This is a genomic window from Streptomyces sp. NPDC002779, from assembly GCF_042888685.1.
Lineage (GTDB): Bacteria > Actinomycetota > Actinomycetes > Streptomycetales > Streptomycetaceae > Streptomyces.
Window position 1 is genome coordinate 446,517 of record NZ_JBIAQC010000006.1, and the last position, 56,421, is coordinate 502,937.

Consider the following 56,421-nt stretch of genomic DNA (forward strand, 5'->3'; position numbering starts at 1 on the left):
CTGGTGTAGGCCGGGGGCCGGGGTCAGACCTCCAGGTCCTGCTCGATCCTGCGCAACTGGTGGCGTGCCATCGCCAGGTTGGCGCGTTTGGCGTCGAGCACCAGGTACATGAACAGGCCGTTGCCGCTGCGGCCGCTGAGCAGCCGGATCAGGTGGTACTGGTCGGACAGGGTGATCAGGATGTCCTCGATCTCGGCCTTGAGACCCAGGTGTTCCATGGTGCGCATCTTGGCGCGCACGACGTCGGTGTTGCCGGCGGCGGCGACGTTCAGGTCGAAGCTCTTGCCGCCGCCCATGGTGCCCAGGGCCATGCCGGTGGTGTAGTCGACGAGCGCGACGCCGGTGGCGCCCTCGATGGAGGTCAGCGCCTCTTTGAGCGAGGTCTCGGTGTTGGCCATGACGGAACTTCCTCTCAACTCTCGGTGGTGGTGCGCGGTGGGGTGGTGGACGGGGTGCGCCGGTCGCGCGGGACCTTGGCCCGCGCGGGCGCCCTGGTGGGGGTACGGGGTCTGCTGTCGGCTGTGAGTCCGTCGACGAGCTCCCCGATCCGGGTGGCGGCGCGGCGGCCCTCCAGATGGAGACGGCCGACGCTGACGTCGTCCCGGGCGAGCAGGGTCAGTACGGCGCCCTCGCCCGCCGCGTACGTCGCCACATAGCCGTCCCGGCCGCGGAAGAGCAGTTCGCGCAGCTCGCCGCGGCCGGTGGCGTCGGTCAGCCGCACGGCCACGCCCAGCGCGGCGGCGGTGAGCGCGGCCACGCCCTCCGGTTCCACGCCGGGGGTGTCCTCGGCGACGACCAGACCGTCCACGCTGGCCGCGAGGGAGCCGGTCAGCTGGGGGATGCGGGCTCGGAGCCGGTGCAGCTCGTCGAGTATGGGCGCCTCGGCGGCCATCAGATTTCTCCTCTGTCGGTCAAAGGGCCTCCAGCGCATCCCGGACTCTCTTCAGCAGGGCGACGTCGGGGTCATCGGGCGCCAGCCGCTCGGCGGGAGCCGGGGGGCGGGGACGAACGGGGAGCGACGGGGGATCGGCGGGGTGCGAGCCCGCCTGCTGCGGCGCCGGTCCCGGGTCGGGGCGGTCGGGGCGCGTGCGTGCGGGTGCTGGTCTGCGGTCGGAGGGCTCGGGGCGGGCCCGTTGCGGTGCCGGTCCCGGGTCGGGGCGGTCGGGGCGCGTGCGTGCGGGTGCTGGTCTGCGGTCGGAGGGCTCGGGGTATGCCCGTTGCGGTGTCGATCCCCAGTCCGGGGGATCGGGGCGGGGTCGGTCTGCTGTCGGTCCCCAGTCCGAGGGCGCGGGGCGGGCCTGGTCCGGTGTCGGCTCCCGGTCCGGGGGCTGGGGGAGTGTCCGTTGCGGTGCCGGTCCCCAGCCCAAGGGCTCGGGGCGGGCCGCCGGTCCATCGTCCGGGGGTTGGGGGCGTGTCCGTGTCGGTGCTGGTCCCCGGTCGGAGGGCTCGGGGTGGGCCGGTGCTGGTCCCCAGTCCGAGGGTTCGGGGTGGACCCGTTGCGGTGCTGGTCTCCGGTCGGAGGGCTCGGGGTGGGCCGGTGCTGGTCTCCGGTCGGGGGGTTCGGGGTGGACCCGTTGCGGTGCCGGTGCGCGGTCCGGGGGCTCGGGGCGGGGCCGGTCTGCTGCCGGTCCCCGGTTCGGGGGCTCGGGGTGGGTCGGTGTGGGGCTGCGGTCCGAGGGGGCGGGGTGGGGGGTCAGGACGCCCGCTGCTGCCAGGCGGCGTATGTCCACCAGGGTGTGGAAGGCCGGGCGGCCCAGGGCGCGGGCGATGTCCGTCGCCGTACGCGCGCCGTCCAGCAGGGCCACGACCGCGCGCTGGCGAGCGGTGAGCGGAGTGCGGGGCGGGTCGGCACGGGTGAGGGGCGCGCTGTCGGTGCCGGGGTCGGGCCAGATGCGGTGCAGCAGGTCACGGCGGCGCAGGGTCTCGCGCTCCACGGCGGCCACCGGCACCGGGCGCACCGGGCCGAGCCAGTGCCCGGCGCCGTAGCGGAAGCGGCCCGGGGTGCTGCTGGGCGCGAGGGCGAAGTAGGCGGCGTCGTAGAGCGCGCCCAGGTGGCACAGCTCCAGTGTGCCGGGGGTGAGCCGGCCGCTGTCGACGAGGAGGCGGGCGGCGCCGTGCAGGTCGTCGGCGCGGGCGACGGCGTCCTGCCAGACGGCGGTGTCGAGGGTGCCGTGCGCGGTCAGCAGGACGTCCAGGCCGGGGGCGGCGGGGCTCTCGGCGTGCACCACCCGGCCCTCCGCGAGATACAGCGTGCCGCACTCGCGCAGCAGGACGCCGGTGGCCCGCTCGGCGGCGAGCCGGCTCAGCATCGGCGACAGTCCGCGCGGCGCCCGCTCCCCGGCCGTGCTCCGGTCCCGGGACGGCAGCCGGGGCGGCAGGCCCGCCGGGGTGGCCCTCAGCGCGGTCATCCCAGCACCAGCCGTCCGGCCAGCTCACCGAGCCGGATCCGGGCCAGGGCGAGATTGCCCTCCTCGCGGCCCAGCCACAGATGCAGGAACACACTGCTGTCGAAGGACGTCCACACGAACCGCAGCACGTGATAGCTGTCCCGGTTGGACAGGATCAGATCCTCGACCGGCGGTTCGGTCTCCGCGCCGGCGTCGGCCGGTGCGAACGCCCGGTGCTCGGCGGCCAGCCGGGCCAGCTCCGCCGCCTCCGCCGCGCTCGCCTCCGGGTCACCGCCCGGCGACTCGCCCACCGTGCCCAGGGCCAGGCCACTGGTCCAGTCGACCAGCGCCGCCCCCCGTGCTCCGGGCAGCTGCATGGCCTCCAGCAGACACTCGTCGATTCCGGGCACCGTGGCTCCCCTCCTGCCTGCGGTTCGGCTGAGTAACGCCGAAACTACGCAACGTGTGAGCGACAGGTGAGGCTTCTGGCATTTTCCAGTGGAACATGCGCGAGAGGACTAAGGTGGGTCAACTGGCCCTGTATCCAGACCTGTTGAACCGCAGCTCCGCCGGAGTGCGTCAAGGGCGCCCGGGTGTGCCCAGGGTGGTGAGGGCGGCGGCGTGCGCCCCTCCGGATTCGGCCACGATCGCGTCGATGCTCTGCGGCTCCCGCACCGTCGCGAAGGCCACGCCCCCGGCCCCGTCCGGCGCGAAGCCGTACACCCCGGGCCGGGCCAGGGAGTTGTAGGCGTAGTGGTGCGCGAAGTAGTACGCGCCCGTGTCCAGCGCCGCCACCAGGTCCCCCTGCTCCAGCCGCGGCAGCGCCCGCGCCTCGGCCAGCAGATCCCCGGCGAAGCAGGCGGGACCGGCCACGTCCTGGATCACCTCGGCGCCCGCCTTCGGCCGCCCCTTCGCGTCGTACCCGGCGATCCTGAGCGGCCACGCCCCCGGCGCGTACACCGTCCGCGTCGCCACCTGCACGCCCGCGTGCGTCACGGCGACCGGCCGCCCGCCCGCGCTCTTGGTGTACTCCACCCGCGCCAGCACCGTCCCGTGCTTGGCCAGCAGCGACCGCCCGAACTCGGTCACCAGCCCGTACCGCCCGTCGAACAGCCCCGGCACCGCCTCGCTCAGCAGCCGCGCGTACTGCGCGTACGTCGGGGTCGTCAGGTCCGAGGCGAAGTTCACCGGCAGCCCGCCGCCGATGTCGATCGTGTCGATCTGCCGCCGCCCGATCCAGTCGTTGATCTCCTCGGCCAGCTGGTACGTCTCCGCCACACCCCGCGCCATCAGCGACAGCGGCACGCCCTGGGACCCGGTGTGCGCGTGCAGCCGGGTCAGCCACGGGCGTTCCCGATACGCCCGCACCACCCACTCCCGCGCCCCCTCGTCGCGCAGCGCCACCCCGAACTTCGAGGTCGCGGTCGCCGTCGACAGCGCCTCGATGGCCCCGGCGCCCACCTGCGGATTGACCCGGATCCCGAGCGGGGAACTGCTCGGCGCGGACCTCATCAGGGCGTCGATACGGTCCAGCTCCTGCGGATTGTCGGCGTTGACGGCGATCCCGAGCGCCAGCGCCTCCCGCAGCTCGGCCGGTGTCTTCGCGGGCGAGTCCAGCACCGTGCGCTCCGGTGGCAGCCCGGCCGCGCGCGCCAGCGCCAGCTCGCCCGGACTCGCCACCTCGGCGCCGATTCCGGCCTCGTGCAGCAGCCGCAGCACCGGCACCAGCGGGGTCGCCTTGACCGCGAAGGCGTGCAGCACCGGGGTGCCGGGCGCGGTGACCGCGTCGAACGCCGCCCGCAGCCCGGCCGCCGCCTCCCGGATGCCGGTGACGTCCAGCAGGCCCACGATGGGGGCGTCCGGCCCCAGCAGCCCCTGCTCCACGGCGGCCCGCACCGCCTCGTCCCGGCGCGCCGCCCGCTCGTCGTCGCCCGTGCGCCCGTCCCTGACCTCGTCCACCGCGTCCCCCGTCGTGTCGTTCCCCGTGACCACGTATCCAGACAAACATCCGCGGCGCGGCCGCGCTGGCGCACGGACGTATTGACTAGCTCTATTCATGACGCCAGGATGTGAATAGCGAACCAAAATCAGGCACCGACAATCCGGCGCCGCCAATCCGGCATCCGGCACCGACAATCCGCCGGCACCACCCGCTAGGAGGCAGACCATGTCAGGACCCCGCCCCGTACGAGCGCCGCGCGGTACGGAACTGAGCGCCCTGGGATGGCAGCAGGAAGCCGCCCTGCGGATGCTGCAGAACAACCTCGACCCCGAGGTCGCCGAGCACCCCGACAAGCTCGTCGTCTACGGCGGCACCGGCAAGGCGGCCCGCGACTGGCGCTCCTTCGACGCGATGGTGCGCACGCTGCGGGGGCTGAAGCAGGACGAGACGATGCTCGTGCAGTCCGGCCGCCCGGTCGGCGTGATGCAGACCCACGAGTGGGCCCCGCGCGTCCTCATCGCCAACTCGAACCTGGTCGGCGACTGGGCCAACTGGGAGGAGTTCCGCCGCCTGGAGCAGCTCGGTCTGACCATGTACGGCCAGATGACCGCCGGCTCCTGGATCTACATCGGCACCCAGGGCATCCTCCAGGGCACCTACGAGACCTTCGCCGCCGTCGCCGCGAAGAAGTTCGGCGGCACCCTCGCCGGGACGATCACCCTCACCGCGGGACTCGGCGGCATGGGCGGCGCCCAGCCGCTCGCCGTCACCATGAACGACGGCGTCGCGATCTGCGTCGACTGCGACCCGCGCGCCATCGAGCGCCGCATCGAGCACCGCTACCTCGACGTCCGCGCCGACTCCCTGGAGCACGCCCTCCAGCTCGCCGTCGAGGCCCGGGACGCCCGCCGCCCGCTCTCCATCGGCCTGCTCGGCAACGCCGCGGAGCTGCTGCCGCGCATGCTCGCCGAGGGCGCCCCCGTCGACATCGTCACCGACCAGACCTCGGCCCACGACCCGCTGGCCTACCTGCCCGCCGGTGTCGACTTCGACGACATGGCCTCCTACGCCGCCAAGGACCCGGCCGGTTTCACCACCCGCGCGCGGGAGTCCATGGCACGGCACGTCGAGGCGATGGTCGGCTTCATGGACGCCGGCGCGGAGGTCTTCGACTACGGCAACTCCATCCGCGGCGAGGCCCGGCTCGCCGGGTACGACCGGGCGTTCGCCTTCCCCGGCTTCGTACCCGCCTACATCCGGCCGCTGTTCTGCGAGGGCAAGGGCCCCTTCCGCTGGGCCGCGCTCTCCGGTGACCCGGCCGACATCGCCAAGACCGACAAGGCGATCCTGGACCTCTTCCCCGAGAACGAGTCCCTCGCCCGCTGGATCAAGATGGCCGGTGAGCGCGTCCACTTCCAGGGCCTGCCCGCGCGCATCTGCTGGCTCGGCTACGGCGAGCGGGACAAGGCCGGTGAGCGGTTCAACGACATGGTCGCGAGCGGCGAGCTGGCGGCGCCGCTCGCCATCGGCCGGGACCACCTCGACTGCGGTTCCGTCGCCTCCCCGTACCGCGAGACCGAGGCCATGCTCGACGGCTCCGACGCGATCGCCGACTGGCCCCTGCTCAACGCGATGGTCAACGTGGCCTCGGGCGCGTCCTGGGTCTCCCTCCACCACGGCGGCGGCGTCGGCATGGGCCGCTCCATCCACGCAGGCCAGGTGACGGTCGCCGACGGCACGAAGCTGGGCGGGGAGAAGATCCGGCGGGTACTGACCAACGACCCCGGCATGGGCGTCATCCGGCACGTGGACGCGGGCTACGACATCGCCGAGTCCGTGGCGGACGAGCGGGGCGTGCGGGTCCCGATGCGCGAAGGTGACCCGGCGTGAGCGGACAGACCGTACCGGGCGGCAGCTCCTTCCACTCCATGTGGCGCGAGCTGCTCCCCATCGGCCGGCACCCCGACTCCCGCGGCTATCGCCGCTACGCCTGGACCGGGGCCGACACCGAATGCCGGGCCTGGTTCCGGGCCCAGGCCGAAGCCCGGCACCTGACCTACGAGGTCGACCGGAACGGCAACCAGTGGGCCTGGCTCGGGGATCCCGCCGCCGGGGACGCCGTGGTCACCGGCTCGCACCTCGACTCCGTGCCCGACGGCGGGGCCTTCGACGGCCCCCTCGGCGTGGTCTCCGCCTTCGCCGCCCTGGACGAACTCCGCCGCCGCGACGCGCACCTGGGCAAGCCGCTCGCCGTCGTCAACTTCGGGGACGAGGAGGGCGCCCGCTTCGGGCTGGCCTGTGTCGGATCCAGGCTGGCCTCCGGACAGCTCACCGCCGCCCAGGCCCACCGGCTCACCGACGGCGACGGCGTCACCCTCCCGCGGGCCATGGAGGCCGCCGGGTACGACCCCGACGCCATCGGGCCCGACCCCGAGCGGCTGGCCCGGATCGGGGCCTTCGTCGAGCTCCATGTCGAGCAAGGCCGGGCGCTCGACCTGACCGGGGACCCGGTCGGCGTCGCTAGCGCCATCTGGCCGCACGGGCGGTGGCGGTTCGACTTCCGGGGCGAGGCCAACCACGCCGGCACCACCCGGCTGGCGGACCGGCGCGACCCCATGCTGTCGTACGCCGAGACCGTGCTCGCCGCCCGCCGGGAGGCCGAACTCGCCGGCGCCGTCGCCACCTTCGGCAAGATCTCGGTCGAGCCGAACGGCGTCAACGCCATCCCCTCCCTCGTGCGCGGCTGGCTGGACTCCCGCGCCGAGGACCAGACCACCCTCGACACCGTCGTGGGCGGCATCGAGAAGGCCGCCCGTGAGTACGCCGACGCCCACGGCATCGCCCTCGACGTCGTGCGGGAGTCCTTCACGCCCGTCGTCGAGTTCGACCACGCCCTGCGCGACGAACTCGCCCGCATCCTGGGCACGGACACCGGCCTCACCGTGCCCGTCCTCGGCACCGGCGCCGGACACGACGCCGGAATCCTGTCCGGGACCGTCCCGACCGCCATGCTGTTCGTGCGCAACCCCACCGGCGTCTCGCACTCCCCGGCCGAGTTCGCGGCCGAGGACGACTGCGTGACCGGGGTGCTCGCCCTCGCCGACGTACTGGAAGGACTGGCCCGCACGTGACACGGACGTACTGGCTGGAGCACGCCTGGCTCGGCACCCATGTCGAGCCCGGCGTCGCGATCGACATCGGCGACGGGCGGATCACCGCCGTCCGCCAGGGAACCGAAACCCCGCCGCCCGGCGCCGAGATCCTCCGCGGTCTCACCCTCCCCGGGCTGGCGAACGCCCACTCGCACGCCTTCCACCGCGCCCTGCGCGGCACCGTCCAGGTCGGCTCCGGCACCTTCTGGACCTGGCGCGAGGTCATGTACGCGACGGCCGACCGGCTCACCCCCGACAGCTACCACGCCCTCGCCTGGGCCGTGTACGCCGAGATGGCGCTGGCCGGGGTGACCTCCGTCGGCGAGTTCCACTACCTCCACCACGCCCCCGGCGGCACCCCGTACGCCGACCCCAACGCCATGGGCGAGGCCCTCATCGCGGCCGCCGCCGACGCCGGTATCCGGATCACCCTCCTCGACACCGCCTACCTCTCCTCCGGCTTCGGGCAGCCGCCCGACGCCCACCAGCTCCGCTTCTCCGACGGCAGCGCGGACGCCTGGGCCGAACGCTGTTCAGTTCTCAAGCAACGGGATCACGCGCGGATCGGGGCGGCCGTCCACTCCGTACGGGCCGTACCCGCCGACCAGTTGGCGACCGTGGGCCGGTGGGCCGAGGAGCGGCGGGCCCCGCTGCATGTGCACCTGTCCGAGCAGACCGCCGAGAACGACGCCTGCCGCGCCGCCCACGGCTGCACCCCCACCCAGCTCCTCGCCGAGCACGGCGTCCTCGGGCCCCGCACCACCGCAGTCCACAACACGCACCTGACGGACGAGGACATCGCCCTCATCGGCGGCAGCGGCACCGGCACCTGCATGTGCCCGACGACCGAGCGGGACCTCGCCGACGGCATCGGGCCGGCGGCCGCCCTGCAGCGCCAGGGCTCCCCGCTCAGCCTCGGCTCCGACAGCCACGCCGTCATCGACCTGCTCGAAGAGGCACGCGCGATGGAGCTCAACGAGCGCCTGCGCACCCGCACCCGCGGCCACTGGACCGCCGCCGCCCTGCTCCGGGCCGCCTCCGCGGACGGCCACGCGGCGCTCGGCTGGGACGAGGCCGGCGCGATCGGGACCGGCTCCCTCGCCGACCTGACGACGGTCGCGCTGGACTCGGTCAGGACAGCGGGGCCGCCGCCCGCGCTGGGAGCCGAGACAGCCGTATTCGCCGCGACGGCAGCGGACGTACGGCACACGATCGTGGGCGGGCGGCACGTCGTACGAGACGGCGCCCACGCCCTCGTACCGGATGTGCCGCAAGCCCTCGCGCGGGCCGTCGAAGCCCTCCGCGCCTGACGACCACCCACCAGGACGCCATGTCCACCCACGAGGACGCCATGAGCAGCACTGTCATCACCAACATCGCCACGCTGGTCACCAACGACCCCTCCCTCGGATGGGGGTCCCCCCGCTCGAGCAAATTCGAGAGTGGGGGAAGGTCCCCCCTCGGCCTGATCCAGGACGCGGCTGTCGTCATCGACGGCGACCGCATCGCGTGGACCGGTGAATCAAGCAAAGCACCCGCCACTGACAACCGGGTCGACGCCGGGGGCCGGGCCGTCCTCCCGGGCTTCGTGGACTCCCACTCCCACCTGGTCTTCGCGGGCGACCGCACGCAGGAGTTCAACGCGCGCATGTCAGGCCGCGGTTACACGGCCGGCGGCATCCGCACCACCGTCGCCGCCACCCGCGCCGCCTCGGACGAGGAGCTGGAGCACAACCTCACCCGCTATCTCGCCGAGGCCCTCCGCCAGGGCACGACCACGTTCGAGACCAAGTCGGGGTACGGCCTGACCACCGAGGACGAGTCCCGCGCCCTGCGCATCGCCGCCGCCCACACCGAGGAGGTCACCTACCTCGGCGCCCACATCGTCTCCCCCGACTACGCCGACGACCCGGCCGGCTATGTCGCCCTCGTCACCGGCGAGATGCTCGACGCCTGTGCGCCGTACGCCCGTTGGATCGACGTCTTCTGCGAGAAGGGCGCCTTCGACGGGGACCAGGCCCGCGCGATCCTCACCGCCGGCAAGGCCAGGGGCCTGCACCCCCGCATCCACGCCAACCAGCTCTCCTACGGCCCCGGCGTCCAGCTCGCCGTGGAGCTCGACGCGGCCAGCGCCGACCACTGCACCCACCTCACCGACGCCGACGTGGAGGCGCTGGCCGGCGGGAACACCGTCGCCACCCTGCTCCCCGGCGCCGAGTTCTCCACCCGCGCCGAGTGGCCGGACGCCCGCCGCCTCCTCGACGCGGGCGTCACCGTCGCCCTGTCCACCGACTGCAACCCTGGCTCGTCCTTCACCTCGTCGGTGCCCTTCTGCATCGCGCTGGCGGTACGGGACATGGGGATGACGCCGGACGAGGCGGTCTGGTCGGCCACGGCGGGCGGTGCCGCGGCCCTGCGCCGCACGGACGTCGGCCGCATCACGCCGGGCGCCCGCGCCGACCTCGTCCTCCTCGACGCCCCGAGCCATGTGCACCTGGCCTACCGGCCGGGCGTGCCCCTGGTCACCGGCGTGTGGCACAAGGGCGTACGCGCCCTCTGAACCACCCGCAGGCGTACCTCGGAACAGCGGGCAGGCAGCAGAAAAGCCGAGGGGCCCCGTTCCCATGGGAACCGGGCCCTCGGCAGGTACGGCACGAGGACGGCCGTCACTCCTCGACCGTCAGCCCCTTGCGCAGTTTCACCAGCGTCCGGGCCAGCAGCCGGGAGACGTGCATCTGCGAGATGCCGAGCTCCTCACCGATCTCCGACTGGGTCATGCCCGCGACGAACCGCAGGGACAGGATCGTGCGGTCCCGGGACGGGAGTCCGGCGATCAGCGGCTTCAGCGACTCGATGTACTCGATGCCTTCGAGCCCGTGGTCCTCGTAGCCGATGCGGTCGGCGAGCGCGCCCTCGGAGTCGTCCTCCTCCGGCTGGGCGTCCAGCGAGGAGGCGGTGTACGCGTTCGACGCCGCCATGCCCTCGACGACCTCTTCCTTGGTCAGACCCAGGCGCTCGGCGAGCTCGGCCACCGTCGGGGCGCGGTCGAGCTTCTGGGCGAGTTCGTCGCCCGCCTTGGCCAGGTCGAGCCGGAGTTCCTGGAGTCTGCGCGGCACCCGCACGGACCAGGAGGTGTCCCGGAAGAAGCGCTTGATCTCACCCACGATGGTAGGCATCGCGAAAGTGGGGAACTCGACTCCACGGCTGAGCTCGAAACGGTCGATCGCCTTGATCAGGCCGATGGTGCCGACCTGGATGATGTCCTCCATGGGCTCGCTGCGGGAGCGGAAGCGGGAGGCGGCGAACTTGACCAGCGCGAGGTTGAGTTCGACGAGCGTGTTGCGGACGTACGCGTACTCGTGGGTCCCTTCCTCCAGCGACTCCAGGCGCTGGAAGAGGGTCTTGGACAGGGCCCGTGCGTCCACCGGCCCCACCTCGTCGTACGGGGGTATCTCCGGCAGACCGGCGAGTAGGTCGTCCTGCTCGATGGGTTTCAGATGTTCCGTGGGGGAAGCCGACGTCGCTGCGGGGGTATGCGATGCGTCGAGCCGGGGTGACATGATGTCCTCCATCGTTCTCGGCATATGGCTGCCGATGCCAATGCGTGCACTGCGGTGTGCGGCGCCTCCAAAGCCGGCCGTGTCGGTTTTCGTGTCTCTACTAGCCCTACCCGGTTTCCTGAGGACATCGCAAGTGCGTTCTGTTGTGAAATGTCCGTTTACGGGTGGATGTTCGGGTGTCGGTGGGCGCGCGGAAGGCGTAATGTTCGAGGGCGTCAGTCAGCAGCCAGGACGTCGGGAGTGAGACACGGCATGGACCGCGGGACAGTCGGCAGCGCACAGTCTGGCCGACTTCTGGTGGAGGTGCGGGAAGAGGGCTCCAGTGCCGTCGTGACCCCCGTAGGTGAGTTGGATCACCACACCGCCGATTTGTTGCGTGAGCCACTCGAGGAGTGCCTCGCGAAGGGTTTCAGCAGGTTGGTCGTCGACTGTGCGCGGCTGGACTTCTGTGACTCGACAGGACTCAATGTGCTGCTCGGTGCCCGTCTCAAGGCGGAGGCCGCCGGGGGTGGCGTCCATCTCGCGGCGATGCAGCCGGTGGTCGCCAGAGTGTTCGAGATCACCGGGGCGGAGGCGGTTTTCACCCTCCACGACAGCCTCGAAGCCGCGCTGACCGACGAGGCCGGCTGACGGTGATGGCGCCCCCTCGCGCCGCACCCGCCGCCTCTTGTGGAACGCCACTCTCCGGACGTCACGTGATTCGTACCGAATACAGGGGTGTTTCGCCGGTCTGCTCGGGCAGGAGACACCCTGGACATGTCGCCGTCATGGCGGCGCGGGTAGTCGTCGAGCGGACCTCTGCAGTGAGTGACTCCTTCCAACGTGAACTGGTGAATCGGTGAGGTGAAGCGCTGATGAGCACCACCCGGCCCTACTCGCCGGGCGACCGCGGCCCCGAGCCCAGCGGCGCTTCCGGGGCGTCCGACGGGGGCGCGCCCGTGCCGTCCGAACCGGTGACGGGCCCGCAGGTCCGCAGCCTCGACCTCGTCGGGCAGAGCGGAGTCGTGCCGCTCGCCCGTGACTTCACCCGGCAGGCGCTGTACGCGTGGGGCTGGCTGCCGGCCGACGGGGCCGACCAGCGGGCCGCGGCGGAGGATGTGCTGCTGGTCGTCTCCGAGCTGGTCACCAACGCCTGCCTGCATGCCGAGGGGCCGGAACAGCTCCGGATCAGCTGCGACAACAAGGTCATCCGGCTGGAGGTCTCCGACGGGGGCGCGGGCCAGCCGGCGCCCCGCACCCCGCACCGCGCCAGCCGTCCCGGCGGCCACGGCATGTTCATCGTGCAGCGGCTCTGCCTGGACTGGGGGGTCGTACGGGCCCCGGGAGCCACCGGCAAGACGGTCTGGGCGGAGCTGGGAGCTCCCGCCTAGGCGTTACCCCGGGTTATCCGCTGGCCATCGCCTCCACCGCATCCTTCTTCCGTGCGCGCCGGATCGTCACAACTCCGGCGCGCATCGTGTCTTCCCTCCTCTCGGCCCCGGGCGTACCTTGACGGCCGATCTGATGTGCCGTCAGGAATCGAGAGGGAGCGGGATACCGTGTCGTACCGGAAACGAAGCGCCGCACTCGCGTCCGCCGCGGCCCTGGCCGGCTCGGCGGTGCTGATGGCCGCCCCCGCCGCCCGGGCCGAGGTCGTCGACGTCAACTACCAGTGCAAGACGCCGATCGGTGACAAGAGCGCCGTCTCGCCCATCGACATCAAGAGCGCCGAGAGCGGCGACGGCTACAAGATCACCATGTCCTGGCGGAAGGGAGTCTCCTCCAGCCCGGTCGAGCTGGGCAAGGGGGCGATGAACCCCAGCGCCACCATCGAGCTGGGCGGCGCCGAGAGCGGCACCGTGAGGGTGACGGGACCGGCGAACCAGGAGGCCGTTCCGGCCAACACCCCCATCAAGATCAGCGACCTGACCGGCACCTACACGCCGAAGAAGTCCGGCGAGGTCACCTTCACCCCGGGGGTGCTCACCATCGAGGCGCTCGGCACGACGACCACGTGCACCCCGTCGAACGGCCCCGGCCCCGCGCTGACGCTCGACGTGACGGCGGCGGGCGGCGGTGCCGACACCGGCTCCCCGGAGAACGGCTCCCCGGAGAACGGCTCCGGCTCCGAACTCCCGCAGACCGGCCCCGAGGACTCGGCCGTCGCCCTCGGCACCCTCGGCGGCACCGTGCTCCTCACGGGCGCGGCGGGCGCCCTGTGGCTGACCCGGCGCCACCGGACGGTACGGCGCTGAAGTCCTCGTACGACTGTGTGACGGTGCGGCGCTGAACCCCTCGTATCGCCTGGAGCCGCCCATGTCGCCGACTGCCCGGGTCCTGACCCCCGCCCCGCTGCTCCCGCCGGTGGTGGCGCCCTGGCACGCGGGGTGGCGACCGCAGCCCTCTTCCTCGTACGACGTCACCGGCGCCGTAGCGAGGGTGTGGCCGAACCGCCCTGTGCGGACACCGAGTTGACGGGAGAGGTGCGGTGAACGGCAAGGTGCGGATCCCGGCGCTGCTCGTCCTGCTGCTGGTGCTGTCGGCGGTGCCCGTCTCGGCCGCTGATCCACCCACCGTGGGACTCTCCGACTCCCAGGCGGGCACCGGGGGTTCGGTCACCGTCACCGGGGAGGGCTGGCGGCCCCGGGCGCTGCTGATGATCCTGATCTGCGGGCAGTCGGCGCCCTCGACGGGGGTGACCGGGGGCACCGATTCCTGTGCTAACGCGGATGGCCGGGCCGTGACGACCGACGCCGAGGGCCGGTTCAGCCGGAAGGTGCCGGTGGCCGAGCCGCCGGTGCCGTGTCCGTGCGTGGTGCACGTCGCCACGGTCGAGGGCGCGCGGGCCGAGGCCGACGCCGCCTTCCAAGTGGCCGGGCACGCGGTCGAACCACTGCCCGCGGACGCGTCCGGCGGACGCCTCGCCGTCCTCACCGACACCCGCCTCGACGGCTCCGGCTCCCTGCTGACCTGGTTCGGCGCCGCGCCCTCCCGCACGCTCGTGTTCACGGTCGGCAATGTCGGCACCTCGGCCGTGCGGGACCCGGTCTTCCAAGTCGGCACCTCCCGCGGAGTGTTCGCCCCGGAGTGGCAGGAGCAGCGGTGGCGCGGCACGATCCGCCCCGGCGGCAAGGCGCGCGTCGAGCTGCCCGTGGAACTGGCCGCCGGGGCGCACGGCGGCTACACCGTCTCGCTGAAGTACGGCGGCAAGGTCATGGCCGAACAGCCCTGGGACGTGGGCCGCCCCTGGGGTGTGACCCTGTTCTGGGTCCTGGTCTGCCTGGTCGTGCCGGCCGCGCTGTTCCGCGCCGGTATGGCCGCCGTGGACCGGCTACGGCCCCGCCCGCACCGCCGCCGCCACGGGCTGCGCCTGCCGGGGCTGAAACCGCGCCGGCAGGCCAGGCACGCGATGTCCCCCACCGGTCCCCGTACCTGAAGGGGGCAAAGCAAAGGGGCCGCCGCGACCCAGCTGGGTCGCGGCGGCCCCGAGCGCCGCGGGCACCGTCAGTGCACGCCGCCCATGAGCTCCTTGACCCTCTTGCGGTACATCCACACCGCCACACCGGCGGCGACCGCGAGGGTCGCCTCCAGAGCGACGACGCCCGTCTTGTTCAGGTCGACCCCTGCGATGGACAGCAGCCCCGTCGTGGCGTCACCGGCGGTGACCGCGAGGAACCACACGCCCATCATCTGCGAGGCGTACTTCGCCGGCGCCATCTTCGTCGTCACCGACAGACCCACCGGGGACACCAGCAGCTCACCGACGGTCTGCACGAAGTAGATCGCCACCAGCCACATCGCGGCCGCCTTGTGACCGCCCCCGGCGATCGACAGCGGGGCGAGGAACAGGAAGAAGGACGCGCCGACCAGGACCAGACCCGAGGCGAACTTCACGACCGTGCTCGGCTCCTTGCCGCGCCGGTTCAGCGCGAGCCAGAACCAGGCGAAGACCGGCGCCAGCGCCATGATCAGGACCGGGTTGACCGACTGGTACCAGGAGACCGGGAACTCCCAGCCGAGCACGCTGTTCTCGGCCGAATTCTTGGCGAAGATCGACAGGGTCGAGCCGCCCTGGTCGTAGATCATCCAGAAGACGGCCGCGGCGACGAAGAACCAGATGTACGCGGACATCGACTTCTGCTCGGTGCGGTCCAGGTCCTTGTCGCGCTTTATGCGGACCAGGACCATCGTCGGGATGATCACGCCGAGGAGGGTCAGCGGGACCAGGATCCAGTTCAGCGTGTAGCTGCCGGAGAAGCCGACGACGGCGTAGAAGACCACGGCGATACCGGCCCAGATCGCGGCCTTGCGCAGCGTGGAGGACTTCTCCGCGGCGGACAGCGGCGTCGGGACGACGCTGGAGCGCTCCGCGAGGTGGCGGCTGCCGATCAGGAACTGGGCGAGGCCGAGCGCCATGCCGAGCGCGGCGAGCGCGAAGCCCAGGTGCCAGTTCACGCTCTCGCCGATGGTGCCGATGATCAGCGGCGCGGCGAAGGCACCCAGGTTGATGCCCATGTAGAACACGGTGAAGCCACCGTCGCGGCGCGGGTCGTCCGGGCCGTCGTAGAGGTGGCCGACCATCGTGGAGATGTTGGCCTTGAGCAGACCGGAGCCGATGGCGACCAGGCCCAGACCGGCGAAGAAGGTGCCCGAGGAGGGCAGGGCCAGCGTGAGGTGGCCCAGCATGATCACCGCACCGGCGACCGCGACGGTCTTGCGCGGACCCCAGACCCGGTCGCCGAACCAGCCGCCGGGCATGGCCAGCAGGTACACGAGCGACACGTACACGGAGTAGATCGCGGTGGCGGTGGCCGCGTCGAGGTGGAGACCACCCGGCGCCACGAGGTACAGCGGGAGCAGAGCCCTCATGCCGTAGTAGGAGAACCGCTCCCACATCTCGGTCATGAAGAGAGTGGCCAGTCCGCGGGGGTGGCCGAAGAAGGTCTTCTCGGAACCGGGGGTGCCCGGGGTGACCGAGTCCTTCGTCAGGCTGGACGCCATGGTCGTTCCTTGCTGGTCGGGACGCGCGGGGAGAGCGTTGCGCGCCCGGTGGGGGGCGGCCGGCACCGGCGAGGCGGGCCGTCCACCCCACGCCCAGGGGAGTCCGCTCCGGGTCACGGAGCGACGGACGCCGACCACCGGGATCCACGCCCCGTCCTTGGGGCCCGGCCACAGGTCATTCCTTCGGGCTGGTGGAAACCAGCCCGCACACAGAAGAGACCCTCAGCGACGAATGCTCGCCCAAGGGCCCCGCGATGCTACAGGCGTTCAATCACCATACGTCAGGACAGTGCCGGAAATGGAAGGACTTGAGACGCGGATCACAGGTGTCGACGGAACCGTGCACGCCCTTTCGAAGGTCATTACCAGGATCGCACCTCGGACGTACTGGTCCAGACCAAGGTAAGAGCCGGGTAGGCGCGAGGTGAGAATCACTCCTGACCATCACGCCCCGGCTCTTGTCATGGGCGGACTACCATCTGCTCATGACCCGTGTACTGCTCGCCGAGGACGACGCGTCCATCTCGGAGCCGCTGGCCCGCGCACTGCGCCGGGAAGGGTACGAGGTCGAGGTGCGTGAGGACGGACCCTCGGCGCTCGACGCCGGGATGCAGGGCGGTGTCGACCTGGTCGTGCTGGACCTCGGGCTGCCCGGCATGGACGGCCTGGAGGTGGCGCGCCGGCTGCGGGCCGAGGGCCACAGCGTCCCGATTCTCATCCTGACCGCGCGCGCCGACGAGGTGGACACGGTCGTCGGGCTCGACGCGGGCGCCGACGACTACGTCACCAAGCCCTTCCGCCTCGCCGAGCTGCTCGCCCGGGTCCGGGCGCTGCTGCGGCGCGGCGCCGCGGAGCCCCAGCAGCCGCCGGCGACCCACGGCGTGCGGATCGACGTCGAGTCGCACCGCGCCTGGATGGGCGAGGAGGAGCTGCAGCTCACGGCCAAGGAGTTCGACCTGCTGCGGGTCCTGGTCCGGGACGCGGGCCGGGTGGTCACGCGCGACCAGCTGATGCGCGAGGTCTGGGACACCACGTGGTGGTCGTCCACCAAGACGCTCGACATGCACATCTCCTGGCTGCGCAAGAAGCTCGGCGACGACGCGGCGAACCCCCGCTACATCGCGACCGTGCGGGGTGTGGGTTTCCGCTTCGAGAAGAGCTGAGCGCCGAGTGGAGAACCGAGCGGAGAACAGTGAGTAGGTAGTACGGGTCCATGCGCCGCCGTCTGATCCAGTCCACCCTCGCCGTGGTGCTCGTGGTGATCGCCGTGTTCGGGGTCTCCCTCGTCATCGTGGAGACCCGCACCATCAGCAGCACCGCCCAGGAGCGGGTGGACTCCGAGGCGGTGCGGCTCGCGTCCATCGTGGACAGCAGACTCCTCGCGACCGGGGCGGTCACCGCGGACATGCTGCGCGACCAGGTCCCGAAGGACCGGTACGCCGTCATCCGGGTGCCCGGCGAGCGGCCCATCACGATCGGCACCAAGCCGGCCGGCGACCTCATCAGCGCCACCCGCCTCGGCGAGGAGGGCGAGACGGTCACCGTCGGGGAGCCCCGCTCGGCCGTCACCAAGGAGGTCGGGCGGACGCTGCTGATCATCGGCGCGGTGGCGCTGCTGGCGGTCATCGCGGCGGTGCTGCTCGCGCTGCGCCAGGCCAACCGCCTCGCGTCCCCGCTCACCGACCTCGCCGAGACCGCCGAACGCCTCGGCTCCGGCGACCCGCGGCCCCGGCACAAGCGCTACGGCGTCCAGGAGCTGGACCGGGTCGCGGACGTGCTGGACGCGAGCGCCGAGCGGATCGCGCGCATGCTGACGGCGGAACGCCGGCTCGCCGCGGACGCCTCGCACCAGCTGCGCACGCCCCTGACGGCACTGTCGATGCGGCTGGAGGAGATCACCCTCACCGACGACCCGGAGACGGTGAAGGAGGAGGCCATGATCGCGCTGACCCAGGTGGAACGCCTGACGGACGTGGTCGAACGGCTCCTGACGAACTCCCGCGATCCGCGCACCGGCTCCGCCGTCACCTTCGACCTCGACGAGGTCATCCAGCAGCAGCTGGCGGAGTGGCGCCCGGCGTACCGCAGCGCGGGCCGGGCGATCGTGAGCTCGGGCAAGCAGCACCTGCACGCGGTCGGCACCCCGGGGGCGGTGGCCCAGGTGCTGGCGGCCCTGATCGAGAACTCCCTGATGCACGGGGGCGGCACGGTGGCCCTGCGCACCCGCGTCACCGGCAACCAGGCGGTCATCGAGGTGACGGACGAGGGCCCCGGCGTCCCCGCGGACCTCGGCGCCCGCATCTTCGAGCGCGCGATCAGCGGCCGTAACTCCACGGGCATCGGCCTGGCGGTCGCCAGGGACCTGGCGGAAGCGGACGGCGGCCGGCTGGAGATGCTGCAGGCGTCCCCGCCGGTCTTCGGCCTGTTCCTGTCGCGGAACCCGTCCCAGCCGACGGGGGACGCGACACCCACGGTCCGCTAAGGCGTCACGGTCGCCGGCCCGCCGCCTGGGGGGCCCGGCCCTGGCGCGGGCCCGGCGGCGGGGTCGGCGCCGCCGCCTCCAGGAACGATTCCGCGCTCGCCACCGCATCCCGGGCCGGCAGCGCGCGGAACACCCAGGTGCGGTACGACCAGAAGCGGAAGAGCGTCGCGATGCCGATGCCGACGAACTTGAAGATGTTGCTCTGCAGCGGGCTGTCCCAGTGGAAGCCGTAGGTGGCGACGAACAGGATGCCGTTCTCGATGACCAGGCCCACCCCGCTGAACAGCAGGAACAGGGTCATTTCCTTGGTGCGGCCGGTCTTGTCGCGGTCCCGGTAGGTGAAGTAGCGGAAGCCCACGTAGTTGAAGGCGATGGCCACCACCGTCGCGATGACACTGGCCCGCACGACCGGCAGGTCCGTCACGTGCCGCACCAGGTTGAAGACACCGAGGTTGACGAGCAGCCCCGCGCCGCCCACGGCGCCGAACTTCACGGCCTCGTGCACATAGCGTCGTACCAGCTCGGAGGAACCACGTCCCATGGAGTGAAAGCCCCCGTCGGTCGGTTTCGTCAACCAAGCCATGCTAACCACCCCTCCGCGCGATTGCCTGCGGGCCGGAACACAGGTGCGGAATCCGGCCGCCCCGGAGTGGCCGATACCCTAGGGGTGTGACGTTCCCGGTAGTCGGCATGGTCGGCGGTGGCCAGCTCGCTCGTATGACACACGAGGCAGGCATCCCGCTGGGCATCAGGTTCAAGCTCCTCAGTGACACCCCGCAGGATTCCGCGGCCCAGGTGGTGAGTGAAGTCGTCCTCGGCGACTATCGCGACCTGGACACGCTGCGTGACTTCGCGCGCGGGTGCGATGTGATCACCTTCGATCACGAACATGTACCCACCGAGCACCTCAGGGCTCTGGAGGCGGACGGCATCCCCGTGCGCCCGGGCCCCGACGCGCTGGTGCACGCCCAGGACAAGGGGGTGATGCGCGCGAAGCTGGACGCGATCGGCGTGCCGTGCCCACGGCACCGCATCGTCGCCGATCCGCAGGACGTGGCGGCCTTCGCGGCGGAGGGCGACGGGTTCCCGGTCGTCCTGAAGACCGTCCGTGGTGGCTACGACGGCAAGGGTGTGTGGGTGGTCGACAGCGTGGCGGAGGCCGAGGCCCCCTTCAAGGCCGGCGTCCCCGTCCTCGCCGAGGAGAAGGTCGACTTCGTCCGCGAGCTCGCCGCCAACGTCGTACGGTCGCCGCACGGCCAGGCCGTCGCCTACCCGGTGGTGGAGTCGCGGCAGGTGGACGGCGTCTGCGACACCGTCATCGCGCCCGCTCCCGACCTCGACGAGAACCTCGCGCTCAAGGCCGAGGAGATGGCGCTGAGCATCGCCAAGGAGCTGGGCGTCGTCGGCCACCTCGCGGTCGAGCTGTTCCAGACCCGCGACGGCCGCATCCTCGTCAACGAACTCGCGATGCGCCCGCACAACTCCGGCCACTGGTCGATGGACGGCGCGATCACGTCCCAGTTCGCCAACCACGTCCGCGCGGTCCTCGACCTCCCTCTCGGCGACCCGCGTCCGCGTGCCCGCTGGACGGTGATGGTCAACGTCCTCGGCGGCGACTACCCGGACATGTACTCCGCGTATCTGCACTGCATGGCCCGCGACCCCCAGCTCAAGATCCACATGTACGGCAAGGACGTGAAGCCCGGCCGCAAGGTCGGCCACGTCAACACCTACGGCGACGACCTGGACGACGTGCTGGAGCGCGCCCGTCACGCTGCCGGCTATCTGAGAGGCACGATCACCGAATGAGCCCGGTTGTAGGCATCGTCATGGGGTCGGACAGCGACTGGCCGGTCATGGAGGCCGCCGCGCAGGCGCTCGCCGAGTTCGAGATCGAGTACGAGGTCGATGTCGTCTCCGCCCACCGCATGCCGCGCGAGATGGTCGCGTACGGCGAGCAGGCCGCCGACCGCGGCCTGAAGGTGATCATCGCCGGGGCGGGCGGCGCCGCCCATCTGCCCGGCATGCTCGCCTCCGTGACCCCGCTGCCGGTGATCGGCGTGCCGGTGCCGCTGAAGTACCTGGACGGCATGGACAGCCTGCTGTCCATCGTGCAGATGCCGGCCGGGGTCCCCGTCGCCACCGTCTCGGTCGCCGGTGCCCGCAACGCCGGTCTGCTCGCCGCCCGGATCCTCGCCGCCCACGACGAGGAACTGCTCGGCCGGATGCGGGAGTTCCAGCAGGAGCTGAACGACCAGGCCACCGAGAAGGGCAAGCGCCTGCGCACCAAGGTCGAGGGGTCCAACGGCTTCGGTTTCGGGAAGTGACGGCGGTGGGCTCCCTGGCGGCGGCCCGGGAACTGCTGCGGGAGTTCCCCGTGGTGGACGGGCACAACGACCTGCCCTGGGCGCTGCGCGAGCAGGTCCGCTACGACCTCGACGCCCGTGACATCGCCGCCGACCAGAGCGGCCGGCTCCACACCGACCTCGGCCGCCTGCGCGCGGGCGGGGTCGGGGCGCAGTACTGGTCGGTGTACGTCCGCTCGGACCTGCCGGATCCGGTCACCGCGACGCTGGAGCAGATCGACTGCGTACGGCGGCTGATCGACCGGTACCCGTCCGACCTGCGGGCCGCGCTGACCGCCGCCGACCTGGAGGCGGCGCGGCGGGAGGGCCGTATCGCCTCGCTGATGGGCGCGGAGGGCGGGCACTCCATCGCCAACTCCCTCGGCACCCTGCGCGGCCTGTACGCCCTCGGCGTGCGCTATCTGACGCTCACCCACAACGACAACGTGGACTGGGCGGACTCCGCGACCGACGAGCCAGGCGTCGGCGGCCTGTCGGCCTTCGGCCGCGAGGTCGTACGGGAGATGAACCGCGAGGGCATGCTCGTCGACCTCTCCCACGTGGCCGCCACGACGATGCGGGACGCGCTGGACGCCACCTCGGCGCCGGTGATCTTCTCGCACTCCTCGGCGCGGGCGGTGTGCGACCACCCCCGCAACATCCCGGACGACGTCCTGGAGCGGCTGCCCGCCAACGGCGGGGTGGCCATGGTCACGTTCGTGCCGAAGTTCGTGCTGCAGGCGGCGGTCGACTGGACGGCCGCGGCGGACGAGAACCTGCGCGAGCACGGCTTCCACCACCTCTCCGGCACCGCCGAGGCGATGCAGGTGCACCGCGCCTTCGAGGAGCGCCATCCGCGTCCCGTCGCCACGGTCGCGACGGTGGCGGACCACCTCGACCACATGCGCGAGGTCGCGGGCATCGACCACCTCGGCATCGGCGGCGACTACGACGGCACGCCCTTCACCCCGGACGGCCTGAGCGATGTCTCCGGCTACCCGAACCTGCTCGCGGAGCTGATCGACCGCGGCTGGTCCACCGCCGACCTGGCCAAGCTGACCTGGCGCAATTCCGTACGGGTGCTGGGCGCGGCCGAGGACGTGGCGCGGGAGCTTCAGGCGACGCGCGCGCCCTCCCACGCCACCATCGAGGCGCTGGACGCCTGAGCGTCGAGGGCGGGGTAGTCGGTGTAGCCGGTCGCCCCGCCCACGTACATGAGGTACCGGTCGCGGATCTCGTTCAGCGGCGCCCCGAGCCGCAGCCGGGTCATCAGGTCCGGGTTGGCGAGGAAGGGGCGCCCGAGCGCGACCAGGTCGGCCCCGGCGTCCAGCAGCCGCCGGGCGGCGGTGTCCACGGCCCGCGTGGTGAGCTCCGGCAGCACCGGGTTGGCGATGAGGGTGCCCGGCCAGGAGGCGCGGATCCGCCGGAACAGGGGCGCCTCGGGGTCGGCGTGGACGAGGTGCAGATAGGCCAGGCCGAGGGGGCGCAGGGCCGCGACGAGCGCCGGGTAGAGCCGCTCGGTGTCGCCCTCCTCGATGCCGTTGACGGTGAGGCCGGGTGAGAGGCGTACGCCCACCCGCTCCGGGCCGATCGCGGCCGCCACCGCCGCCACGACCTCCACCGTGAACCGGGTGCGGTCCTCGCCGTAGGCGTCCGTGCGGCGGTTGGTGTTGGCGGCGAGGAACTGGTGCAGCAGATAGCCGTTCGCTGAGTGCACCTCGACGCCCTCGAAGCCCGCCTCGACCGCCCGGCGGGCGGCGGTGGCGAAGTCGGCGACCGTGGCGCGGATGTCGTCGGCCGTCATCTCCCTCGGGACGACGGTCGGCCGGTGCCCGTCCGGGGTGAAGATCGTGTCCGGGAGCGGGACGGGGGAGGGCGCGAGCGGGGTGTGGCCGCTGGTCGCCGGGTGGCCGATCCGGCCGCCGTGCTGGATCTGCAGGAACATCCGCCCGCCGGCCTCCCGCACGGCGTCGGTGACGCGCCGCCAGCCCGCCACGTGCCCGGGGGTGTGGATCGCGGTGATGTTCGGGTACGTCCGGCCGACCGCGTTCGGGGTGGCGGCCTCGGCGATGATCAGGCCGGCGGTGGCGCGCTGGGCGTAGTACTCGGCCATCAGGTCGGTCGGGGTGCCGTCGTCGGCGGCCCGGTTGCGGGTCATGGGCGCCATCACCAGACGGTTGGCGAGGGGGAGTCGGCCAAGGGCTGCGGGTTCCAGGAAGTTCGTCATGCCCGTACCGTAGAACCTGACATCCGTGTCAGGTTCAAGGTGAGGTGAGCATGCGGATCGGTGAACTGGCCCGGCGCACCGGGGTGAGCGAGCGGTCGTTGCGCTACTACGAGACCCAGGGGCTGCTGCGGGCCGACCGCACGCCCGGCGGGCACCGCGACTATCCGGAGGCGGCCGTCGACCGGGTCATCCGGATCCAGGAGCTGTTCGCGGCCGGACTGCACAGCAGCCGGATCGCCCAGCTGCTGCCCTGCATGCGCGACACCGACGGCGGCCCCTCGGCCGTGGCCACGCCCAAGCTGGTGCACGACCTGACGGAGGAGCGGGAGCGGATCGACCGGATGATCGCGGATCTGGTGCGCTCCCGGGAGACCCTGGACGAGGTGATCGCGGCTGCGCAGGGGGTTGCAGCGGGGGACTCCGAGGTCCGGGTGGGGTGAGCGGCGGGTCGGGGCGGCGCTGACTGGCGAATCCCCGAGCGTCCGGGTCCGGCGGGTGGGGGATCTGGGCGGGGAGCGGGGGCGGATCGGCCGGTGATCGCCGGTCTGGTGCGGTCCTGGGGGTGCTGGACGGGGTGATCGCGGCTGCGCGGGGTTGGAGTGGGGGACTGCAGGGTCCGGGTGGGGTGAGCGGCTTTGGGGGGGTGCTGACTGGCGGATCCCCGAGTGTCCGGGTCCGGCGGGTGGGGGATCTGGGCGGGGAGCGGGGGCGGATCGGCCGGTGATTGCTGGTCTGGTGCGGTCCCGGGGGGCGCTGGACGAGGTGATCGTGGCTGCCCAGGGGGGAAGGGGGGATCCGAAGCCCGGGCCAGGGTGGTTGAACCGGTGGATGGGAAGACCCGGGCCCGGGTCGCTGGACCGGCGGACCCCCGAACGCCCCGTTCACCAGGAAGGGGCCCGTGCCGCGTGCGACGGTGGCCGTACAGCGATCGCCTCGCACGTACGGAGCCCGCCATGGCCGATCTCCAGGACGACCTGCACACCGCCGCCGAGGCAGGCGCGCTCGACGATCTGCCCCTGGCCGACCCCTTCCCGGACGAGCCGCCCCTCCCGCTCGACGACGATCCGGACGCCGGGCCCCTGGAGCGCGCCCACGCCCTGCTCGCCGCGCACCCCGTCGCCGACGGCTACAGCGGGCTGCCCTGGGCGCTGCGCCATCTGCCCTGGTACGACCTGGAGGACGGCGAGAGCGCCGTCGACACCGATGTGCCGCGGCTGCGGCAGGGCCATGTCGCGGCGCTGTTCTGCTCGCTGCACCTCCCGGAGGGGCTGGCCGCGGACCGGGCCGTCGCCGCGACCCTGGAGCAGCTGGACCTGGTGCGCACGGTGATCGCCGCCCACCCCGAAGGACTACGGCTCGCCCGCACCGCCGGCCAGGTCATCGACGCCCACAACTGCGGGCGCGCGGCGGTGCTGCTCGGCCCCGCCACGGCCGCCGCGCTCGACGACTCCCTGGCCATCCTGCGGGTGCTGCACAGCCTGGGGCTGCGCGTGCTCACGCTGACCGGCACCTCCTGGGCCAGCGACGCCGGGCTGACGCGCTTCGGCGAGGAGGTGATCCGCGAGATGAACCGGCTCGGCGTCCTCGCCGACCTCTCCGGCGCCTCCGAGGAGACCCTCCACCGCGTGCTGGCCTCCTCCAAGGCACCGGTGCTGTGCACCCGCTCCGCGGCCCGCGCACTGCGTCCGCACCCGGCCAACCTCCCCGACGACCTGCTCACGGAACTGGGCGCCGCGAAAGGGCTGTGCATGGTGCCGCTGACCGCCGAGCAGACCGGCCCCTCGGTCCGGGACGTCGCCGACCACCTCGACCATGTCCGCGCGGTCGCGGGCCCGGAGTGCGTGGGCCTGTCCGGCACGTACGACGCCGGCACCGCCCATCCGCAGGACCTCGCCGACGCCTCCTGCTACCCGCACCTCGTCGCCGAGCTGCTCCGCAGGGGCTGGACGCAAACCGACCTGGCCCTGCTCACCTGGGCCAACGTCCAGCGCGTCCTGCGCACCGCCGAATCCGCCGCCCGATCGGCCCAGCAGCGCCGCGACCCGTCGACGGCACAGATCGCGGAACTGGACGCCTAGCTACTGCCCCGCCGGGATCCGGCACAGGCAGAACGGATGCCCGGCCGGGTCGGCGTACACCCGGAAGTCCTTCTTCTCGAAGTCCTCCCGGTCCAGCACCCGCGCGCCCAGCGCCAGCACCGTCTCCTCGGCCGCGTCCACCTCTTCCCAGGTGCTCCCGGCGTCGAAGTCGACGTGGAACTGCTGGGAGTTGCCGTCGGCCCGCGGCCACTCCGGCGGGGTGTGGCCGAGCGCCCGCTGGAAGGCGAGCCGGGGCCCGCCCGGGACCTGGAGGACGACCCAGTCGTCGTCCTCCGCCCGGGGCGTGCCGCCGCCGATCCGGGCATAGAAGTCCGCGAGCGTGTGCGGGTCGGGACAGTCGATGACGACGGAACGGAAACGTGCCACGGGTGTCACGGGAGGCCCTCCTGTCTCAGCGGACACGCAGATGTCATCCGGCGCAGAGGCAGAACGGGTGCCCCGCCGGATCCGCGTAAACCCGGAAGGTCCGGCTGCGGTCCTCCGCGTCCAGCGGCTTGGCGCCGAGCTCCAGGACGCCCTTCTCGGCGGTGTCCAGGTCCTCCACCTTGAGGTCGAGATGGAGCTGCTGGGAGTTCAGGTCGGCGCGCGGCCACTGCGGCGGTACGAAGCCGGGGGCGGCCTGGAAGGCGAGCTGCTGCCCGCCGGGCAGCTTGAGGTCCACCCACTCGCCCTGCTCCTCGATGGTGCCGCCGAGGACACCGGCGTAGAACTCGGCGAGGGCGTGCGGGTCGGGACAGTCCAGGACGACGACGTCCAGGGTGGCGAGAGCCATGACTTCCTCCGCGATCTCGTGGTTACTGGCAAAGGCGCGTATGCGGTAACGCCGTTACTGCATGCTGCCCCATTGGAGGTAACGTCGCAACCATGAATACGCGCTCGCCCGCCCCCGGAGGTCTGGAACTGGTCCAGGCCCTGGTCAACACGCTGGACCTGGAGTCGGGGGCCGACGCGCTGGACACGCCGGACGGCCGGGCGGGCCTGGGGCTGCGGGAGGACGAGGTGCCGGCCGCCCGGGAGCTGCGCGAGTCGCTGCGGGCGACCCTCCTGGCCCACGCCGGGCACCCCCCGCACCGCGCGGTGACCCCTCTGACGGACCTGCTCTCCCGGGCCCCGCTCCGGCTGACGGTGGACACCGGCGACGGCTCGGCCACCCTCACGCCCCCGGACGCCCACTCCCTGGTCTCCCGGGTCGCCGCGGCCGTAGCGGAGTCCCTGGTGGCGGGCACCTGGACCCGCCTGAAGGCCTGCGAGGCCGCCGACTGCCACTGGGCGTACTACGACCGCAGCCCCGCCGGACGCGGCCGCTGGTGCTCGATGCAGGTGTGCGGGGCACGGGCGAAGATGCGCCGGTACCGCGCCAAGTAGCGTGACAGGAGGGCCCGTTGAGTACTCCTGGGCCTCTGGGCCCTCAGGTGCGGCAGAATGCGGACAGACGCCGTTTCGGCCGACTGAGCCTCGGCCGAAGCGGCGTCGCCCGACCTCCGGCGGTTAGATTCCGGCGTACCGCAGGGGCGGTGCGATGGCCTGGGCGTCCGCTCCCTCGCCGACCCACAGCCCGATCAGGAAGGCCGCCGTCGCCTCCAGCAGGGCCGCCCGGTCCAGGCCGCCGCCGTGCACGGGCTCACAGCCGAGGTCGCGGACCAGGCGCCGTACGGACTCCAGGGCCGCCCCCTCGTCGCCGCAGAGCGGGACGGCGAGGGGGCGGCCGTCGAAGACGGGCGGGGTCAGCCGCCAGACGCTCTCGTGGCAGAGGTTGAACGCCTTGACGACGTGCGCTCCGGGCGCCGCGGCGGCGATCCGCTCGGCGGCCGAGGGCCCGCCCGCGGTCAGCAGCCGGAAGCCGGGACCCACCGGGTTGGTGCAGTCGACCAGCGTCCGGCCCGCGAGGTCGCCGGCCAGCGCCGACACCACGGGGACCGCCGCCGCGTACGGCACCGCCGCCAGCACCACGTCCCGGCGGGCGGCCTCACCCGGACGTCCCGCGCGGGCGCCGATCCGGGCCGCGAGCGCCGTCGTACGGCCCTCGTCCCGTCCGCCCACCAGGACGTCGTGCCCGGCCCGCGCCCACTGCCCCCCGAGTCCTTCGGCCATGGCGCCCGCGCCGATGATCCCGATCCTCATATGTCCTCCCGAGTCGTCGCCCGGGCAAGGACATTAGGCAGCCGCTCAGGCACCATTCGGTAAGTGACCGCCGACCACAGCTTTCTCGCCGACTGCCGGGCCCGCCTCGCCTTCGACCTGCTCGCCCAGACCTGGAACGCCGTGGTGATCTGGGCGCTCCGTCAGGGCCCCGAGCGGCCGGGCGCGCTGCGCGAGCGCATCGGGGGCATCAGCCCCAAGGTGCTCACCGAGACCCTGCGCCGACTGGAGTTCAACGGCCTGGTCCACCGCCGGGCCCGTCCCGGCTCCCCGCCGCACGTCGAGTACGGCCTCACCGACCTCGGCCGCACCCTGCTCCCCGCCATCGAGGCGTTCGGTGCCTGGGCCTTCGCCCACGGCGACGAGGTGATGGCCGCCCAGGAACGGGCGGAGAGCGCCTAGGCGGTCGGGCGGCCCATCGCCCGGTAGGTCCAGCCGGCCGCCCGCCACACCGTCGGGTCCAGGGCGTTGCGGCCGTCCAGGATGACCCGGGCCGCCGCCACCTCGCCCAGCGCCGCCGGATCCAGCTCGCGGAACTCGCGCCACTCCGTCAGATGCAGCACGACATCGGCGCCGCGCACCGCCTCCACCGCGGAGTCGGCGTAGCCGAGGGTGGGGAAGAGGCTGCGGGCGTTGGTCATGCCCTTGGGGTCGTAGACCGTGACCTGGCCGCCCTGGAGGTGGATCTGCCCCGCCACGTTGAGTGCGGGCGAGTCCCGTACGTCGTCGGAGTCCGGCTTGAAGGTCGCGCCGAGCACCGCGACCCGCTTGCCGAGGAAGGACCCGCCGCCCAGCGCCTGCCGGGTCAGGTCCACCATCTGGCCGCGCTGGCGCATGTTGATCGAGTCGATCTCGCGCAGGAAGGTCAGCGCCTGGTCGGCGCCCAGCTCACCGGCGCGCGCCATGAACGCCCGGATGTCCTTCGGTAGACAGCCGCCGCCGAAGCCGATCCCGGCCCGCAGGAACTTCCTGCCGATCCGGTCGTCGTGCCCGATGGCCTCGGCGAGCTTGGCGACATCGCCGCCGGACGCCTCGCACATCTCCGCCATCGCGTTGATGAAGGAGATCTTCGTGGCCAGGAAGGAGTTCGCCGAGGTCTTCACCAGCTCGGCGGTCGGGAAGTCGGTGACGACGAAGGGGGAGCCGTCGGCGACCGGCGTCGCATACACCTCGCGCAGCAGCTTCTCGGCCCGCTCGCTGCGCACGCCGACCACGATCCGGTCCGGGTGCAGGGTGTCGCTGACGGCGAAGCCCTCGCGCAGGAACTCCGGGTTCCAGGCCAGCTCAGCGTCCGGACCGGCCGGCGCGTGCTCGGCGAGGTAGGCGGCGAGCCGGTCCGCGGAACCCACCGGCACCGTCGACTTGCCGACGACCAGCGCCGAGCCCTTGAGGTGCGGGGCGAGCGAGGCGAAGGCGGCGTCGACGTAACTCATGTCGCACGCGTACTCGCCGTGCCGCTGCGGAGTGTTCACACACACGAAGTGCACATCGCCGAACGCGCCGATCTCCGCCCAGTCCATGGTGAACCGCAGCCGCCCGCTGGAGCCCTCGATCCCGGCCACGTGCTTGCGCAGCAGCTCCTCGAGGCCCGGCTCGAACATCGGGACCTCGCCGCGCTGGAGCTTCTCGATCTTCTCGGGCACGACATCGAGACCCAGGACCTCGAAACCGAGCTCGGCCATGGCTGCGGCGTGGGTGGCGCCCAGGTAGCCGGTGCCGATCACGGTGATCTTGAGGGCCATGGGGACTCCCTTGACTGGTACGGCGGCGGTGCGCGCCCGAGCATAGTCGGGGCGTGGGACCTCTCCCCACCGGGCACTTTTCCCCCTGTCGCCAAGCTCACGTAACACCCGCGGGGGCGGACCCCTAAAATTGGGGTTACTTAACGGTAATTAGCGCCAGCATCACAGCGTCTTTGGAGCGTGAGAGACCTTGGCCGGATCGGCTGACTTCGACCTGTACCGCCCGTCCGAGGAGCACGACATGCTCCGCGACGCCATCCGCTCCCTGGCCGAGGCGAAGATCTCGCCGTACGCCGCCGCGGTGGACGAGGAAGCCCGCTTCCCGCAGGAGGCCCACGACGCGCTCGTCGCGAACGACCTGCACGCCGTGCACGTGCCCGAGGAGTACGGCGGTGCCGGCGCCGACGCGCTCGCCACGGTCATCGTGATCGAGGAGGTGGCCCGCGTCTGCGCGTCCTCCTCGCTGATCCCGGCGGTGAACAAGCTGGGCTCGCTCCCGGTGATCCTCTCCGGCTCCGAGGACCTGAAGAAGAAGTACATGGCGCCGCTCGCCAAGGGCGAGGGCATGTTCTCGTACTGCCTCTCCGAGCCGGACGCCGGATCCGACGCGGCCGGCATGAAGACCAAGGCGGTCCGCGACGGCGACAGCTACGTCCTCAACGGCGTGAAGCGCTGGATCACCAACGCCGGCGTCTCCGAGTTCTACACGGTGATGGCGGTGACCGACCCGTCGAAGCGCTCCAAGGGCATCAGCGCCTTCGTCGTCGAGAAGTCGGACGAGGGCGTCTCCTTCGGCGCCCCGGAGAAGAAGCTCGGCATCAAGGGCTCCCCGACCCGCGAGGTCTACCTCGACAACGTCCGCATCCCCGCCGACCGCATGATCGGCGAGGAGGGCACGGGCTTCGCGACCGCGATGAAGACCCTGGACCACACCCGCATCACGATCGCCGCGCAGGCCCTCGGCATCGCCCAGGGCGCCCTCGACTACGCCAAGGGCTACGTCCAGGAGCGCAAGCAGTTCGGCAAGCCGATCGCCGACTTCCAGGGCATCCAGTTCATGCTCGCCGACATGGCCATGAAGATCTCGGCCGCCCGCGCCCTGACCTACCAGGCCGCCGCCGCCTCCGAGCGCGGCGACGCCGACCTCACCTACCTGGGCGCGGCCGCCAAGTGCTTCGCCTCGGACGTGGCGATGGAGGTCAGCACGGACGCCGTCCAGCTCCTCGGCGGCTACGGCTACACCCGGGACTACCCGGTCGAGCGCATGATGCGCGACGCCAAGATCACCCAGATTTACGAGGGCACGAACCAGGTCCAGCGCATCGTCATGGCGCGCAACCTGCCCTAAGTACAAGGAGGTCGGCCCCCGGTGCGCGTGAGCCGCCGGGGGCCTCGCTGTGTGAGCGGTGGTCTCAGTTCCCGGAGACGGTGACCTTCTCGTCGTTGTTCAACTGCTCCACCAGGGTCTTCACCTTCGCCTTGTCCCAGACGAGGCTGCCGCCCGAGGAGCCGGAGATCGGCATGTTCATCGACGTGCCCTCGCCGCCGGTGACGCCCTTCATCGCCCAGAACATCGACGCCAGGTCGAACAGGCCCATGTCCTTGTCGACGATCAGGGTGTCCAGACCGGCACTCATCGTCGGGTACAGCTTGAAGGGGTTCAGCACGGTGCCCGGGGTCGCGGCCTGGTTGGCGAGGGCCGCGAGGAACTTCTGCTGGTTCTTGGTGCGGTCCAGGTCGGAGCCGGCCAGCGCGTACCGGGTGCGGACGAAGGCGAGCGCCTCCTCGCCGTTCAGGGTCTGCTTGCCCTCCTCCAGGTCGGCCCCGGACTTGGAGTCCTTGATGCCGCCCTTGGGGATGTCCATCTCCACGCCGCCGACCGCGTCCACGATGTTGGCGAAGCCCGCGAAGCCGATCTCGACGTAGTGGTCGATGTGCAGGCCGGTGTTGAACTCCACCGTCCGCACCAGCAGCTCGGGGCCGTCCTCCGCGTAGGCGGCGTTCAGCTTCACGTGCCGGCCCGTGCCGGGGTAGGTCTTGCCGGACTCCGAGCCCACGAAGGTGGGGATCTCCACGGCCGAGTCACGCGGCAGCGAGATCAGCGTCGCGCCGTTGCTGCCGGTGTGCAGGATCATCATCGAGTCCGTGCGCTTGCCCTCGGCGGACCCGGTGTGCAGCTTCTTCTTCTCCTCGGCGGACATGCCCGCGCGGCTGTCGGAGCCGACGATCAGGTAGTTCGTGCCCTCGCCCGCCTCCGGCCGGTCGATCACCTTGGACAGGTCCACCTCGCGGTTGAGCTTGGAGTCGGCCCAGAAGTAGGTGCCGACGGTGGTGACCACGAGCACGGTGACGACGGTGATCGCGGTCCACTTGAACCGGCGCCGCCAGTCCGGCGCGGGCCGGGGCTCGCGCATGCCGCCACCGCCCCCGCCGCCGGGGGGCGAGCCGTAGACCTGTCCGGTGTTGTAGCCGCTGTCGTAGCCGTCATGGCCCTGGCCGTCGACGTACGACGGCTGGGACGGCACGCCGTACGGCGGTGCCGCCTGGCCCCCGCCGGACGGTGCCGCCGAGCCGCGGCGGACCTGCCGCATGACGCGCGCGCCATCCGGCCGTGCGCTTGCACTGCCGTGTCCGTAGCCGCCGCTGCCGCGGTTCTCGTCGGACCATCCCTCGGGCCAGTTGTTCATGCGCCCCAGTGTGCAGGGAACGGCTGTGTGACTGACAGGGTCGGTGGAAAATAGGGGCCCGGCTGTTGCGAACCCAACACAAAGTCCGCGTTCTGCCGCTCGGCATAAGGTGGAGGCCATGACAGACCAGGTCTCCACCGCGGAATCGGACGCTCCGGATATCCCGGGCAAGCCGACGTCCGCGTCGCGCACCACGCTGAGCCACATCATGACCCACAGCGACACCAACCTCCTGGGCACCGTGCACGGCGGGGTGATCATGAAGCTGGTCGACGACGCCGCGGGCGCCGTCGCCGGCCGGCACAGCGGAGGGCCCGCGGTGACGGCGTCCATGGACGAGATGGCGTTCCTGGAGCCGGTCCGGGTGGGCGACCTGGTCCATGTGAAGGCGCAGGTCAACTGGACGGGCAAGACGTCGATGGAAGTGGGCGTACGGGTCCTCGCGGAGCGCTGGAACGAATCCGCCCCGCCCACCCAGGTCGGCTCGGCGTACCTGGTCTTCGCGGCGGTGGACGCCGACGGCAAGCCGCGCCGGGTTCCCCCGGTGGTCCCGGAATCGGAGCGGGACAAGCGCCGCTACCAGGAGGCCCAGATCCGCCGCACCCACCGCCTGGCCCGGCGCAGGGCCATCATGGACCTCCGCGAGAAGAGGGCGGCGGAGGGCATCGAGGACTGACGTCTCCGCCCCCGCGGCGGCGGACATGGGGACTGACGTCTCCGCCCCGCGGCGGCGGACATCGAGAAGTGACGGCTTAGCCCCGCGGCGGTGGGCATTCGAGGGCTGATCTCCTTGATCCGCGGTGGCGGTCATCGGGACCGATTTCCTCGCCCCCGGTGGCGGTCATCGGGACCGACTTCCTCGACCCCGGTGGCGGTCATTGAGACTGACCTCCTCGCCCCGCGGCGGCCGGGAGTCACTTGCGGAGCCCGTCGGCCGGGAGTCACTTGCGGAGCCCGCCGGCCGGGAGGCCACTTGCGGAGCCCCCCGGCCGGGAGGCCACTTGCGGAGACTTGCCGGCCGGGGAGTCGCCTGTGGACCACCCCCCGACCGGCAGGTCACTTGCAGACCACCTCGTCGCCCCGCACCACCCCGGACTCGCCCTGCGCCGGGTCCACCGCCCGCACCTTCCGTACCCGCTCGAAGTCCGCCCCGGCGATCACCTTCAGCGTCGGTCCGAGCCCCTTCACCGCCCGCAGTTCACTGCCGGGCAGGGCCGCCGCCAGCGACTTCGCCGAGCGGTCCCAGCCCGGGTCGTAGGCCACCACCGTCCGCTTCACCGTCCGCTGCGCCGCGTTCACCGGCGCCCGGCTCGTCCGGAACCCCGTGGCCGCCAGCGCCGAGTCCACCCGCTTGCCCAGCCCCTCCGTCGCCGTCCCGTTCTCCACCTGCACCTGGATCTGCTGCGGGGCCACGTCCACCATCAGCGCCTCGCTCCGCTGCCGGTGCTCGGTGAGCGGCTTGTCCTCGCGCAGGGCCGCGAACAGCCGGGACGACTTCGCGGGGTCCCACTTCAGCGTCGATCCGACGCCCTTCACCTCGTACCCCATCTGCCCGATCGGCACGGTGGTGAACTCCGACGACGAGGGCGAGAAGTTCCGCATCGCCCGCCCCAGGGCCAGCAGCTCATTCGTCCCGAAGCCCTTGTCGGCGCGCACCGACCCGAGCACGGCCCGCGTCACATCCCGGAACTTCATCGGGTTCAGCAAGATCCCCGACGACGTCGCCCGTTCCACCAGCGCCGCCAGGAAGCGCTGCTGCCGCTGCATCCGCCCGAGGTCCGACGCCCCGTCGACATGCCGGGCGCGGACGTACTGCAGCGCCTCCCCGCCGGTCAGCGCATGAGTGCCGGCCGGCAGGTCCAGTCCGGTGTAGGAGTCCTTCAGCGGCTCGGCCGTGCACACCTTCACCCCGCCGAGCACATCGACCGTCTTCATGAAGCTGGTGAAGTCGACCTCCAGATAGTGGTCGATCTTCACCCGGGTCATCGCCTCGACCGTGCGCACCGTCAGCTGCGGCCCGCCCTCCGCGTACGCGGCGTTCAGCTTCAGCGGATGCCCGTGATGACGCTCCCCGGTCGTCGCGTCGACATGCGCCGGCGTCATCGCGTACGAGTCCCGCGGCAGGCTCACCACACTCGCCCGCTCCCGGTCCGCCGAGATGTGCACGATCATGATCGTGTCGGTGCAGTGGCAGGGCGCCCCGCCGAGCCGGTACTTGCGCCGCTGCGCCTCGGAGATCCGGTCCCGTCCGTCGGTGCCGACCAGCAGCACGTTCATCCCGTGCCCGGCCTGCGGCCGGTTCTTCATGTCCTTGAAGGGGTCCACCCGCGCGATGTCCGCGTCCAGGCTGGTCATCACCGCGTGCCCGATCCCGGCGGACGCCAGCACCACCACGGACAGCGTGGTCACCGCCCGCATGGCCCAGCGCGGTTTCCCGCGCCGGGCGGGCGGCTGCGGCGGCCGGCGCCGGGGAGGACGGGGAGAACGGGTTGCGGGGGATGCGGGCACGGCGACACCTCCGCGAAGGCCGTACAGCGGGGACGTGGGATCCGTGAGCACCGTAGGCCCATACGATCTGCGGCCCGGTGCACCGCCCCGGGCGGGGCGCACCGGTGTCCCCCGTTCGCGGTAACGTGAGGCCCCTATGAACGCCATGCCCGACGTGCAGCTCCCCGCCGTGTCCGTGATCATGCCCGTCCTCAACGAGGAGCGGCATCTGCGCGGAGCCGTCCAAGCGATCCTCGCGCAGGAGTACGCCGGCGAGATGGAGGTCGTGATCGCCCTCGGTCCGTCCACGGACCGCACGGACGAGATCGCCGCCCAGCTCGTCCGGGAGGACCCTCGCGTCCACACCGTCCCGAACCCGACCGGCCGTACGCCCGCCGCCCTCAACGCCGCGATCAAGGCCTCCCGCCATCCGATCGTCGTCCGCGTCGACGGCCACGGCATGCTCTCGCCGGGCTACATCGAGACCGCCGTCCGGCTCCTGGCGGAGACCGGCGCGCAGAACGTCGGCGGCATCATGCACGCCGAGGGCGAGAACGACTGGGAGCACGCGGTCGCCGCCGCGATGACCTCGCGGATCGGGGTCGGCAACGCCGCCTTCCACACCGGCGGCGAGGCCCAGGCGGCCGAGACCGTCTACCTCGGCGTCTTCCGCCGCGAGGCCCTGGAGCAGCAGGGCGGGTACAACGAGGAGTTCATCCGCGCCCAGGACTGGGAGCTGAACTTCCGGATCCGCGAGGCCGGCGGGCTGATCTGGTTCTCGCCCGAACTGAAGGTCTCGTACCGCCCGAGGCCGAGCGTGAAGGCACTCGCCAAGCAGTACAAGGACTACGGCCGCTGGCGGCACGTCGTCGCCCGCTACCACGAGGGCTCCATCAACCTGCGCTACCTCGCCCCGCCGGCCGCGGTGTGCGCCATCGCGGCCGGGCTGGTCGTGGGCGCCGCGCTGCACCCGCTCGGCTTCGTGATCCCCGGCGGCTATCTCGCGGCGATCGTCCTCGGGTCGATCCCGGCGGGCAAGGGGCTGCCGCTGAAGGCGCGGCTGCAGATCCCGGTGGCCCTCGCCACCATGCACATGTCCTGGGGCTGGGGCTTCCTGACCAGCCCGCGCTCCCTGGCCCGCAAGGTCATCGCCTCCCGGCGCCCCGCCGTGCTCAGCACCAGCAACTGAGCACGGCAGCCAGCTGAACCCGGCCTAGAACGTGAAGGCCGGGTTCACGTGCATACAAGCCCCTTCGTCGGCGCCGTTGAGGGCCTTGTCGGCGTCGGGCATCTTGTCGTCCCTCTCGGGCGCCTTGTACGCCGTACCCTCGCGCCAGTCGCCGCCCACGACGAGCGTCACCCCCGTGACCTCCGTGGAGCGCTTCACCGAACTCAGCGGAATTCCCAGGGACTTGGCGACCCGCTGGGCGTCGCCCTCCAGCTCCGCGCTCGGGTAGCGGACGAGCGTACGGTCCTCGCTCAGGAGCTTCGACTGATCGGCGACCGCCTGCGTGAAGCCCTCCTCCTGGAGCAGCCCGGTCACCGTGTTCGCACGCCCGCCGACCGCGCCCAGGGTGTCGCTGCCGGTGCCGTTCTGGACCTGCACGGCGATCTCGCCGTCGGGCGCGGCCGGGTCGTCCGAGAGCTTCTCCTCGGTCTTCGCCTTCTTCTTGCCCTTGCCGTCCAGTGCGATGTCCTCGCGCACCAGCCGGAACAGCTGCTCGGCGTCCTCGGTGGGCTCCACCTGCGCGCCCACGTACCGGTTCGGCATCGTGGCCATGGTGATGCGCTCCGGCTTCACCTTCCGCAGCTCGTTGCTGAGCTCGAAGAGCTTCTTCACGTCGTCGAGACCGGGGTCGACCGTGAGCGCGTCGGTGGCCTCCTCGGCCAGCCTGCGCAGCTTCAGCGGGCTGCTGAGGGTGGCGTTCTCGCGCAGCTGCCGGACCATCGAGCTCATGTACATGTGCTGGGCCTTGGCCCGGGCGAGGTCGCTGCCGTCCTCGAAGCCGTAACGGGTGCGCAGCCACTGCAGGGCCTGCTCGCCCTTGATCGGGTGGGTGCCCTCCTCCAGCTTCAGCCCGGACCCGTGGCCCTCGCTGTCGCGCGAGTGGATGTTGGCGTCCACGCACACCGGGACGCCGCCGACGGCGTCCGCCATCGACACCACGCCCGCGAAGTCGACCATGATGAAGTGGTCGATGTGGATGCCGGTGAGCTCCTGCCAGGTGGCCACCGTGCAGCCCGGGCCGCCGTTGCGCAGGCTCAGGTTCGTCGTCACCCGGCCGTTGCTCGCCGGGTACTCCTCGTCGTCGTCCGGGTCGGTGCACTTCGGTATCCGGACGAGGGTGTCGCGCGGCATGCTGATGACCGACATGTTGGTGCGGTCGGCCGACAGGTGCAGCAGCATCTGCACGTCCGCGCGCGGCGGCGTGCCGAAGGTCTCCCGCGCGCCGCCGAGCTTCTGGTTCTCCTTGGTGTCCCGCGCGTCCGAGCCGATGAGCAGGATGTTCAGCGGGGTCTGCCCGGCGGCGTTCGGCGTCGGCTCGGCGACCTTGTTGTCCCCCAGGTTCAGGTCGTCGTGCTTGATGTTGCCGTTCAGGTGCCGGTAGTAGAGATACCCGGCCCCGGCGGTACCGACGATGAGCGCCGCGAGCACGGTCGCGGACCACTTCACGGCCCGCCGCCCCCGCGCCTCCCGCGCTCTGCGGCGGCCGCCCCGGCCCTCCCCGCCGTCGGCCACCCGGGCGCCGCCCCCCGCGGCACCCGGAGCGGCCTCGCGCACACTGCTCTGCGTCACTTCCCCGTCCTCCCCACCCATACCGATCGAACCGCCCCACCCCTGCGCCATGGAACGGGCCCGCCGTACGTCCTGTCAGACGCTCGGCAGGCCCGTCAGGTCGCCTCAGTGGCTCAACCGGAGCACTGGACCTTGTCCGCCGTCGACTTCTCCACGTCCGGCGTCTTCACCGAGGAGGAGTCGAGCGGCACGCCCGCTCCCTTGAAGTCCTTGCCCAGGATCAAGGTCATCGTCGGCAGACCCTGGGCGTTGAGCTCGCTCTCGCCGGGCTTCAGCGCGGACCCGGACAGACCCATGATGTCCGCCAGCCGACGAGCCTGATCTGCCTGGTCAGGAGCGTACTCGAGAGTCGTCTTCGGCTGTTCTACGCCCGCGTTGCCCGCGTTCTCGGACTTGTCGACGCCCGCCTGCGTCTGGAGCCAGGCGAGCTGCGCCTGCGCGCTGCCGGAGGCCGCGCCGCCGTTGAGGATGCGCACCCGCACCTCGGAGGCGTCGGCCTTGGGGCCCTTCAGGCGGGCGGCCACAGCGGCGGCTTCCTTCTTCTTCTCTGCCTTGACCTCGGTGAACGACACGTCGTTCTTGATCATGTCGAAGACCTGGGGCGCCGTCGCCTCGTTGAGGACGACCGTCGCCTTCACCGCCTCGGCCGGGTTGTCCTTGACCGGGACGGTGGCGAAGGTGATGTTCTTCGGCGGTACCTTCTTCAGCTCCAGGGCGATGTCCTTGAGCGTGCCCACGCTGCCTATGGCCTCGTCGACCGTCAGCGCCTCGGTGGCGGCCTCGGCCAGCTTCAGCAGCTTGGTCGGGCTGGTGAGGGTGTCGCCGGAGGACATCTTGCGCATCAGGGAGCCGAGGAACTGCTGCTGCGCCTTGATCCGGTCCAGGTCACCGCTGTTGCCGAAGCTCTTGCGGGTCCGCAGGAAGGCGAGCGCCTCCTCGCCCTCCACCGTCGATTCACCCGCGGGCAGATTGAGCTTGGAGTCCTCGTCGTCGACGGCGCGCTCCAGACAGATGTCGACCCCGTCCACGGCCGTCGTCAGCGTCTTCACGGCGTTGAAGTCGGCCATCATGAAGTGATCGACCTCGATGCCGCTGAACTCCTCGACCGTGCGCATGCTGCAGCCGGGGTCCCGGCCGCTCTCGCCGAGCGAGCGGTTGAAGCGGACGCCCTGGAGCCCGGGGATCGTCTCCTCGGACCCGTCCTCCAGCGTCGTCTCGCAGTCGGGGATGTCGACGATCAGATCGCGGGGGATGCTGAGCGCGGTGGCGTTCGACCGGTCCTTGGCGACATGCAGCAGGATCGTGGTGTCGGCGTGTCCGGTACTGCCCTTGTCGCCGTAGCCCTCGTTGCCCGCACCGGTGCGCTTGTCCGTACCGAGGATCAGGATGTCGAAGGCCTCGTCCTTCCTGAAGTTGCTCGCGCCCGCGTCACCGATGTCGATCGTGTCGACGTTGCCCTCGAGGTGCTTGAGGTAGAGATAGCCGCCGGTGGCGACCGCCACCAGCACGAACGCCATCGAGCCGCCGGTCCACAGCATCGCCCGCTTCGTCTTCGACCTGCCGGGCCTGCGCCCGCGCCGCCCCGGCGGCTCCTCGGGCTCGGTCCCGCGTCTGCGCGGCGGCGGCACCCTGCGGCCAGGCGCCTGTGTCGGCCGCGCGGTGGTGCCGTCCGGCCGGGGCGCGGAGCGGCCGCGTGGGCCGGGGACGGGGGAGCGGGGTGACTGCGGTGCGGAAGTGCTCAGTCGCAGTTCGTATTCGCCGGTGTTCGGATTGAGTACCCATTGGTCTGCGGGGTCGATGTTCTCCGACCGCCCACGGGCTGCGTCCACGGTTGTCCGAATCCTCCGTCGGGAAGGCGCCGCGCGGAACGTCGCCGCGGGGCCCGATGCACCGGATCGCTCACACTATCCGCACACTTCGGCGTCGAGCGACGTCGGTGAGAAATTCCACGTGCGTACAACCGAATGAGGCATCCCTACAAGCGGTCAATTCGTTCCATTTCCCTGACCGATCGGTGAACTGACCGGTCACCCGGGGTCACTTGGCGCACTGGACCTGATCCGCGGTGGACTTGTCCACGCCTTCGGGGGTCTTTCCCGACGGCGATCCGGTGAGCGGAACGCCCGCGCCCTTGAAGTCCTTGCCCAGGGTGAGCGTCATGGTGGGGAGCCCCTGGGCGTTGGTGACGCTCTCGCCGGGCTTCATCGCGGAGCCGGCGAGTCCCATCAGGTCCGCCAACCGCCGTGCCTGATCGGCCTGTTCGGGCGCGTACTCCAGCGTCGTCCTCGCCTGTGCCGCACCGGCGTTGCCCGCGTTCTCGGACTTGGTGACGCCCTCCTCGGTCTGCAGCCAGGTCAGCACCTCCTGGGCGCTGCCGGTCTCCGCGCCGCCGTTGAGGATCTGCACGCGCACCTCGGAGGGGTCCGCCTTGGTGCCCTTCAGACGGGCGGCGACGGCGGCCGCCTCCTTCTTCTTCTCCGCCTTGACCTCGGTGAACGACACATCGTTCCGGATCATGTCGAAGACCTCGGGAGCCGTCGTCTCGTTGACGACGACGGTCGACTTCACCGCCTCGTTCGGGTTGTCGACCACCGGGACCGTGGTGAACGTCAGGTTCTTGGTGTTGAGCTTGCCCAGCTCCAGGCCGAGGTCCTTCAGCTTGCCGATGCTGTCCAGCTGGGAGTCGACGGTGAGCGCCTCGGTGCCCGCCTCCGCCAGCTTCACCATCTTCGTCGGGCTGGTGAGCGTGTCGTTGGACTTCAGCTTGCGCATCAGCGAGCTCAGGAACTGCTGTTGCAGTCCGATCCGGCTCAGGTCGCCGCCGAAGCCCACGGAGTGCCGGGTGCGCAGGAAGGCCAGCGCCTGCTCGCCCTCGATGGTGTGCGTGCCCTGGGACAGCTTCAGATGCGAGTCCGGGTCGTCGATGTCCTTCGCCAGGCACACCTCGACCCCGCCGACCGCGCTGGTGAGCGTCTTGACCGCGTTGAAGTCGGCCACCATGAAGTTGTCCGGGGTGATCCCGGTCAGCTCGGTGACGGTCCGCATGGTGCAACTGGGCGTACGTCCGCCCTGCCCGAGGCTGGTGTTGAAGCGCACGCCGCTCGACCCGGGGATGACCTTGGTGGACCCGTCCTCCTGCGTGGTCGGGCAGTCCGGGATGTCGACGACCAGATCCCGGGGGATGCTCAGCGCGGTGGCGTTCGACCGGTCCTTGGAGACATGCAGCAGGATCGTGGTGTCGGCGTGCCCGACGCTGCCGGAGTCGCCGTAGCCCTCGTTGCCGGACCCGGTGCGCTTGTCGGTGCCGATCAGCAGGATGTTGATGGCCTCGTCCTTCTTGAAGCCACCGGTGCCGGCGCCGTCGTCCGAGACGGAGTCGATGTTGCCGTTGAGGTGCTCCAGGTAGAGGTACCCGGCCCCGGCGGTGGCGATCAGCAGGAACGCCATGCTGCCGCCGGTCCACAGCACGAACTTCTTCGCCTTGGACGGCTTCTTCCCGGGGCGCCGTCCGCGGCGCCCGGGCAGGGGCTCCTCGGGCGCTCCGCGCCGCCGCCGCGGCGGCGGGACCGCACGTCCCGGACGCGGTGCGCGCACGGGCGCCGCGGTCCGGGTGGCGGATCTGCGGGGAGCGGCGACGGCCGACTGCGCTGCGGATGAGCCCAGTCGCAATTCGTATTCGCCGGTGTTCGGATTGAGCACCCACTGGTCGGCGGGATCGATGTTCTCCGCCCGCCCACGGCCTTGCGCGTCCACGGTTTTCCGAATCCTCCGTCGGGGCCACGCGGCGCCTTTCCCCCTCCAAGGCGCTCGGGTCTCGGTCAGACAGTGCGCGACCCCATGACGTACCAGGGTGGAACGGCGTGGCCAGGTGCACCGGGTCGCTCACACTATCCGCCCAGTTCAACGTGGAGCGACGACGGTGACAAATTCCACGCCCCTACAACCGGTCAATACGGAGCATTTCCGTGAACCGGTGTTCGTCGCCTTGGCGTGCCCTTTACCCGCAACCGTCCTGGGCGGCGGTGTTTCCCCGGAAGGTGGGGGCGGGGGAGGAGGCGCGAGAGGGAGCGCGCCGGTCGCGGGCGTCCGCTTCGCTCGCTCCCGGACGACCCTTTTGGCTGACTTCGACGGGCGTGTCGTTCCGTAGCCGCTCGAACAGTCTTTCCGCTTCGGGCTCCACGAGCTGGTCGCGATTGACGTTGTAGACGTACGACTCCCGGGGAACGGTCAGAAATTGCACACGTTCGGTGGGGATGTCGCGCGCACCCCGGACGAGTTGGTACAAACCCCGCAAGCTGGCCAGCGCCGGATCGGTGGTCAGCGAGGACGTGGCGGCATCGAGAACGGGATACAGCCGAGCCGGGTTCAGCAGTACGTCATTGCTCTGCACCTTGTTGACGAGGGCCCCGAGAAAGCGCTGCTGACGCTCCATGCGGTCGGTGTCACTGCCGTTCCCCAGGGATTTGCGGGCCCGTACGTACCCGAGAGCCTGCTCCCCGTCGAGGTCCACCCGCCCGGCGGGAAGCCGCAGCTTGGCCGCCTTGTCGTTGATGGGGTGCTTCAGGCAGACCTCGACGCCGCCCACCGCGTCGACCATCTTCTTGAACCCCCGGAAGTCCACGACCATGTGGTGGTCGATCCGCACGCCGGTGAGTTTCTCGACCGTACGGATGCTGCACGCCGAGCCGCCCATCTCATAGGCGTAGTTGAACATGGCGAACACGGGCTCGGTGCGCTCGCCGCCCGGCCGCAGACAGGACGGCACGTCGACCATCAGGTCCCGGGGCAGTGACACGGCGGTGGCGCTGCGCCGGCCGGCGGACAGATGCAGCAGGATGGTGGTGTCGGACCGCTCGGTGCCCGAGTCCCGCCCGTACCGCCGGTTATCGCCACCGGAGCGGGTGTCGGACCCGATCACCAGGATGTTCCGTGCGCCCTTGACCAGGGAACTGGGCCGCTCGTTCTCGTAGCGGGCGAGCTCGGCGGCGGCGGCCTCGTCCGGGGTGATGTTCCCGTCGAGCTTCGCGTAGACCGCCCATCCGGCGCCCAGCGCCGCCAGCGCCACGACACCCACGCCGAGCGACGTCCTGCGGACCCACCGCCGACGCCGGCGTATGAGCCCCGTCCCGCTGGCCCGGGCTCCCCACCCCGAGGCCTCGCCTCCGTTTTCGGTCACGTCTACGTCCATCCCTCATGGCGTGCGGCCCGAAATCTCCTTGGTGTCCCTTACGACCATGACGGGGACGGCGGGAGGGGGGTGAGCGGTGATGGGCCGAACGGGGGAGGGGCCCGACTCCGGGGAACTCACTGCGCGGAGGTCACCGGGCCACGGCGGTGACCCGTTCGCTCTCGATCCGCTGGGCCAGGGCCTCCTCGTTCAGCTCCGCCAGGTTCCGGCACAGCACCACCGACCCGCCGGTGGCCAGCGCGCCGTACAGCCCGGCGTTCAGCCCCTCCCACGTGTCGTACCCCAGCCCCGACAGGATCCGGGACCCCGGCCCGGTCAGCCCCAGCCCCGTCGCCTCGTCCCGCGCCCGCTCCACGACCTCCGCCCCGCTGAACTCCCGTCCGGCGACGATCAGCGCCGCCCCCTCGGGGTCCACCGCGGAGAACGGCACGAACCGGTCCCCCTGCCCCGGCACCTCCACCGCGTAATCCGCGAACCCGGCCGGCGCCTGCGGGAAACGCCCGCCCAGCGGCCGTAGCGCCAGGGCGATCCGCTCCCCGCCGCAGCTCCGCGCCGCGTCCAGCGTGTCCGGACCGCTCACCACGACGTCGGCCGCGGCCACATCCGCGCCGCCCACATCCGCGACGGCCCCCACGGACGAACAGGCCAGCAGCCACACCGCCGTCTGCCAGTGCGCGGGCAGCAGCAGCGCCACCCGGTCCCCGGGCCCGGCCCCCAGATCCCCCTGGAGGAGATTCGCGGTCTTGGCCACCCAATTGGCGAAGGTGGCCACGGACAATTCGACGCGTTCCCCGGTGGCATCGTCGTAGAAGGTCACCAGGGGACGCCCGGGGTCCGCGGCAAGCGCGGAACGCAGCAGGTCGGCAGGGGTGCGATCGGTGGCATTCACCCGCGTTAGCGTACGCGCGCGGCACCCCCCGCACCCCCCGTGCCCACCACCGATTCGGCCGAGCATCGCGCGACGCCCCGTCAAGTCCCCGATGGACAGATATGTATGACTATGTCCAACATCAGGGGCATGCGTGGATTCCTTGCTTCCTCGATCGGTGTAACTTGCGCGGCCGCTCTCGTTCTTCCGCTGGCCCCATCCGTCGCCGCGGCGCCCATGAGCCCAGCGCCGACGGCGGAAGCGGTCACCGCACCCGGCGAGAGACCGACCCCCGGCCACACCGAGTCCCTCCCCCTGACGACGCTCCCCAGCACGAGAGCGACCCCCACCACCCCCGAACAGGGCCTGCCCCCCCGAGACGTACGCCGCTTCTCCCTCGTCGGCGTCATCTGGGACGACCCCGACACCGAACTGCACGGCCGTGTCGAGGTCCGCACCCGGGCCACGGCCACCGGCACCTGGTCCGGCTGGCAGGACCTGGAGACCCACAACGCCGAACACGCCGCCGACCCGGACACCGCCGAACGCACCTCGGGCCGGGTACGCGGCTCCACCGCCCCCCTGTGGGTCGGCGACTCGGACGGCGTGGAGGTACGCGTCAGAGCGGACCAGGCCGAAGACCCGTACGCCAACCCCCTCCCGGCAGGACTGCGCCTGGAACTGGTCGACCCGGGCCGGCAGGAGCCCCTGCGCCCGGCCACCCGAGCCGCCGCCCCCCAGGACACCCCCGCCACCACCCTGACCGCGGAGACGGCGGCGGCCTCCGCCGCCAACGCCGAACTGGCCCCGCTGGGCGCCCTGGAGATCCCGGAGCTCACCCCCGACCGGACCCGCGAGGAACTCGTCACCCTGCGCGGCGCCGACCTGACGGAGGAGCAGAGGGCGAAGCCGTACATCGGCCCCCGCCCCCGCATCGTCACCCGCCGCGGCTGGGGCGCGAACGAGAGCTGGCGGGAGAAGAAGTTCGTCTACACGAAGAAGGTGAAGGCGGCCTTCGTGCACCACACGGCGTCCGGCAACGGGTACAAGTGCTCGCAGGCGCCCTCGGTCATCCGCGGTATCTACCGCTACCACGTCAAGAGCATGGGCTGGCGGGACATCGGCTACAACTTCGTCGTCGACAAGTGCGGAAACATCTACGAGGGCCGGGCCGGTGGCGTGGCCAAGCCGGTCCTCGGCGCCCACACCCTCGGTTTCAACACGCACAGCATGGGGATCGCCCTCCTCGGCAGCCACGGCAGCAGCAAGCCGTCCGGCGCCGCCGTGAAGGCCGTGGCACGGCTCACCGCCTGGAAACTCGGTCTCTACGGCGCCAATCCGCGCGGAAAGACATACCTGAAGTCCGGAGGTGGCAATCTCTACGCAAAAGGTAGGAACGTACGACTGAACGTGATCTCCGGCCACCGTGACGGCTTCGCCACGGAGTGCCCGGGCTGGCAGATGTACCGCAAGCTCGGCACGGCCCGCACGACGGCGGCCAAGCTCCAGGGCCGCTGACCGGGCGCCGCCGCCGGAAGCACCCATTCACCGCCATCGGGGGGAAGGCGGATCCATGACGAACGCCGCACTGCCGTCGAGGGCACCGCACACGGTCCGCACACCACGGGCTGCATACACTGACCGGCCGAAAGACAGTTCGGCCGGTCCCGGCAGGAAGCGGAGACAACAGGTGACAGAAGCGATCCTCCTGGTCGGCGGCAAGGGCACACGGCTGCGGCCGCTCACCGTGCACACGCCCAAGCCGATGGTCCGGGCGGCCGGGGTCCCCTTCCTCACCCACCAGCTCGCGAGAGCGAGAGCGGCGGGCGTCGACCACATCGTCCTGGCCACGTCCTATCTGGCCGAGGTCTTCGAGCCGTACTTCGGCGACGGCGCCTCGCTGGGCCTGCACATCGAGTACGTCACCGAGGAGGAGCCGCTCGGCACGGGCGGCGCCATCCGCAACGTCGCCTCCCGGCTGCACTCCGCTCCCGACGACCCGGTCCTGATCTTCAACGGCGACATCCTGACGGGCCTGGACATCAGGGCGCTGGTGAACACCCACCGGCGCACGGAGGCGGACGTCTCCCTGCACCTGACGCAGGTGACCGACCCGCGGGCGTACGGCCTGGTCCCCACGGACGAGACGGGCCGGGTGACGGCGTTCCTGGAGAAGCCGCAGACCCCCGAGGAGATCGTCACCGACCAGATCAACGCGGGTGCCTACGTCTTCCGCCGCTCGGTCATCGACACGATCCCCACGGGCCGGCCGGTCTCCGTGGAACGCGAGACCTTCCCCGACCTGCTCTCCGCGGGAGCACACCTCCAGGGCATGGTCGACTCGACGTACTGGCTGGACCTGGGCACCCCGGCGGCCTTCGTACGGGGCTCCGCGGACCTGGTGCTGGGCCGGGCCCCGTCCCCCGCGGTCCCCGGCCGCTGCGGCGACCGTCTCGTCCTGCCCACGGCCCGGGTCGCCCCGGACGCCAAACTGGCGGGCGGCACGGTGGTGGGCGAGGGAGCCTTCGTGGCGGAGGGCGCCCGCGTCTTCGGCAGCACGATCCTGCCCGGCGCGGTCATCGAACCCGGCGCGGTCATCACGGACTCCCTGATCGGCACCCGGGCCCGAGTGGGCGAACGCTCCATCCTCACCGGCACGGTCATCGGCGACGGCGCGGTCATCGGCCCCGACAACGAACTGACCGACGGCGCCCGAGTCTGGTGCGACGCCCAAATCCCCCCAAGATCCCTCCGCTTCTCCCCGGACCAGTGACCACGCCCCCCACGGACGCCGAGCCAGCCGGGCATGTACAGCGTTCCGATGTCTTGAGACAGGCCACGCCCACCGGGCGACGCAGGTCAGCCGATTTCAGCCCGCCCGGCGTTTGAGGACGAGGCCCCTTCAGGGCCGACAGCGGGGGTCTGGGGGCGCAGCCCCCAGGGAGGGACGGGTAGGGGCGGCGGGGGCGAGAAAACCCCCGCCCCGCACCCACGTCACAACCGCCCGATATCCCCCACAGGCATCTTCGGCGCCCGCCGCCCCGGCACCCGCCCACTCAGCAGAATCAACCGCGCCGCCCGATGCCGCTGCCCCGCATACGGCTCCAGCAGCGACAACATCACCGCGTCATCCGCATCCCGATCCCCCGCGAGCGCAAACCCCACGATCCCCGGCAGATGCACATCCCCCACGGTCACCGCATCCGCCGCCCCATGACTGCGCTGCACCACTTCCGCAGAGGTCCAGGGCCCCACCCCCGGCACCACCTCCAGCCGCGCCCGCGCATCCTCCGGCGCCATCCCCACCGCCTGCTCCATCCGCGCAGCCACCCGAACGCACCGCAGGATCGTCGACGCCCGCTTGTTGTCCACCCCCGCCCGATGCCACTCCCAGGACGGAATCAACGCCCACGTCCGCGCATCCGGCATCACACACATCCGCCCGGGCACGGGCCCGGGCGCCGGCTCCCCGAACTTCCGCACCAGCAACCGCCACGCCCGATACGCCTCATCGGTCGTGACCTTCTGCTCGAGAATCGACGGAATCAACGACTCCAGCACCAGCCCGGTCCGCGTCAGCCGCAGCCCCGGCCGCCGATGCCGGGCCAACGCCACCACCCGGTGCCGGGGCACGAACGCCTCGGGATCATCCGCGGCACCCAGCAATTCCGGCACCCGCTCCAGCAGCCACTCGGCCCCGGGCCCCCACGCCTCCGCCCGGACCGCCGCCCCCTGCGCGGCCACCCGCAAGGTCCCGGGCCCGAGGGGCGTACGACTGGCCCGCCACACGGCCCCGTCCGGCATCGCCCGAAACGTGGGATCCCCGGGCCCCCGCCGCAACGGCCCGAGCACCAGACGCAGATCGAGCGGCCCCGGAGGCACATACGTCCGCACCCGCCCCGCCACCGAGGCCTGCCGCGGCACCCCGGCGGGCACACCGACCTGCCCCCCGCGCACGGTCGTACGCGTGGGCCGAGGAGCGAAACGTCCAGCCACGATCGATGTCCTAGGGATGAGGAGGGAAGCCCCACGAGGGAAGCCTTACGAGGGAAGCCCTACGAGGGTAGGCCGAAGCCGCCGTACGTCAGCGCACCTCGATGAAAGTCCCCGCGTCCCGCCCGGCACGCGGCCGAGGCTCCTCCGCGGGATGCCCCACGGCCACGGCCCCCATGGGATCCCACTCCTCCGGCAGCCCCAGCACGTCCCGCACGACCTCGCGGCAGAACATCGTCGACGACACCCACGCCGACCCGAGCCGCTCCCCGGCCAGCGCCACGAGGAAGTTCTGCACCCCCGCCCCGGCGGCCACCACGAACATCTCCCGCTCGGCGGCGTCCCGCCGCGGATCGCCGTAGGTGTGTGATCCGTCCATGACGAGGCACGGCACTACCAGGTAGGGCGCGTTGCGCAGCACGTCCCCTCGCCGCACCCGCTTGGCGATGGACTCCTCGCTCTTGCCGTCCCGCCGCAGATCCGCGATCCAGGCGTCCCGCATCGCGTCGAGCAGTCGCACCCTGGACTCCGCCGACTCCAGCAGCACGAACCGCCACGGCGTCGTGTGATGCGGCGCCGGCGCCGTCACGGCCGCGGCGACCGCCCGCCGCACCGCCCCGGGGTCGACGGGTTCACCGGTGAAGGCCCGGACCGTACGGCGCTGGGTGACCGCGAGCCGTACCGCCTCCGAGGTCCCCAGCCGGAACATGTCGTCGCGCCCGCCGCGCACCATGGCCCGCGCCCCCTCGCCGTCGTCCCCCGACAGCACGTGCGGCAGCCCGCGCACCACGGCCACGGGCAGTCCGGCGGCCTTGCCCTTCACCAGGTCACCGGCGGCGGCCAGTTCGTCCGCGGTCGCGACGACGGTCGCGGCGAGCGGATTGCCGTACGCGTCCGTGCCGCCGCGCAGGTCGTCGAGCACCCGCACCCCGGCGGCGCCGATCGCCACGTCCGTGAGCCCCGAGCGCCAGGGGCGCCCGAAGGTGTCGGTGACGACCACCCCGACCTCGACGCCGAGGGCGTCCCGCAGCCCGTCCCGGATCGCGCGCGCGGACGCGTCCGGGTCCTCGGGCAGCAACAGCACGGTCCCGGCCGGGGTGTTGGAGGCGTCGACCCCGGCCGCGGCCATGACCAGGCCCTGCCGGTTCTCCACGATCCGCAGCGTGCCGCGGCGCGCCACGACCCGTACGGTCTCGGCGTCGATCGCGGCCTCCCGGTCGGCCGCGCGCACGACCCGGCCCTCCGCCTTGGACACGATCTTGGAGGTGACGAGCAGCACGTCGCCGTCGGCCAGCGCGGGCTCCGCCGCCGCGATCAGCTTGGCGAGATCGTCGCCCGCCGTGACCTCGGGAAGTCCGGGCACGGCCCAGACCCGGTAGGAGACCTCGCTCACACCCCCCGCACCTCCTCGGCCAGCGCCAGCGCCGCACGCGCCATCCGCGCGGTCGCGTCGAGGTCGGTCATCATCAGCGGTACGGCCCGGCAGCGGATGCCGGCCGACTCGATCCGCTCCACGGAGGCGGCGTCCACGGTGTCGACGAGCCAGCCGTCGAGCAGCCCGGAGCCGTAGTGCTCGGCGACCGCCGCGGCCGTCGACTCCACGCCGACCGCCGCGAGCACCTTGTCCGCCATCCCGCGCACGGGCGCGTCCCCGACGATGGGGGACAGGCCCACCACCGGCACCCCGGCGTCGGCGATGGCCTCCCGGATGCCGGGCACGGCGAGGATGGTGCCGATGGAGACGACCGGGTTCGACGGCGGGAACAGGACGACGTCCGCCTCGGCGATGGCCTCCAGGACGCCCGGGGCGGGCTTCGCCTGCTCGGCGCCGACCGGCACGACGGCCTCGGCGGGGACGGAGGCCCGCAGCCGTACCCAGTACTCCTGGAAGTGGACCACCTTGCGCGCGCCGTCCAGCTCGACGGCGACGTGGGTCTCCACGCGGTCGTCGGTCATCGGGACGAGCCGGACGCCGGGCTGCCACCGGTCGCACAGCGCCTCGGTGACCGCGCTCAGCGGATACCCGGCGCCGATCATCTGGGTCCGCACGATGTGCGTGGCGAAGTCCCGGTCACCGAGTCCGAACCACTCGGGACCCACACCGTAGGCCGCGAGCTCCTCCTTGAGATGGAAGGTCTCGTCGGCCCGCCCCCAGCCCTGCTCCTCGTTGATGCCGCCGCCGAGGGTGTACATCACCGTGTCGAGGTCCGGGCAGACCTTCAGCCCGAAGAGGTGGATGTCGTCGCCGGTGTTGCCGATCACGGTGATGTCCGCGTCCGGCGCGGCCTGCTTCAGACCGCGCAGGAACCGGGCACCGCCGATGCCGCCTGCCAGAACCACAATGCGCATGGAGCAAGCATGGCAGGCGGGTCCGACAATGCGTCAGGCGGTCACGACCTCGCAGGCCGGGGCGGGGTGCATCGGCATCTCCGTCAGTCCCGGGTAGTAGACGTGCAGGCTGACCGCCGGCTCCAGCGCGTCGTTGACCACCTCGTGCGCGTAGCCCGGCGCGAACACCCGCTGCGCACCGGGCGCCAACGCGCGCGTGCCGCGCTCGGTGCGCTCGGTCAGCGTGCCCGCCAGGACGGTCAGGACGCCGGAGGAGGGGCCGTGGTCGTGCAGTCCGCTGCCCTGTCCGGGCACCCAGGACAGCAGCCAGACCTCGTAGCCGGGGCCGGTGCGCAGCCGGTGGTACCAGCGGGAGGTGGCGTCGTAGCGGACGAGGTGCTCCCACTGGGAGCGGTCGGCGGCGATGGAGCGGGCCAGGCCGACGAACTCGGAGACGGTGGCCGGGTGCTCGCGCGGAGCCTGGAGGAGGTGCGGGACTTCGAGGATGTCGCCGGCGATCTGGAGGTCGCTGTCGCTGTTCATGGGTGGGGTGGTTCCTCAGTGAAAGAAGGTCAGAGGGGAACAAGGAACCGAGTCGCAGGGGACGGGACCCGGCCTGCAGCTGGAGCGGGAACGGCTCAACAGCTGGGACAGCAACAACAGCCGCGACGAGCGTGGACAGCACCGAGGGACCCGGCGGTGCGGGTCGAGGTGAGTGCCAAGTTCGCGAGCATGCCCACAAGGACAGCGGTTCACACCTTCACTGTCAACTCGCCCCCCGGTATGTGGGACGTGGTTCACCTCATCCGGTTCATCTGGCTGACGAAAGGTTTGTGCACGCGGCACCCGGGACACATGGCGCTCTACCGGGCGCACCAGCCTCGTTGCCGTCCCGTGATCCGTCTGTGATCCGGTTCGCTTCGGCGCGCGCGTCGGAACGAGATCGAACTCCTGGGCGTCCTTGTCCGTACTAGCCCTGTACGGGCCGGAGGCCCTCGTGGGTCCTCTCCGCGTGTCAAGGTTTATGCCGATTTGAACACTTTCCGCTAGGCCTTGGTTCCGCAGAGTGAATAAGGGGCCCAATAGCAGATCTCGGCTTGACTCGCCCGGAGCAGCACACTTGTAATTTCACTCGTGTCGTTCAGCCGGAATCGGTAACGGCTACATCACGGGGACGCGAAAGACGGACGAGGGGCGCACATGACCGAGACGGTGCAGCAACTGCTGGTCGACGACGCGGACGAGGAACTCGGCTGGCAGGAGCGCGCACTGTGCGCCCAGACCGACCCCGAGTCCTTCTTTCCCGAGAAGGGCGGCTCCACCCGCGAGGCCAAGAAGGTCTGCCTGGCCTGTGAGGTCCGCTCCGAGTGCCTCGAGTACGCCCTCGCCAACGACGAACGCTTCGGCATCTGGGGCGGTCTGTCCGAGCGTGAACGCCGCCGCCTGAAGAAGGCCGCCGTCTGACCGGACGGCACCGCCGCACGCGATCAGCGGCCCGTCGCACGTGGGTTGTCCACAGGCGGCGGGCCGTCCGCATGCCCAGCCGATAGTGTGGGCGCTCGTCCGAGACGCCCCGCTGTCCCCCAGGGGCACAGGCGTCCACCGCAGTCCACCGAACCGGGGCCCGTACCTCGATGTCCGTGCACAGCCACTCGGCAGCCCAGCAAGACCCGGCTGCCTCGCCAGAGTTCCCGCGTCACGTGGTGACCGCGGTCCTCGTCTCCCACGACGGTGCCCGCTGGCTGCCCGACGCGCTCGCCGGGCTGCTCGGCCAGGAGCGCCCGGTGCAGTCCGTCGTGGCCGCCGACACCGGCAGCGCCGACGACTCCGCCCAGCTGGTCACCGAGGCCCTCGGCGCCGACCGCGTCCTGCATCTCGCCCGGCGCACCGGCTTCGGCCAGGCCGTCGAGGAGGCCGCCCGCACCGCGCCGGTCCTCACCCCCGACGAGCTGCCGTACCTGAAGCGGCCGAGCGGCTGGGACCCGGTCACGCGCACCTGGCGCGACGACGCCTACGACCTGCCGGAGCTCCCGCACGGCGAGCCCGTCCAGTGGCTGTGGCTGCTGCACGACGACTGCGCCCCCGAACCCGACGCCCTGGCCCAGCTGCTGCGGGTGGTCGACAACGAGCTGGAGCTCGGCCGCGACGACGTCGCCGTCGTCGGTCCCAAGCTGCGCGGCTGGTACGACAGACGGCAGCTGCTGGAGGTCGGCGTCTCCATCGCCCACTCCGGCCGCCGCTGGACCGGCCTGGACCGCCGTGAGCAGGACCAGGGCCAGCACGACCACGTCCGGTCCGTGCTCTCCGTGTCCACCGCCGGCATGCTGATCCGCCGCGATGTCTTCGAACAGCTCGGCGGCTTCGACCGGCGCCTGCCCCTGATGCGGGACGACGTCGACCTGTGCTGGCGCGCCCAGTCGGCCGGCCACCGCGTCCTCATCGCCCCCGAGGCCGTCGTACGCCATGCCGAGGCCGCCTCCCGCGAGCGCCGCACCGTCGACTGCGCGGGCCGCACCACGGCCTCCCCGCACAAGGTCGACAAGGCCGGCGCCGTCTACACCCTGCTCGTCAACAGCCGCTCGGCCGTGCTGCCCTGGGTGCTGCTGCGGGTGATCCTCGGCACCCTGCTGCGGACCGTCGCCTATCTCGTCGGCAAGGTGCCCGGACAGGCCCTGGACGAGATCCGCGGGCTGCTGGGCGTGCTGCTGCGACCCGAGCGGATCATCGCCGGACGGCGCGTCCGGGGCCGCCCGGTCGTCGACAAGGACGAGCTGCGGCCGCTGTTCCCGCCGCCCGGCGCGACCGTGCGGGCCACCGTGGAGCAGGCCGCGGGCAGTCTCCTCGGCAGCTCCGCCGCCGAGGCCACCTCCGGTGCCGGACGGCACGGCGGCGGCATCGAGTCCGGACCCGGCGGCGACGACGCGGAGTTCCTGGAGATCGAGCAGTTCGCCCGCCTCAAGCGCATCGCCCGCAAGCCCGGCCCGGTGCTCTTCCTGGTGCTGCTGCTCGTCTCGCTCGCCGCCTGCCGCGAACTGCTCGGCGCCGGCGCCCTCGCGGGCGGCGCCCTGCTGCCCGCCCCGGCCGACTCCGCGGAGCTGTGGGCGCACTACCTGGACTCCTGGCACCCGGTCGGGACCGGCGGCACCGCGTCCGCGCCCCCGTACCTGGCGCTCGTGGCGATGCTCGCCTCGGTGCTGTTCGGCTCGGCCGAACTCGCGGTGACCGTCCTGCTCGTCTGCTCGGTGCCGCTGGCCGGGCTCACCGCCTACTTCGCCTCCCGCCCGCTCGTACCCTCGCGCCTGCTGCGCGCGTGGGCGGCCGTCGCCTACGCCTTCCTGCCCGCCGCGACCGGCGCCCTCGCCGGTGGCCGCATCGGCACCGCCGTCCTGGCCGTCCTGCTGCCGCTCGCCGCACGCGCGGGCGTCGCCGCCGCCGGCCTCGCGAACAGCTCCGGCGCGCGCGGCAGTTGGCGCGCCACCTGGGCGTACGCCCTGCTGCTGACCGTCACCACGGCCTTCACGCCGATCGTGTGGCCGATCGCGCTGCTGCTGGGCGTGGCCCTGCTCGCCGTGCGCCGCACCCACATCACCGCCTACGGCCTGCGCTTTTTGGCCCAGCTCGGCACCCCGCTGCTGGTCCTCGCCCCCTGGTCGCTGACCCTGCTCCCGTTCGGCTTCTTCGACGAGGCCGGCCTGGAGTACGGCTCCTCGGCCGCCGGCGCCCTGGACCTGCTCGGCGCCAGCCCTGGCGGCCCCGGCACGGTCAGCGGGCTGCTGCTGATCGGCGTCGTGCTGGCCGCGCTGGCCGCCCTGCTGCGCTCGGAACGCCAGTCCGGCATCCGGACGGCGTGGGCGGTCGCCCTGACGGGCCTCGTCTTCGCCGTCCTGTCCAACGGCTCCACCTGGGCCGGCCCCGCCACCCTCGTCTACGGCATCGCGCTGCTGGCCGCCGCCCTGCTCGGCGCCGACGGGGCACGCGCCCGCGTGGCCGAGCAGAGCTTCGGCTGGCGCCAGCCCGTCGCCGCGCTGATCGCCCTCGCGGCCGCCGCGGGCCCGCTGCTGGTCGCCGCCGGCTGGATGATCGACGGCGCCGACGGGCCAGTCGAGCGGCGCGACCCGGTGCAGGTGCCCGCGTTCGTCGCCGAGGAGAGCGGCAACCGCGACCAGACCCGCACCCTCGTCCTCGACAGCGACTCCGCGGCCCACGTGAGCTACACCCTGGTCCGCGGCTCCGGCGCCCGCCTCGGCGACGGCGAACTCGCCGCGGCCGACGGCGAGAACGAGGGCCTCGACAAGATCGTCGCCAACCTCGTCGCCGGGTCCGGCGCCGACCAGTCCGACCAGCTCGGCAAGTTCGCCGTGGCCTACGTCCTCGTCCACAAGGGCGCGCCCCGCGACGTCACGCGCGTGCTGGACGCGACGCCCGGTCTGAGCCGGCTCAGCCAGCAGCACGGCAGCGCGCTGTGGCGCGTCGACCAGGAGGTCGCCCGCGCGACGATCGTCACCGGGACCGGCGAGCCGCAGCCCGTGGCCGCGGGCCCCGTCGAGATCCACACCACCGTGCCCGAGGGCGCCGACGGCCGCACCCTGCGGCTGGCCGACACCGCCGACGAGGGCTGGACGGCCACCCTGGACGGCAAGCCACTGACGCCCACCACGGTCGACGGCTGGGCGCAGGGCTTCGAACTCCCCGCCTCCGGCGGCAGGCTGGACGTCACCTTCGAGGACCCGGTCGGCCACACCGCCTGGCTGTGGGTCCAGGGCTCCCTCGCCGTCGTCCTCGTCGTCCTCGCCCTGCCCGGCCGCCGCCGCGATGTCGATGACGACCTCCCCGAGGAGCCGGTGATCCCCGCCCAGGCCGTGTCCGGCGAGGGCCGCCGCGCCCGCCGCCTGCGCGCCCAGGCGGAGGCCGAGGAGCAGGGCCGCCCCGACGACTTCCCGTCTCCCCCGCAGGAGGCGCCCCCCGTCCCGGTCCCGCAGCAGCAGCCCTACGGCGCGTACGACACCCCGCACTACGCGGGCGCCCCCGAGTACGGCGGCTACGGCGAGCAGTACCAGAACGGCCAGGCGTACCCGGCGAACGGCTACGACCAGGGCTACCAGGCGGATCCGTACCAGACCGGCCAGTACGACCCGTACGCCTACGGCGGACAGCACCAGCAGGGCACGTACGACCAGGGCCAGTACGACCAGACGTACCAGCAGGGTTACGACACCGGCTACGACCCGCAGCAGCCGCAGCACGGCGCCGAGCGTCCCGACGGGAGCCAGCAGTGAACCGCACCACCCTCTCCCTGCTCGCCGGTGTGACCGCGCTCGCCGCCGTCACCGGATACGCCACCCTGAGCGCCCCCGAGGCGTCCGGCAAGGACAGCGCCGAGGCGGCGGCCGTGCTGCCCGTGGAGCGCACGAGCCTGCTCTGCCCGTCGCCGAGCACCTCCGACCTCGCGGAGACGGCGTACACCTCCTTCACGCCCGTCACGAAGGGCACCGGCAGCGGCGGCAAGGCCGAACTCGTCGCCGCGGCCGGGCAGTCGGCGGAGGATACGGAGAAGAGCGACAAGAAGGCGGACGACGAACCGGTCCTCAAGGCCGAGGAGCCGGGCAAGCCGGTCGCCGGGGACGCCTCCGGCGCCGACTCGCCCGCGCTGATCGGCACCGCTGACGGGAAGTTCGCCTCCGGCTGGACGGTCCAGCAGACCACGGAGGTCACCGCCGGCACCGGACGCGGCCTGCAGGGCGTCAACTGCACCGCCCCGGACACGGAGTTCTGGTTCCCGGGCGCCAGCACGGCGACGGACCGCACGGACTATGTGCACCTGACCAATCCGGACGACTCCGCGGCCGTCGTCGACATCGAGCTGTACGGCAAGGACGGCCCCCTGGAGACCACCGTCCCGGACGGCATCACGGTCCCGCCGCACTCCACCGAGCCGGTCCTGCTGTCCACGCTCGTCGACGAGAAGCAGACCAACCTCACCGCCCACGTCAGCGTCCGCAGCGGCCGCGTCGGCGCCGCGGTGCAGGCCCTGGACGACAAGCTCGGCGGCGACTGGCTGGCCGCCTCCGCGGACCCCTCGGGCAGCCTGGTGCTGCCCGGCATCCCCAAGGACGCCACCGCCGTACGCCTGGTCGCCTTCACCCCCGGCGGCTCCGACGCCGACCTGAAGGTCCAGCTCGCCTCCCCGTCCGGCCTGATCACCCCGGCCGGGAACGAGACGCTGCACGTGAAGTCGCGCATGACGTCCGCGATCGACCTCGGCGACATCACGCGCGGCGAGGCGGGCTCGGTGGTCCTGACCCCCACGGACCGCTCGGTGCCGGTGGTGGCCGCGCTCCGGGTGGTCCGGGGCAAGGGCGCCGACCAGGAGACGGCGTTCATCCCGGCGACCAGGCCGGTGGGCACGCGCGCGACGGCCGCGGAGAACACCGCGAAGGGCACGACCCTCTCCCTGACCGCCCCGACCGCCACGGCGAAGGTCAAGGTCACGGCATCGGCGGGCACCGAGGGCGGCACGGAGGCCTCCCGGACGTACACGATCAAGAAGGGCACGACCCAGGACGTCGACCTCCCGGCGCCGGACGGCCTGAAGGGCACGTACGCGCTCACGGTCGAGACGGTCTCGGGCGGCCCGGTCCACGGCTCCCGGACGCTGTCCTCGCCCCAGGGGAGCGTCCCGGCCTTCACGGTCCAGACCCTGCCGGACGACCGCGGGACGGTGAAGGTCCCGGAGGCGGAGCAGGACCTGTCGGTGCTCCAGGAATAGTCCAGGAGCAGGCGGGCTCAGTCCTCCCCGTACCGCGGGTCCACCGTCTCGGGAGTGAGCCCCAGCAGGTCCGCCACCTGCTCGACGACGACCTCGTGCACCAGCGCGGCCCGCTCGTCGCGCCCCTTGGTGCGGATCTCCACGGGCCGCCGGTAGATGACCACCCGCGCCGGCCGCCCCTCCCGCGCCGCGATGGACCCGCCCAGCGGCACGGCCTCGTCGTTCCAGCCCTGACCCGCGCCGTTCACCGGC

The 56,421-nt window shown here is 72.0% G+C and carries 51 protein-coding genes (2 of these 51 running past the window's edge); 26 read left to right on the forward strand and 25 right to left on the reverse strand.

Translation table 11 applies throughout. The features are described from left to right. Positions 1–9: the end of a hypothetical protein gene (locus ACFYW5_RS20115; RefSeq protein WP_389418366.1), read on the forward strand. The gene continues 573 nt to the left of window position 1, outside the view; only the last 9 of its 582 coding nucleotides appear in the window; its start codon lies off the left edge, out of view; the stop codon is at positions 7–9. 14 nt (positions 10–23) lie between these two features. On the opposite strand, the gene ACFYW5_RS20120 is transcribed toward ACFYW5_RS20115, so the two are convergent. The 5 genes from ACFYW5_RS20120 to ACFYW5_RS20140 all read right to left on the reverse strand — a co-directional run bounded on the left by ACFYW5_RS20120 (position 24) and on the right by ACFYW5_RS20140 (position 4,346). After that, positions 24–398 (reverse strand): hypothetical protein, encoded by a 375-nt coding sequence (locus ACFYW5_RS20120; RefSeq protein ID WP_389418367.1) that lies wholly within the window; start codon positions 396–398, stop codon positions 24–26. Between the two features lie 14 nt (positions 399–412). Then, entirely contained in the window at positions 413–892 is a 480-nt protein-coding gene (locus tag ACFYW5_RS20125; RefSeq protein ID WP_389418368.1) for a roadblock/LC7 domain-containing protein, read from the reverse strand. Positions 893–911: 19 nt separating this feature from the next. Then, positions 912–2,408 carry a hypothetical protein gene (locus ACFYW5_RS20130; RefSeq protein ID WP_389418369.1) on the reverse strand — a complete coding sequence of 499 codons (1,497 nt, stop codon included), beginning with the start codon at positions 2,406–2,408 and terminating at the stop codon, positions 912–914. After that, positions 2,405–2,797 carry a hypothetical protein gene (locus tag ACFYW5_RS20135; RefSeq protein WP_389418370.1) on the reverse strand — a complete coding sequence of 131 codons (393 nt, stop codon included), beginning with the start codon at positions 2,795–2,797 and terminating at the stop codon, positions 2,405–2,407. Before ACFYW5_RS20135 ends, ACFYW5_RS20130 begins: the two co-directional genes overlap by 4 nt. A gap of 169 nt (positions 2,798–2,966) precedes the next feature. Further along, positions 2,967–4,346 (reverse strand): diaminopimelate decarboxylase, encoded by a 1,380-nt coding sequence (locus tag ACFYW5_RS20140; RefSeq protein ID WP_389418436.1) that lies wholly within the window; start codon positions 4,344–4,346, stop codon positions 2,967–2,969. A gap of 208 nt (positions 4,347–4,554) precedes the next feature. Between ACFYW5_RS20140 and hutU the strand changes: the two genes are divergently transcribed. The 4 genes from hutU to hutI are packed head-to-tail and all read left to right on the forward strand — an operon-like array spanning position 4,555 to position 10,041. After that, on the forward strand, positions 4,555–6,219 hold the full coding sequence (gene hutU, locus ACFYW5_RS20145) for a urocanate hydratase (protein ID WP_389418371.1): 1,665 nt from the start codon (positions 4,555–4,557) through the stop codon (positions 6,217–6,219). Positions 6,220–6,257: 38 nt separating this feature from the next. Then, a complete protein-coding gene (locus ACFYW5_RS20150) occupies positions 6,258–7,460 on the forward strand; it encodes an allantoate amidohydrolase (protein WP_389418437.1) in 1,203 nt (400 codons plus the stop codon). Continuing rightward, on the forward strand, positions 7,457–8,791 hold the full coding sequence (locus tag ACFYW5_RS20155) for a formimidoylglutamate deiminase (RefSeq protein WP_389418372.1): 1,335 nt from the start codon (positions 7,457–7,459) through the stop codon (positions 8,789–8,791). The genes ACFYW5_RS20150 and ACFYW5_RS20155 overlap by 4 nt, the downstream gene beginning before the upstream one ends. Before the next feature lie 41 nt (positions 8,792–8,832). Then, positions 8,833–10,041 (forward strand): imidazolonepropionase, encoded by a 1,209-nt coding sequence (gene hutI, locus ACFYW5_RS20160; RefSeq protein WP_389418373.1) that lies wholly within the window; start codon positions 8,833–8,835, stop codon positions 10,039–10,041. Positions 10,042–10,147: 106 nt separating this feature from the next. Here the strand turns inward: hutI and ACFYW5_RS20165 are convergent, their stop codons facing one another. Beyond that, positions 10,148–11,053: an RNA polymerase sigma factor SigF gene (locus ACFYW5_RS20165; protein WP_389418374.1), complete on the reverse strand. Its 906-nt coding sequence runs from the start codon at positions 11,051–11,053 to the stop codon at positions 10,148–10,150. 240 nt (positions 11,054–11,293) lie between these two features. Between ACFYW5_RS20165 and ACFYW5_RS20170 the strand changes: the two genes are divergently transcribed. The 4 genes from ACFYW5_RS20170 (at position 11,294) to ACFYW5_RS20185 (ending at position 14,456) form a co-directional block, all read left to right on the forward strand. Next, the gene (locus ACFYW5_RS20170) at positions 11,294–11,671 is read left to right on the forward strand and encodes an STAS domain-containing protein (RefSeq protein ID WP_389418375.1); all 378 of its coding nucleotides are present in this window, start codon (positions 11,294–11,296) and stop codon (positions 11,669–11,671) included. 224 nt (positions 11,672–11,895) lie between these two features. Further along, positions 11,896–12,411 carry an ATP-binding protein gene (locus ACFYW5_RS20175; protein ID WP_389418376.1) on the forward strand — a complete coding sequence of 172 codons (516 nt, stop codon included), beginning with the start codon at positions 11,896–11,898 and terminating at the stop codon, positions 12,409–12,411. A gap of 168 nt (positions 12,412–12,579) precedes the next feature. Beyond that, a complete protein-coding gene (locus tag ACFYW5_RS20180) occupies positions 12,580–13,275 on the forward strand; it encodes an LPXTG cell wall anchor domain-containing protein (RefSeq protein ID WP_389418377.1) in 696 nt (231 codons plus the stop codon). Between the two features lie 233 nt (positions 13,276–13,508). Further along, entirely contained in the window at positions 13,509–14,456 is a 948-nt protein-coding gene (locus ACFYW5_RS20185; protein WP_389418378.1) for a hypothetical protein, read from the forward strand. A gap of 68 nt (positions 14,457–14,524) precedes the next feature. Here the strand turns inward: ACFYW5_RS20185 and ACFYW5_RS20190 are convergent, their stop codons facing one another. Continuing rightward, positions 14,525–16,021, reverse strand: a complete 1,497-nt coding sequence (locus ACFYW5_RS20190; protein WP_389418379.1) for an oligopeptide:H+ symporter — start codon at positions 16,019–16,021, stop codon at positions 14,525–14,527. 485 nt (positions 16,022–16,506) lie between these two features. Here ACFYW5_RS20190 and ACFYW5_RS20195 point away from each other — a divergent pair, with 485 nt between their 5' ends. Then, complete coding sequence (locus ACFYW5_RS20195) at positions 16,507–17,184, forward strand: response regulator transcription factor (protein WP_389418380.1); 678 nt, start codon at positions 16,507–16,509, stop codon at positions 17,182–17,184. Between the two features lie 50 nt (positions 17,185–17,234). After that, positions 17,235–18,503 carry an ATP-binding protein gene (locus tag ACFYW5_RS20200; RefSeq protein WP_389418381.1) on the forward strand — a complete coding sequence of 423 codons (1,269 nt, stop codon included), beginning with the start codon at positions 17,235–17,237 and terminating at the stop codon, positions 18,501–18,503. A 4-nt stretch (positions 18,504–18,507) separates the two neighbouring features. Here ACFYW5_RS20200 and ACFYW5_RS20205 read toward each other — a convergent pair whose 3' ends face one another. Further along, positions 18,508–19,044: a GtrA family protein gene (locus ACFYW5_RS20205; RefSeq protein WP_389418438.1), complete on the reverse strand. Its 537-nt coding sequence runs from the start codon at positions 19,042–19,044 to the stop codon at positions 18,508–18,510. 128 nt (positions 19,045–19,172) lie between these two features. Here ACFYW5_RS20205 and ACFYW5_RS20210 point away from each other — a divergent pair, with 128 nt between their 5' ends. Genes ACFYW5_RS20210 through ACFYW5_RS20220 form a run of 3 tightly spaced genes read left to right on the forward strand, consistent with a single transcriptional unit; the run spans position 19,173 to position 22,014 of the window. Continuing rightward, the gene (locus ACFYW5_RS20210; protein ID WP_389418382.1) at positions 19,173–20,312 is read left to right on the forward strand and encodes a 5-(carboxyamino)imidazole ribonucleotide synthase; all 1,140 of its coding nucleotides are present in this window, start codon (positions 19,173–19,175) and stop codon (positions 20,310–20,312) included. Next, positions 20,309–20,830 (forward strand): 5-(carboxyamino)imidazole ribonucleotide mutase, encoded by a 522-nt coding sequence (gene purE, locus ACFYW5_RS20215; protein ID WP_389418383.1) that lies wholly within the window; start codon positions 20,309–20,311, stop codon positions 20,828–20,830. Before ACFYW5_RS20210 ends, purE begins: the two co-directional genes overlap by 4 nt. Next, entirely contained in the window at positions 20,827–22,014 is a 1,188-nt protein-coding gene (locus ACFYW5_RS20220; RefSeq protein WP_389418384.1) for a dipeptidase, read from the forward strand. Before purE ends, ACFYW5_RS20220 begins: the two co-directional genes overlap by 4 nt. Here ACFYW5_RS20220 and ACFYW5_RS20225 read toward each other — a convergent pair. After that, the gene (locus tag ACFYW5_RS20225; RefSeq protein WP_389418385.1) at positions 21,963–23,075 is read right to left on the reverse strand and encodes an alkene reductase; all 1,113 of its coding nucleotides are present in this window, start codon (positions 23,073–23,075) and stop codon (positions 21,963–21,965) included. The genes ACFYW5_RS20220 and ACFYW5_RS20225 overlap by 52 nt on opposite strands. A 50-nt stretch (positions 23,076–23,125) precedes the next feature. On the opposite strand from ACFYW5_RS20225, the gene ACFYW5_RS20230 reads away from it, so the two are divergent. Continuing rightward, on the forward strand, positions 23,126–23,515 hold the full coding sequence (locus tag ACFYW5_RS20230; RefSeq protein ID WP_389418386.1) for a MerR family transcriptional regulator: 390 nt from the start codon (positions 23,126–23,128) through the stop codon (positions 23,513–23,515). Positions 23,516–24,028: 513 nt separating this feature from the next. Beyond that, on the forward strand, positions 24,029–25,153 hold the full coding sequence (locus ACFYW5_RS20235; protein ID WP_389418387.1) for a dipeptidase: 1,125 nt from the start codon (positions 24,029–24,031) through the stop codon (positions 25,151–25,153). On the opposite strand, the gene ACFYW5_RS20240 is transcribed toward ACFYW5_RS20235, so the two are convergent. Both ACFYW5_RS20240 and ACFYW5_RS20245 read right to left on the reverse strand, forming a co-directional pair. Further along, positions 25,154–25,549 carry a VOC family protein gene (locus ACFYW5_RS20240; protein WP_389418388.1) on the reverse strand — a complete coding sequence of 132 codons (396 nt, stop codon included), beginning with the start codon at positions 25,547–25,549 and terminating at the stop codon, positions 25,154–25,156. A 34-nt stretch (positions 25,550–25,583) separates the two neighbouring features. Continuing rightward, positions 25,584–25,946: a VOC family protein gene (locus tag ACFYW5_RS20245; RefSeq protein ID WP_389418389.1), complete on the reverse strand. Its 363-nt coding sequence runs from the start codon at positions 25,944–25,946 to the stop codon at positions 25,584–25,586. 92 nt (positions 25,947–26,038) lie between these two features. Here ACFYW5_RS20245 and ACFYW5_RS20250 point away from each other — a divergent pair, with 92 nt between their 5' ends. Continuing rightward, positions 26,039–26,539 carry a CGNR zinc finger domain-containing protein gene (locus ACFYW5_RS20250; RefSeq protein ID WP_389418390.1) on the forward strand — a complete coding sequence of 167 codons (501 nt, stop codon included), beginning with the start codon at positions 26,039–26,041 and terminating at the stop codon, positions 26,537–26,539. Between the two features lie 123 nt (positions 26,540–26,662). Here the strand turns inward: ACFYW5_RS20250 and ACFYW5_RS20255 are convergent, their stop codons facing one another. Then, positions 26,663–27,295, reverse strand: a complete 633-nt coding sequence (locus tag ACFYW5_RS20255; protein ID WP_389418391.1) for an NADPH-dependent F420 reductase — start codon at positions 27,293–27,295, stop codon at positions 26,663–26,665. A gap of 63 nt (positions 27,296–27,358) precedes the next feature. On the opposite strand from ACFYW5_RS20255, the gene ACFYW5_RS20260 reads away from it, so the two are divergent. Then, complete coding sequence (locus ACFYW5_RS20260; protein WP_389418392.1) at positions 27,359–27,715, forward strand: winged helix-turn-helix transcriptional regulator; 357 nt, start codon at positions 27,359–27,361, stop codon at positions 27,713–27,715. On the opposite strand, the gene ACFYW5_RS20265 is transcribed toward ACFYW5_RS20260, so the two are convergent. Then, complete coding sequence (locus tag ACFYW5_RS20265; RefSeq protein ID WP_389418393.1) at positions 27,712–29,055, reverse strand: UDP-glucose dehydrogenase family protein; 1,344 nt, start codon at positions 29,053–29,055, stop codon at positions 27,712–27,714. The two genes, ACFYW5_RS20260 and ACFYW5_RS20265, sit on opposite strands and share 4 nt — an antisense overlap. A 190-nt stretch (positions 29,056–29,245) precedes the next feature. Here ACFYW5_RS20265 and ACFYW5_RS20270 point away from each other — a divergent pair, with 190 nt between their 5' ends. Continuing rightward, positions 29,246–30,403, forward strand: coding sequence for an acyl-CoA dehydrogenase family protein (locus ACFYW5_RS20270; protein ID WP_389418394.1), 1,158 nt, complete (start codon positions 29,246–29,248; stop codon positions 30,401–30,403). Positions 30,404–30,467: 64 nt separating this feature from the next. Here the strand turns inward: ACFYW5_RS20270 and ACFYW5_RS20275 are convergent, their stop codons facing one another. Further along, complete coding sequence (locus ACFYW5_RS20275) at positions 30,468–31,742, reverse strand: LCP family protein (protein WP_389418395.1); 1,275 nt, start codon at positions 31,740–31,742, stop codon at positions 30,468–30,470. A gap of 118 nt (positions 31,743–31,860) precedes the next feature. Here ACFYW5_RS20275 and ACFYW5_RS20280 point away from each other — a divergent pair, with 118 nt between their 5' ends. Then, positions 31,861–32,418, forward strand: a complete 558-nt coding sequence (locus tag ACFYW5_RS20280; RefSeq protein WP_389418396.1) for an acyl-CoA thioesterase — start codon at positions 31,861–31,863, stop codon at positions 32,416–32,418. A gap of 380 nt (positions 32,419–32,798) precedes the next feature. On the opposite strand, the gene ACFYW5_RS20285 is transcribed toward ACFYW5_RS20280, so the two are convergent. Beyond that, positions 32,799–34,160, reverse strand: a complete 1,362-nt coding sequence (locus ACFYW5_RS20285) for an LCP family protein (RefSeq protein ID WP_389418397.1) — start codon at positions 34,158–34,160, stop codon at positions 32,799–32,801. Between the two features lie 226 nt (positions 34,161–34,386). On the opposite strand from ACFYW5_RS20285, the gene ACFYW5_RS20290 reads away from it, so the two are divergent. After that, positions 34,387–35,418, forward strand: coding sequence for a glycosyltransferase family 2 protein (locus ACFYW5_RS20290; RefSeq protein WP_389418398.1), 1,032 nt, complete (start codon positions 34,387–34,389; stop codon positions 35,416–35,418). A 24-nt stretch (positions 35,419–35,442) separates the two neighbouring features. On the opposite strand, the gene ACFYW5_RS20295 is transcribed toward ACFYW5_RS20290, so the two are convergent. The 5 genes from ACFYW5_RS20295 to ACFYW5_RS20315 form a co-directional block, all read right to left on the reverse strand. After that, positions 35,443–37,077, reverse strand: a complete 1,635-nt coding sequence (locus ACFYW5_RS20295) for an LCP family protein (protein ID WP_389418399.1) — start codon at positions 37,075–37,077, stop codon at positions 35,443–35,445. Between the two features lie 62 nt (positions 37,078–37,139). Continuing rightward, a complete protein-coding gene (locus tag ACFYW5_RS20300; RefSeq protein WP_389418400.1) occupies positions 37,140–38,855 on the reverse strand; it encodes an LCP family protein in 1,716 nt (571 codons plus the stop codon). Between the two features lie 208 nt (positions 38,856–39,063). Continuing rightward, positions 39,064–40,779, reverse strand: coding sequence for an LCP family protein (locus ACFYW5_RS20305; protein ID WP_389418401.1), 1,716 nt, complete (start codon positions 40,777–40,779; stop codon positions 39,064–39,066). A gap of 244 nt (positions 40,780–41,023) precedes the next feature. Next, positions 41,024–42,202 (reverse strand): LCP family protein, encoded by a 1,179-nt coding sequence (locus ACFYW5_RS20310; RefSeq protein ID WP_389418402.1) that lies wholly within the window; start codon positions 42,200–42,202, stop codon positions 41,024–41,026. A 142-nt stretch (positions 42,203–42,344) separates the two neighbouring features. Next, complete coding sequence (locus ACFYW5_RS20315; RefSeq protein ID WP_389418403.1) at positions 42,345–43,103, reverse strand: TIGR03089 family protein; 759 nt, start codon at positions 43,101–43,103, stop codon at positions 42,345–42,347. Between the two features lie 129 nt (positions 43,104–43,232). On the opposite strand from ACFYW5_RS20315, the gene ACFYW5_RS20320 reads away from it, so the two are divergent. Beyond that, a complete protein-coding gene (locus ACFYW5_RS20320) occupies positions 43,233–44,600 on the forward strand; it encodes a peptidoglycan recognition protein (RefSeq protein WP_389418404.1) in 1,368 nt (455 codons plus the stop codon). 172 nt (positions 44,601–44,772) lie between these two features. Then, a complete protein-coding gene (locus ACFYW5_RS20325) occupies positions 44,773–45,855 on the forward strand; it encodes a sugar phosphate nucleotidyltransferase (protein WP_389418405.1) in 1,083 nt (360 codons plus the stop codon). 221 nt (positions 45,856–46,076) lie between these two features. On the opposite strand, the gene ACFYW5_RS20330 is transcribed toward ACFYW5_RS20325, so the two are convergent. The 4 genes from ACFYW5_RS20330 to ACFYW5_RS20345 form a co-directional block, all read right to left on the reverse strand. Then, complete coding sequence (locus ACFYW5_RS20330; RefSeq protein WP_389418406.1) at positions 46,077–47,078, reverse strand: DNA-3-methyladenine glycosylase family protein; 1,002 nt, start codon at positions 47,076–47,078, stop codon at positions 46,077–46,079. Positions 47,079–47,166: 88 nt separating this feature from the next. Then, positions 47,167–48,468: a coenzyme F420-0:L-glutamate ligase gene (locus ACFYW5_RS20335; RefSeq protein ID WP_389418407.1), complete on the reverse strand. Its 1,302-nt coding sequence runs from the start codon at positions 48,466–48,468 to the stop codon at positions 47,167–47,169. Further along, positions 48,465–49,424, reverse strand: coding sequence for a 2-phospho-L-lactate transferase (cofD, locus tag ACFYW5_RS20340; RefSeq protein ID WP_389418408.1), 960 nt, complete (start codon positions 49,422–49,424; stop codon positions 48,465–48,467). The genes ACFYW5_RS20335 and cofD overlap by 4 nt, the downstream gene beginning before the upstream one ends. A gap of 33 nt (positions 49,425–49,457) precedes the next feature. Continuing rightward, on the reverse strand, positions 49,458–49,946 hold the full coding sequence (locus ACFYW5_RS20345) for a cysteine dioxygenase (RefSeq protein ID WP_389418409.1): 489 nt from the start codon (positions 49,944–49,946) through the stop codon (positions 49,458–49,460). A 657-nt stretch (positions 49,947–50,603) separates the two neighbouring features. Between ACFYW5_RS20345 and ACFYW5_RS20350 the strand changes: the two genes are divergently transcribed. From ACFYW5_RS20350 to ACFYW5_RS20360, 3 genes are all read left to right on the forward strand, one after another. After that, positions 50,604–50,867 carry a WhiB family transcriptional regulator gene (locus ACFYW5_RS20350; protein ID WP_010034659.1) on the forward strand — a complete coding sequence of 88 codons (264 nt, stop codon included), beginning with the start codon at positions 50,604–50,606 and terminating at the stop codon, positions 50,865–50,867. A 170-nt stretch (positions 50,868–51,037) separates the two neighbouring features. Then, positions 51,038–54,679 carry a glycosyltransferase gene (locus tag ACFYW5_RS20355; RefSeq protein ID WP_389418410.1) on the forward strand — a complete coding sequence of 1,214 codons (3,642 nt, stop codon included), beginning with the start codon at positions 51,038–51,040 and terminating at the stop codon, positions 54,677–54,679. Further along, the gene (locus ACFYW5_RS20360) at positions 54,676–56,169 is read left to right on the forward strand and encodes a DUF5719 family protein (protein ID WP_389418411.1); all 1,494 of its coding nucleotides are present in this window, start codon (positions 54,676–54,678) and stop codon (positions 56,167–56,169) included. Before ACFYW5_RS20355 ends, ACFYW5_RS20360 begins: the two co-directional genes overlap by 4 nt. Positions 56,170–56,186: 17 nt before the next feature. Here ACFYW5_RS20360 and ACFYW5_RS20365 read toward each other — a convergent pair whose 3' ends face one another. Then, positions 56,187–56,421 carry the 3' portion of a metallopeptidase family protein gene (locus ACFYW5_RS20365; RefSeq protein ID WP_389418412.1) on the reverse strand. 215 nt of this gene lie beyond the right edge of the window, so only the last 235 of its 450 coding nucleotides appear in the window; its start codon lies beyond the right edge, outside the window; it ends in the stop codon at positions 56,187–56,189.

What these genes read in the sequence shown, in the direction of transcription:
- ACFYW5_RS20120 (WP_389418367.1), bottom strand. Translation starts at nt 398, where the DNA reads ATGGCCAACACCGAGACCTCGCTCAAAGAGGCGCTGACCTCCATCGAG.
- ACFYW5_RS20125 (WP_389418368.1), bottom strand. Translation starts at nt 892, where the DNA reads ATGGCCGCCGAGGCGCCCATACTCGACGAGCTGCACCGGCTCCGAGCC.
- ACFYW5_RS20130 (WP_389418369.1), bottom strand. Translation starts at nt 2,408, where the DNA reads ATGACCGCGCTGAGGGCCACCCCGGCGGGCCTGCCGCCCCGGCTGCCG.
- hutU (WP_389418371.1), top strand. Translation starts at nt 4,555, where the DNA reads ATGTCAGGACCCCGCCCCGTACGAGCGCCGCGCGGTACGGAACTGAGC.
- ACFYW5_RS20150 (WP_389418437.1), top strand. Translation starts at nt 6,258, where the DNA reads ATGTGGCGCGAGCTGCTCCCCATCGGCCGGCACCCCGACTCCCGCGGC.
- hutI (WP_389418373.1), top strand. Translation starts at nt 8,833, where the DNA reads ATGAGCAGCACTGTCATCACCAACATCGCCACGCTGGTCACCAACGAC.
- ACFYW5_RS20165 (WP_389418374.1), bottom strand. Translation starts at nt 11,053, where the DNA reads ATGGAGGACATCATGTCACCCCGGCTCGACGCATCGCATACCCCCGCA.
- ACFYW5_RS20170 (WP_389418375.1), top strand. Translation starts at nt 11,294, where the DNA reads ATGGACCGCGGGACAGTCGGCAGCGCACAGTCTGGCCGACTTCTGGTG.
- ACFYW5_RS20175 (WP_389418376.1), top strand. Translation starts at nt 11,896, where the DNA reads ATGAGCACCACCCGGCCCTACTCGCCGGGCGACCGCGGCCCCGAGCCC.
- ACFYW5_RS20190 (WP_389418379.1), bottom strand. Translation starts at nt 16,021, where the DNA reads ATGGCGTCCAGCCTGACGAAGGACTCGGTCACCCCGGGCACCCCCGGT.
- ACFYW5_RS20195 (WP_389418380.1), top strand. Translation starts at nt 16,507, where the DNA reads ATGACCCGTGTACTGCTCGCCGAGGACGACGCGTCCATCTCGGAGCCG.
- ACFYW5_RS20200 (WP_389418381.1), top strand. Translation starts at nt 17,235, where the DNA reads ATGCGCCGCCGTCTGATCCAGTCCACCCTCGCCGTGGTGCTCGTGGTG.
- ACFYW5_RS20205 (WP_389418438.1), bottom strand. Translation starts at nt 19,044, where the DNA reads ATGGGACGTGGTTCCTCCGAGCTGGTACGACGCTATGTGCACGAGGCC.
- purE (WP_389418383.1), top strand. Translation starts at nt 20,309, where the DNA reads ATGAGCCCGGTTGTAGGCATCGTCATGGGGTCGGACAGCGACTGGCCG.
- ACFYW5_RS20225 (WP_389418385.1), bottom strand. Translation starts at nt 23,075, where the DNA reads ATGACGAACTTCCTGGAACCCGCAGCCCTTGGCCGACTCCCCCTCGCC.
- ACFYW5_RS20230 (WP_389418386.1), top strand. Translation starts at nt 23,126, where the DNA reads ATGCGGATCGGTGAACTGGCCCGGCGCACCGGGGTGAGCGAGCGGTCG.
- ACFYW5_RS20235 (WP_389418387.1), top strand. Translation starts at nt 24,029, where the DNA reads ATGGCCGATCTCCAGGACGACCTGCACACCGCCGCCGAGGCAGGCGCG.
- ACFYW5_RS20245 (WP_389418389.1), bottom strand. Translation starts at nt 25,946, where the DNA reads ATGGCTCTCGCCACCCTGGACGTCGTCGTCCTGGACTGTCCCGACCCG.
- ACFYW5_RS20250 (WP_389418390.1), top strand. Translation starts at nt 26,039, where the DNA reads ATGAATACGCGCTCGCCCGCCCCCGGAGGTCTGGAACTGGTCCAGGCC.
- ACFYW5_RS20255 (WP_389418391.1), bottom strand. Translation starts at nt 27,295, where the DNA reads ATGAGGATCGGGATCATCGGCGCGGGCGCCATGGCCGAAGGACTCGGG.
- ACFYW5_RS20265 (WP_389418393.1), bottom strand. Translation starts at nt 29,055, where the DNA reads ATGGCCCTCAAGATCACCGTGATCGGCACCGGCTACCTGGGCGCCACC.
- ACFYW5_RS20275 (WP_389418395.1), bottom strand. Translation starts at nt 31,742, where the DNA reads ATGAACAACTGGCCCGAGGGATGGTCCGACGAGAACCGCGGCAGCGGC.
- ACFYW5_RS20280 (WP_389418396.1), top strand. Translation starts at nt 31,861, where the DNA reads ATGACAGACCAGGTCTCCACCGCGGAATCGGACGCTCCGGATATCCCG.
- ACFYW5_RS20285 (WP_389418397.1), bottom strand. Translation starts at nt 34,160, where the DNA reads ATGCGGGCGGTGACCACGCTGTCCGTGGTGGTGCTGGCGTCCGCCGGG.
- ACFYW5_RS20290 (WP_389418398.1), top strand. Translation starts at nt 34,387, where the DNA reads ATGAACGCCATGCCCGACGTGCAGCTCCCCGCCGTGTCCGTGATCATG.
- ACFYW5_RS20295 (WP_389418399.1), bottom strand. Translation starts at nt 37,077, where the DNA reads ATGGCGCAGGGGTGGGGCGGTTCGATCGGTATGGGTGGGGAGGACGGG.
- ACFYW5_RS20320 (WP_389418404.1), top strand. Translation starts at nt 43,233, where the DNA reads ATGCGTGGATTCCTTGCTTCCTCGATCGGTGTAACTTGCGCGGCCGCT.
- cofD (WP_389418408.1), bottom strand. Translation starts at nt 49,424, where the DNA reads ATGCGCATTGTGGTTCTGGCAGGCGGCATCGGCGGTGCCCGGTTCCTG.
- ACFYW5_RS20345 (WP_389418409.1), bottom strand. Translation starts at nt 49,946, where the DNA reads ATGAACAGCGACAGCGACCTCCAGATCGCCGGCGACATCCTCGAAGTC.
- ACFYW5_RS20350 (WP_010034659.1), top strand. Translation starts at nt 50,604, where the DNA reads ATGACCGAGACGGTGCAGCAACTGCTGGTCGACGACGCGGACGAGGAA.
- ACFYW5_RS20355 (WP_389418410.1), top strand. Translation starts at nt 51,038, where the DNA reads ATGTCCGTGCACAGCCACTCGGCAGCCCAGCAAGACCCGGCTGCCTCG.